The organism is Kovacikia sp. CALU 1929 (assembly GCF_056784235.1).
In genome coordinates, this window is sequence record NZ_JBXBCF010000075.1 from 172,335 (window position 1) to 230,005 (window position 57,671).

General features: G+C 48.1%; 44 protein-coding genes, 1 tRNA gene, 1 pseudogene, 1 CRISPR repeat array and 1 riboswitch (2 of these 48 cut by a window edge). Of the genes and pseudogenes, 16 read left to right on the forward strand and 30 right to left on the reverse strand.

Annotated features, from left to right (window positions below; translation table 11 throughout):
* From thyX to rpoD, 5 genes are all read left to right on the forward strand, one after another.
* Positions 1–60, forward strand: the 3' portion of a protein-coding gene (gene thyX / locus AC1S52_RS19265; RefSeq protein WP_482030667.1) for an FAD-dependent thymidylate synthase. 663 nt of this gene lie to the left of the window's left edge; the window shows 60 of its 723 coding nt (coding positions 664–723); the start codon falls outside the window, past its left edge; the stop codon is at positions 58–60.
* 705 nt (positions 61–765) lie between these two features.
* Positions 766–1,161 (forward strand): response regulator, encoded by a 396-nt coding sequence (locus AC1S52_RS19270; RefSeq protein ID WP_482030668.1) that lies wholly within the window; start codon positions 766–768, stop codon positions 1,159–1,161.
* 38 nt (positions 1,162–1,199) lie between these two features.
* Positions 1,200–1,895 (forward strand): polysaccharide deacetylase family protein, encoded by a 696-nt coding sequence (locus AC1S52_RS19275; RefSeq protein WP_482030669.1) that lies wholly within the window; start codon positions 1,200–1,202, stop codon positions 1,893–1,895.
* Between the two features lie 115 nt (positions 1,896–2,010).
* The gene (locus AC1S52_RS19280; protein ID WP_482030670.1) at positions 2,011–2,355 is read left to right on the forward strand and encodes a hypothetical protein; all 345 of its coding nucleotides are present in this window, start codon (positions 2,011–2,013) and stop codon (positions 2,353–2,355) included.
* Between the two features lie 1,138 nt (positions 2,356–3,493).
* Positions 3,494–4,654 (forward strand): RNA polymerase sigma factor RpoD, encoded by a 1,161-nt coding sequence (gene rpoD / locus AC1S52_RS19285; protein WP_482030671.1) that lies wholly within the window; start codon positions 3,494–3,496, stop codon positions 4,652–4,654.
* A gap of 309 nt (positions 4,655–4,963) precedes the next feature.
* Here rpoD and AC1S52_RS19290 read toward each other — a convergent pair whose 3' ends face one another.
* From AC1S52_RS19290 to AC1S52_RS19310, 5 genes are all read right to left on the reverse strand, one after another.
* Positions 4,964–5,488 (reverse strand): photosystem I reaction center protein subunit XI, encoded by a 525-nt coding sequence (locus AC1S52_RS19290; protein WP_482030672.1) that lies wholly within the window; start codon positions 5,486–5,488, stop codon positions 4,964–4,966.
* A 105-nt stretch (positions 5,489–5,593) separates the two neighbouring features.
* Entirely contained in the window at positions 5,594–6,865 is a 1,272-nt protein-coding gene (gene hisS, locus AC1S52_RS19295; protein WP_482030673.1) for a histidine--tRNA ligase, read from the reverse strand.
* Positions 6,866–6,905: 40 nt separating this feature from the next.
* Complete coding sequence (locus AC1S52_RS19300) at positions 6,906–7,169, reverse strand: hypothetical protein (protein WP_482030674.1); 264 nt, start codon at positions 7,167–7,169, stop codon at positions 6,906–6,908.
* Positions 7,170–7,226: 57 nt separating this feature from the next.
* On the reverse strand, positions 7,227–7,514 hold the full coding sequence (pedR, locus tag AC1S52_RS19305) for a photosynthetic electron transport-dependent transcriptional regulator PedR (protein WP_482030675.1): 288 nt from the start codon (positions 7,512–7,514) through the stop codon (positions 7,227–7,229).
* 243 nt (positions 7,515–7,757) lie between these two features.
* Positions 7,758–8,210, reverse strand: coding sequence for an STAS domain-containing protein (locus AC1S52_RS19310; protein WP_482030676.1), 453 nt, complete (start codon positions 8,208–8,210; stop codon positions 7,758–7,760).
* Between the two features lie 543 nt (positions 8,211–8,753).
* On the opposite strand from AC1S52_RS19310, the gene AC1S52_RS19315 reads away from it, so the two are divergent.
* The 4 genes from AC1S52_RS19315 to AC1S52_RS19330 all read left to right on the forward strand — a co-directional run bounded on the left by AC1S52_RS19315 (position 8,754) and on the right by AC1S52_RS19330 (position 13,874).
* Positions 8,754–9,791 (forward strand): sirohydrochlorin chelatase, encoded by a 1,038-nt coding sequence (locus tag AC1S52_RS19315; RefSeq protein ID WP_482030677.1) that lies wholly within the window; start codon positions 8,754–8,756, stop codon positions 9,789–9,791.
* Between the two features lie 123 nt (positions 9,792–9,914).
* Positions 9,915–11,657 carry a DUF3352 domain-containing protein gene (locus AC1S52_RS19320; RefSeq protein WP_482030678.1) on the forward strand — a complete coding sequence of 581 codons (1,743 nt, stop codon included), beginning with the start codon at positions 9,915–9,917 and terminating at the stop codon, positions 11,655–11,657.
* 105 nt (positions 11,658–11,762) lie between these two features.
* Positions 11,763–11,987, forward strand: a riboswitch (cobalamin riboswitch).
* Between the two features lie 2 nt (positions 11,988–11,989).
* Positions 11,990–12,727: an FAD-binding oxidoreductase gene (locus AC1S52_RS19325; protein WP_482030679.1), complete on the forward strand. Its 738-nt coding sequence runs from the start codon at positions 11,990–11,992 to the stop codon at positions 12,725–12,727.
* Positions 12,728–13,109: 382 nt separating this feature from the next.
* On the forward strand, positions 13,110–13,874 hold the full coding sequence (locus tag AC1S52_RS19330; protein WP_482030680.1) for a lipase family protein: 765 nt from the start codon (positions 13,110–13,112) through the stop codon (positions 13,872–13,874).
* Between the two features lie 2 nt (positions 13,875–13,876).
* Here the strand turns inward: AC1S52_RS19330 and AC1S52_RS19335 are convergent, their stop codons facing one another.
* Complete coding sequence (locus tag AC1S52_RS19335; RefSeq protein WP_482030681.1) at positions 13,877–15,376, reverse strand: DEAD/DEAH box helicase family protein; 1,500 nt, start codon at positions 15,374–15,376, stop codon at positions 13,877–13,879.
* 1,443 nt (positions 15,377–16,819) lie between these two features.
* On the opposite strand from AC1S52_RS19335, the gene bchB reads away from it, so the two are divergent.
* Positions 16,820–18,346: a ferredoxin:protochlorophyllide reductase (ATP-dependent) subunit B gene (gene bchB / locus AC1S52_RS19340; RefSeq protein ID WP_482030682.1), complete on the forward strand. Its 1,527-nt coding sequence runs from the start codon at positions 16,820–16,822 to the stop codon at positions 18,344–18,346.
* 498 nt (positions 18,347–18,844) lie between these two features.
* A tRNA-Val gene (locus AC1S52_RS19345) sits at positions 18,845–18,916 on the forward strand.
* 448 nt (positions 18,917–19,364) lie between these two features.
* Positions 19,365–19,837: direct repeats of the CRISPR family, unit length 37 nt; unit sequence CTTTCAATCTGCCCCATGCTGAAAAGGCGATCGCGAC.
* A gap of 429 nt (positions 19,838–20,266) precedes the next feature.
* Here the strand turns inward: AC1S52_RS19345 and cas12k are convergent.
* From cas12k to AC1S52_RS19380, 7 genes and pseudogenes are all read right to left on the reverse strand, one after another.
* Positions 20,267–22,135 carry a type V CRISPR-associated protein Cas12k gene (cas12k, locus tag AC1S52_RS19350; RefSeq protein WP_482030683.1) on the reverse strand — a complete coding sequence of 623 codons (1,869 nt, stop codon included), beginning with the start codon at positions 22,133–22,135 and terminating at the stop codon, positions 20,267–20,269.
* A 124-nt stretch (positions 22,136–22,259) separates the two neighbouring features.
* Positions 22,260–22,622 (reverse strand): annotated as a pseudogene (locus AC1S52_RS19355) (restriction endonuclease); the annotation flags it as partial.
* A gap of 147 nt (positions 22,623–22,769) precedes the next feature.
* Positions 22,770–22,958 (reverse strand): hypothetical protein, encoded by a 189-nt coding sequence (locus AC1S52_RS19360; RefSeq protein WP_482030684.1) that lies wholly within the window; start codon positions 22,956–22,958, stop codon positions 22,770–22,772.
* Positions 22,959–23,143: 185 nt separating this feature from the next.
* Entirely contained in the window at positions 23,144–23,443 is a 300-nt protein-coding gene (locus AC1S52_RS19365; RefSeq protein ID WP_482030685.1) for a hypothetical protein, read from the reverse strand.
* Between the two features lie 3 nt (positions 23,444–23,446).
* Positions 23,447–23,581, reverse strand: a complete 135-nt coding sequence (locus tag AC1S52_RS19370) for a hypothetical protein (protein WP_482030686.1) — start codon at positions 23,579–23,581, stop codon at positions 23,447–23,449.
* Positions 23,582–23,619: 38 nt separating this feature from the next.
* Positions 23,620–23,787, reverse strand: coding sequence for a hypothetical protein (locus AC1S52_RS19375; protein WP_482030687.1), 168 nt, complete (start codon positions 23,785–23,787; stop codon positions 23,620–23,622).
* A gap of 310 nt (positions 23,788–24,097) precedes the next feature.
* Positions 24,098–24,400 carry a hypothetical protein gene (locus tag AC1S52_RS19380; RefSeq protein WP_482030688.1) on the reverse strand — a complete coding sequence of 101 codons (303 nt, stop codon included), beginning with the start codon at positions 24,398–24,400 and terminating at the stop codon, positions 24,098–24,100.
* 152 nt (positions 24,401–24,552) lie between these two features.
* On the opposite strand from AC1S52_RS19380, the gene AC1S52_RS19385 reads away from it, so the two are divergent.
* Positions 24,553–25,029, forward strand: coding sequence for a nucleoside deaminase (locus AC1S52_RS19385; RefSeq protein ID WP_482030689.1), 477 nt, complete (start codon positions 24,553–24,555; stop codon positions 25,027–25,029).
* A 100-nt stretch (positions 25,030–25,129) separates the two neighbouring features.
* On the opposite strand, the gene AC1S52_RS19390 is transcribed toward AC1S52_RS19385, so the two are convergent.
* Positions 25,130–25,978 carry a M48 family metallopeptidase gene (locus tag AC1S52_RS19390; RefSeq protein WP_482030690.1) on the reverse strand — a complete coding sequence of 283 codons (849 nt, stop codon included), beginning with the start codon at positions 25,976–25,978 and terminating at the stop codon, positions 25,130–25,132.
* 139 nt (positions 25,979–26,117) lie between these two features.
* On the opposite strand from AC1S52_RS19390, the gene smpB reads away from it, so the two are divergent.
* Positions 26,118–26,585, forward strand: a complete 468-nt coding sequence (gene smpB, locus AC1S52_RS19395) for an SsrA-binding protein SmpB (RefSeq protein WP_482030691.1) — start codon at positions 26,118–26,120, stop codon at positions 26,583–26,585.
* Between the two features lie 25 nt (positions 26,586–26,610).
* Here smpB and AC1S52_RS19400 read toward each other — a convergent pair whose 3' ends face one another.
* From AC1S52_RS19400 to AC1S52_RS19465, 14 genes are all read right to left on the reverse strand, one after another.
* Complete coding sequence (locus AC1S52_RS19400; RefSeq protein ID WP_482030692.1) at positions 26,611–27,381, reverse strand: lipoate--protein ligase family protein; 771 nt, start codon at positions 27,379–27,381, stop codon at positions 26,611–26,613.
* A 45-nt stretch (positions 27,382–27,426) separates the two neighbouring features.
* Positions 27,427–27,915 (reverse strand): YbjN domain-containing protein, encoded by a 489-nt coding sequence (locus AC1S52_RS19405; protein ID WP_482030693.1) that lies wholly within the window; start codon positions 27,913–27,915, stop codon positions 27,427–27,429.
* Between the two features lie 91 nt (positions 27,916–28,006).
* A complete protein-coding gene (locus tag AC1S52_RS19410; protein ID WP_482030694.1) occupies positions 28,007–28,894 on the reverse strand; it encodes a ferritin-like domain-containing protein in 888 nt (295 codons plus the stop codon).
* A 185-nt stretch (positions 28,895–29,079) separates the two neighbouring features.
* Positions 29,080–29,391 (reverse strand): hypothetical protein, encoded by a 312-nt coding sequence (locus AC1S52_RS19415; RefSeq protein ID WP_482030695.1) that lies wholly within the window; start codon positions 29,389–29,391, stop codon positions 29,080–29,082.
* 474 nt (positions 29,392–29,865) lie between these two features.
* Complete coding sequence (locus AC1S52_RS19420; RefSeq protein ID WP_482030696.1) at positions 29,866–32,169, reverse strand: glycosyltransferase family 2 protein; 2,304 nt, start codon at positions 32,167–32,169, stop codon at positions 29,866–29,868.
* A gap of 280 nt (positions 32,170–32,449) precedes the next feature.
* A complete protein-coding gene (locus AC1S52_RS19425; protein ID WP_482030697.1) occupies positions 32,450–45,073 on the reverse strand; it encodes a Tc toxin subunit A-related protein in 12,624 nt (4,207 codons plus the stop codon).
* Between the two features lie 118 nt (positions 45,074–45,191).
* Complete coding sequence (locus tag AC1S52_RS19430; RefSeq protein ID WP_482030698.1) at positions 45,192–46,223, reverse strand: tetratricopeptide repeat protein; 1,032 nt, start codon at positions 46,221–46,223, stop codon at positions 45,192–45,194.
* 59 nt (positions 46,224–46,282) lie between these two features.
* A complete protein-coding gene (locus tag AC1S52_RS19435; protein ID WP_482030699.1) occupies positions 46,283–47,029 on the reverse strand; it encodes a peptidoglycan-binding protein in 747 nt (248 codons plus the stop codon).
* Between the two features lie 386 nt (positions 47,030–47,415).
* Entirely contained in the window at positions 47,416–47,763 is a 348-nt protein-coding gene (locus AC1S52_RS19440; RefSeq protein WP_482030700.1) for a slr1659 superfamily regulator, read from the reverse strand.
* 5 nt (positions 47,764–47,768) lie between these two features.
* Entirely contained in the window at positions 47,769–48,383 is a 615-nt protein-coding gene (locus tag AC1S52_RS19445) for a slr1658 family protein (protein ID WP_482030701.1), read from the reverse strand.
* Positions 48,384–48,446: 63 nt separating this feature from the next.
* The gene (locus AC1S52_RS19450) at positions 48,447–50,042 is read right to left on the reverse strand and encodes a PP2C family protein-serine/threonine phosphatase (RefSeq protein WP_482030702.1); all 1,596 of its coding nucleotides are present in this window, start codon (positions 50,040–50,042) and stop codon (positions 48,447–48,449) included.
* A 295-nt stretch (positions 50,043–50,337) separates the two neighbouring features.
* On the reverse strand, positions 50,338–51,375 hold the full coding sequence (gene glsA, locus AC1S52_RS19455) for a glutaminase A (RefSeq protein ID WP_482030703.1): 1,038 nt from the start codon (positions 51,373–51,375) through the stop codon (positions 50,338–50,340).
* 98 nt (positions 51,376–51,473) lie between these two features.
* Positions 51,474–52,247 carry a MinD/ParA family ATP-binding protein gene (locus AC1S52_RS19460; protein ID WP_482030704.1) on the reverse strand — a complete coding sequence of 258 codons (774 nt, stop codon included), beginning with the start codon at positions 52,245–52,247 and terminating at the stop codon, positions 51,474–51,476.
* Positions 52,248–52,476: 229 nt separating this feature from the next.
* Positions 52,477–53,283: a PAS domain S-box protein gene (locus AC1S52_RS19465; RefSeq protein ID WP_482030705.1), complete on the reverse strand. Its 807-nt coding sequence runs from the start codon at positions 53,281–53,283 to the stop codon at positions 52,477–52,479.
* Positions 53,284–53,510: 227 nt separating this feature from the next.
* On the opposite strand from AC1S52_RS19465, the gene AC1S52_RS19470 reads away from it, so the two are divergent.
* The gene (locus AC1S52_RS19470) at positions 53,511–53,975 is read left to right on the forward strand and encodes a Uma2 family endonuclease (protein WP_482030706.1); all 465 of its coding nucleotides are present in this window, start codon (positions 53,511–53,513) and stop codon (positions 53,973–53,975) included.
* 40 nt (positions 53,976–54,015) lie between these two features.
* Positions 54,016–54,204 (forward strand): hypothetical protein, encoded by a 189-nt coding sequence (locus AC1S52_RS19475; protein ID WP_482030707.1) that lies wholly within the window; start codon positions 54,016–54,018, stop codon positions 54,202–54,204.
* Here the strand turns inward: AC1S52_RS19475 and AC1S52_RS19480 are convergent.
* Positions 54,188–55,099 (reverse strand): pyridoxamine 5'-phosphate oxidase family protein, encoded by a 912-nt coding sequence (locus tag AC1S52_RS19480; protein WP_482030708.1) that lies wholly within the window; start codon positions 55,097–55,099, stop codon positions 54,188–54,190. The two genes, AC1S52_RS19475 and AC1S52_RS19480, sit on opposite strands and share 17 nt — an antisense overlap.
* Before the next feature lie 21 nt (positions 55,100–55,120).
* A complete protein-coding gene (locus AC1S52_RS19485; protein WP_482030709.1) occupies positions 55,121–55,717 on the reverse strand; it encodes a glutathione S-transferase family protein in 597 nt (198 codons plus the stop codon).
* A gap of 229 nt (positions 55,718–55,946) precedes the next feature.
* Between AC1S52_RS19485 and AC1S52_RS19490 the strand changes: the two genes are divergently transcribed.
* On the forward strand, positions 55,947–57,671 hold the beginning of the coding sequence (locus AC1S52_RS19490) for a WD40 repeat domain-containing protein (RefSeq protein WP_482030710.1). 2,253 nt of this gene lie beyond the right edge of the window; 1,725 of the gene's 3,978 nt are visible here — the first part of the coding sequence; its start codon is at positions 55,947–55,949; its stop codon lies beyond the right edge, outside the window.

Below are 57,671 nucleotides of genomic sequence, written 5' to 3' on the forward strand. Positions count from 1 at the left end.
CCAGCGATCGCCGAATGGTACGAATCAAATCGCCTGAAAAAAGCTCGCCTTGCTCCTTGAGTAAAAGGTGTTCAGATGTGCCCTGAAGAACATGAACCACCAAACATTTCAAACAAAAGATAAAAATATCTTCATAATTCAGGCATTTTTCCAAGAAATATTGAAGCAGCAACTGTTGGTGATTTTGCCAAACACAAACTGGGTTTAATGCTAAACGAAATCTAAAGATAATGTTTGTATTAGCCAGTTGAACTAAACGTCTATGTCTAAATTTATCTACTTTTGAGTGACACGAAATAAAGAATAGTAAATCTTAAGTTCACACTGTCTGTAGCTTTGCCCTAGAGGACATCTGAGAAGTATCCGGGTCATGTTGAATGGAGCAATAGCGTAGTAAAACATCTTGGTGTAACGGCTCACATCCTAGGCACTAAGCCTTGGGCAGGCTCTGCCAACGTCACGCTTTGCTGCACTCAGGATGGCAGTTATGACACCTGAGACACCCTCTGAGAAACCGTCCATTTCAGAAAAAAAGTTCATCTACTTTTCATTCTCCAACAAAAGATTCAGCAGGCCTCAATATAAGTTTTAAGAAATGTTTCAATATGTTTTTTGCTACTTCTTAAAACCTAAAAAAAATGGAAGGTATTTAATCCCAATTAAGTGGGTGAAAAGGGGGGTGGGAAAAAGATTTCAGGAATTTTGTTTTCTAAAAACCCCATTTTACTGAAGGGTATAGTAACAATTAATCTGTCGTTAACGACTATGCAATTCACGTCTGGCTATATCTTGCTATTAGCAAAGCAGCCTCAAGCAGTCAGGGTGTTGGTCAGCTTGCTAGGGCACTCTAGCTATTCTGTGGCGATTGCTAGCACAGAAGAGCAAGCGATCGCGCAAACTGAGCTGCATCCCCCGTTTCTCATCATCCTGGCGGGGAATCGCCATCACTGGTCTCAAACCTTACTACGTGATTTACGCATTCGTGCGAAGACCTATCACATCACCTTAGTTGCCCTAACCGATTTTCATGATCCAAGCTGGATTCATCAAGAAGAAAACCCTGGCTTTGATGGGTTTCTCGTCAACCCCATTAGTAGCGATGTGCTGTCTTCCCTGATTCAATCTGCCCAAACTCGACAAATCTGTTGTCCTGCGGGTTAGTTACACTAGTAACATCCTCCTGCGGCAATTCGGTGTCTATGCAACTCGCTTCGGTCTATCCAGTTCTTTACCAGGTACTAAAGCCGTTGTTTCCAACGTGCTTATGGTCGGGCTGCGAGCAAAACCGGAGAATTGCCCTCACCTTTGATGATGGTCCTCACCCAGAATATACCCCCCAACTCCTGAAAGTTTTAGACCGACATGGAGTGCCTGCCAGTTTTTTCTGGCTGGGGGTCTGCGTCAATCGATCGCCCGCAACAGCCCGAACAATTTACGAAGCTGGTCACTGGGTTGGGTTACACGGCTATGACCATCGCTCCTTTCCAATCCTTTCCCCCATCCAACTAAAACAATCCCTCCAACAAACGCAAGCCGCGATCGCCGATGCCTGTCAGCTTTCTCCCGAAATGATTCGCGATGTCCGCCCCCCCAATGGGTTATTTACACCCCAAACACTAAATCTGTTGCAGCAATGGAACTATCGCCCAGTTATGTGGAGTGTTGTTCCTGAAGACTGGGTTAGACCTGGTATTTCTACCGTTGTTCAGCGCGTTCTTCAGCAGGTCAGAAATGGTTCTTTGATTGTTCTGCATGATGGCTACTGCGGAGGAGCCGATGTCGCAGAAACAGCGGACCAACTGATCACCGCTTTGCTGGAGCGAAACTACGACTTTGTTACCATCGATCAACTCTGGGACGTTCAACAAACCGACTTGACCATAGCTGTACGTTAAGAGTGGACATAAGAGTGGGCAAAAGTGTTCATTTAACAACCAAATCGTACCTATATTAAGGTATTAGCTTCTTTAAAGCCCTACCTATTCCTAGACATCATAATGGCAGGTACTTGTGGCGCTACCTCTGGTCATTGACGAAGAACAGATTTTTAGCTTTAAGTTCTGGTTTGACGGCACGATCCATGAAGGGATGTATTACCAGAACGAACTGTACTGTAGACTGCAAACTTTTGATATTCAAGAACGCCCCTTAGTCTACCAGCTTGGCTGCAAACTAGCTAAGAAAGAGGCACTGATTGCCCTAACTTTTACCCCCAAATCGTGTAGCCTCTGGGGCAGTTTACGGGCTGTAGGGATTAAAAATATTCTGGTTAAGCGAAAAACACTGAAACCACCGAACTTAGACCCATCAATCTGGTCAAACTCGCCTGCCCCAGACTCTCAGACTAGAGGGTAGCCTGTCGGTCACAGGAGCAACCTGGGCATCATTAACTGCTCATAATATCAAATAATGATCAGATCAATTAATCAAAAAGGTTGATCATAGTACAATCGCACTGAAATAAGCGGAAACATATGAGTGACCGCACGTTCCCATCATCCATCACTCTCGTTCCAAGACTTTGCCTTGGAATGGCAACCCTGGAGGCTCTGCCTCTAGCGCTGATAGAGGCAGAGCCTCTCAGTCAGTGTTCCCAGGCTGAGCCTGGAGAACAAGGTAAGGGATGTGCCACAAAATAAACTACCCGCTAGACAATCTGCTCCACGATGGATTCCCGCCTGCGCGGGAATGACGTTGGGACTTTATTAATTTGCGAGTCCCTAAGTAGGGCTTTCTGTTTTAAGTCAGTGCCATTGAATCATAGTGCTGTCTTTGGCAAATCCGTTCGTCGTGGTAGGAGCAGGTACGGGATTGAAGCTAAGCTCATACCTCAAGACCCGCTGCTCAACTCAGAGAGGTTTCGGATAGGCTTTAAGTTAAGAGTTCATTGAAATGGCTGAGGGCATTTCGGCAATATGCTCAGGATTAGTCCTATTTCTTGCCCCTATTCTGAAGATGTAACTAACTTAACTTAATAATCGAACTTGGTAAAGTTCTGAGGATTATGAGTTAACGTAGCAACAGGAGATTAGATCCTTGATGGAGGTTGCCTGGCTAAGCGCTTTTTTGACGGGTTGTTTTAGTGTCTGGCAACACTCTAAACTCAAACGACGACCTCAAGGGATCGCACTCAGTTTGGGTGTTAGGCGGTTGAAAACGTCTCTAATATCTGGTTAAACTACGCGAACTATAGGGCGAGGTTAAGTCCCTCAGTCACTTTCTCAACTTGATGGCAAAGGCGAAGGAAAAGCATGCAACTTTTGTCAGAAAAGCTACAATCAGAAGGGTTTTGTTTGACACTTGCTGGTTATAGCGTATGGTTTGGTGCCTCTGCCTTACGTCATGGTTTCAGTGGAGGGGTTAGACTTTACTAGTCAGCCGACATGGCTATTTAATCAGGGTTTAGTAATTGCAAATCCTGACAGGTGGCTTTGGATATGATGTTCTCTGTTGACCGGTTTTCACTTTAGTTAAGGAGCATGAGGAACGCGGCATGACCCAGGCCAACGACGTACTCGCAATTGACTTGTTAAGCAGTGCCTCTGATAGTCTGCCCGAAGGTGGATTAGGGCTTTTCATCGACAACGATGAAGAAGATCGAGACGATCCTCTTGAAGCTTCTACAGATGATGAGGATGGCAAGTCTGGTAAGACTCGCTCTACCCGGCGTCGCACACAGGCGAAGAAGAAGCATTATACTGAGGATTCTATTCGTCTGTACCTACAGGAAATTGGTCGGATTCGACTCCTCCGCGCCGATGAAGAAATTGAGTTGGCTCGTAAGATTGCTGACTTGCTGGAACTGGAGCGGGTTCGAGATCGTTTGTGTGAGCGGTTAGCCTCCAACCCTCAAGACATTGAAAGAGATCTGTCCCTTTGGGCAAATGAGGTCGATCAACCTCTACCCAAGTTTCGCAGACGGTTATATGAGGGGCGCAGAGCAAAAGAAAAAATGGTGCAATCCAACTTACGGTTGGTTGTCTCCATTGCTAAGAAATACATGAACCGGGGGCTATCCTTCCAGGATTTAATTCAGGAAGGTAGTCTGGGGTTGATCCGTGCGGCTGAGAAATTTGACCATGAAAAAGGTTATAAATTCTCAACCTACGCGACTTGGTGGATTCGTCAGGCAATCACGCGGGCGATCGCTGACCAATCTCGTACCATTCGTCTTCCGGTTCACCTCTATGAAACCATTTCCCGGATTAAGAAGACAACCAAGCTTCTTTCTCAAGAAATGGGGCGCAAGCCAACGGAGGAAGAAATCGCAACCCGCATGGAAATGACTATCGAGAAGTTGCGGTTTATCGCCAAGTCGGCGCAGTTGCCTATCTCGCTTGAGACTCCTATCGGTAAGGAAGAGGATTCTCGTTTAGGTGACTTTATTGAGTCAGATGGTGAGACACCTGAAGATCAGGTATCTAAGAATCTGCTCAGGGAAGATCTGGAAAATGTTCTGGATACCCTTAGCCCCCGTGAGCGTGACGTTTTAAGACTGCGCTATGGTCTGGATGATGGTCGGATGAAGACGCTGGAAGAGATCGGTCAGATCTTTAACGTCACCCGTGAGCGAATTCGCCAAATCGAAGCGAAGGCTTTGCGTAAGCTTCGCCATCCCAATCGCAACAGTGTGCTGAAGGAATATATTCGCTAAGAACCAAGCTCCATTCTAATCAAAGCCCGGTAGAGACTCTACCGGGCTTTTTAGTTGTTAAAACCCTTGCAATGAGTCCGTGGTTTGACAGAAGCTTTGCCGAACTTTGAACGGATGAGACATACGCACAGACTTCACAACGAATTTGCCATCTGTTCTAGCTATAGTGACGATCGTCAACCTTAGACCACCAGGTTTTCAAACCTCTGAGGTTTGGAGGCTAGGAGTAGAAGAAGCCAACATAAGAAAAAGGAGCCTGTCACCAGACTCCTGCATTCAGAAAAGTGAGATTAACTTAAAGAGCCATTGCTAGTTGACATAACCCCGGAAAATGGAATCCACAATTCCAAAGTTAGATAGCAGCAAGTAGGCAGTGAATGCCCCGCCCATTGCACCTACAAAAAACCCACCTGTAAATTGGCTCCATCCATCTGCTGTTTGCAATGCCGGACTTGAACGACCGGGCGCTCCACCCGAAGATTGAGCAAGCGTAGTTTCGTTCGTGCCCTCTTCAGAGAAAGTTGCCAAACCATAGGCAGATAGGCAAGCACTTGCAATCAAGATCAGGGCAACACCTGAAATAAGACCACCCAAAGCGGCATGATCTGAGTCACGCAGGGGACCGAGTTTCACCCAGGGTCCAATAATGAAGTAACCGTGTGCCAAACCAATTTCAAGCCCACGCAGGATTGGAGAAAGACCTTTCCGATAGGCTGGCAGGTTACCAATAAACGTTCTAGTAAAAGCAGAATCACTTATGGGAGTTGAAAGATGCCCGGTGAAGGGATCGCCCTTAAAGGGCTGAATAAGTTCTGCATTTCTAGGATCAGACATGCTTAATTGTCCTTATGTATCTAGAGTGTATGCGAAGAATTGAGATTAATTTTACGTCCAGGAAGGGACGCTCCGTATCAATCGGTGGTGTGACCGTTAGAAAAGTTAATGAGAGAACTGCTGACGAAATTGCTCTGTCATCGTGGAAAGGGCAGATTGGGCGATCGCTTCCTGCACTCCAGTTGCCAGCCACTTAAGTTGCACAGTTTCGTTCTCTGCTTCGGCATCTCCCAGAATCAGACAGGCAGCAGCACCGCTGCGATCAGCGCGTTTAAATTGTTTACCGAAGGCACTACCGCTCAGGTCTAGCTCTACTACAAATCCTTGCTGGCGCAAAGTTTGTGCCAGCAGCAGGGCTTGAGCCTCTGCTTTTTCTCCTTTAGAGACCAGGTAGAAGTCCACATTGGCAGCGATCCCTGGTTGAAGCTGTTGTAGCAGCAAAATCAGACGCTCTAAGCCAACTGCCCACCCAACCGCAGGGGTATCGGGTCCGCCTAACTGAGCAACTAGCCCGTCGTAGCGCCCACCGGCACACACGGTTGCCTGTGCCCCCAGGTCATCTGATTGGATCTCAAATACGGTGTGGGTGTAATAATCCAGTCCTCGCACCAGGCGAGCGTTGATTTCGTAGGAAATTCCCAGGCTGGTTAACAGTTGCTGAACCTGCTCGAACCGGGTTTTTGAGTCGGAACTGAGGTGATCCAAGATGCTAGGGGCGGATTGTAGGATGGTTTGTGTGCGTTCATCCTTACTGTCTAAAATTCTCAGGGGGTTGCGGCTGAGCCGATCCTGGGAATCGGGATCAAGGTCGCCTTTGAAAGGGGTGAGGTAGCTAATGAGTGCGGCTCGGTAATGTTGTCGGTCTTCTGGGTTTCCAATTGAATTAAGGTTGAGGTGTAAATTTTTCAGTCCCAGGGTTTGCAAAATATCGGCTGCGATCGCAATCACCTCCGCATCTGCCCTGGGAGATGGACTCCCCAATACCTCTACCCCAATCTGATGAAACTGGCGCTGTCGCCCTGCCTGGGGACGCTCATAGCGAAACATGGGGCCGGTATACCAGAGACGTTGCACACCGCCCTGGGCTGCCAAACTATGTTCAATAAAAGCACGCACAACCCCGGCAGTCCCTTCTGGGCGGAGGGTGATAGAGCGATCACCTCGGTCTTTAAAGGTATACATTTCCTTGCCAACCACGTCGGTCGCCTCACCAATCCCCCGTTCAAATAGGGCTGTTTGCTCAAACAGGGGGGTGCGAATTTCCTGATAGGCAGCTTTGCTCAAAATATTACGAGCAGCCGATTCAATCTGCTGCCAATAACCAACTTCCACGGGCAGAATATCCCGTGTTCCTCGTAGTGCCTGAATTGAACCCATGCTTATTTCCACAGATGTCAGCGAATCGCTTTCGGTGAGGTCAGGTTGGGGTTGCAACCGTTTCCCAGGCACCGTAGCGATCGCTATAGTACGCTAAAATTTGCTGCACCTGCTCACAACAGGCAGAATCTGCATTCTCTGGATACTGAATCCACAGACTGTCAACCTGGCTAAGAGAATATTCAAACTGCTGAGACTGCTGAGGAATCAATTCCGCTCCGATGCCATCGATCTGGCAAAGATGGGCTGCTACCTCACGGTAAACAGCCAGCGGTAAACCAGCACACCGAATGCCCTGCTTCAATTCACTTTTCTCCCGATCGCCCGCAATATAGAATGACGGCTTGAGCGTAGGCTCTGGTTAGCTGGAGGCGGCTTCCTTGCCCACATTAGGGAATGGAGGCAAGGGACAGCAATTAACATCATCCAGGCAAACTTTACCCCACTGCAATGCCCAACGCACCAGAGCAACTCGATTGTCAGTCTCAGTTTTGGTCAAAATATTACTGATATGGTTATCAACGGTACGCTTACTAATCTCTAGCTTTTCGGCAATTTCTTGATTGGTTAAGCCAGCAGCTACCAGTTCAATAACTTGCAGTTCTCGGTCGGAAAGAGGACCCTGCGCTTGAAAATCGCCACCAGCCATACGATTCCTTGCCTGTGTATATCTACTTACTTCACTCCCATTGTAGGGGCAACTTGGCAAAAATACTCAGTCCTGGATGGAGTTGGTGGTGACTACCAAATGGTTCGTAATCAGTGGCTAGATGGGTGGATGCAAGATAACAGGTGACTCATCCACCCTCCACGCCACAACGGGTAGTGATTTTGCCAGCATCCACGGAATGGATCTCTCCGGGAAGATGCCGCAGAACGATTGAAATTGATATCAATTCTGAAACAGATTATCTAAAAATTGCTCTAGTTCTGTGCCAAACAAATCGCTCCAGGGACCAAAGCTAATCTCGCGTTGACGTATCCACTCAATTTCTAGTGCAGTGCGGGTGGAAACATCCATCGACTGAAATGACAGCATTTTACCCAAAATCGCGGCTTGCTGGATTCCAGCGACCAAAGCCGCCACGCCACAGGAATCTGTGGAATCTACCCAAAGAAAATCAACAATTACCCCATCCCCAGAAAGTCCTAGAGCTTCCTCCAGCATTTTCTGAAACTCTGCGCTGTTGTGGCAGTTTAATGAACCATTAGGTTGAAGGACAATCGTAGCAGATCCACTGGCTTGAGGTTGAGTGGGAGGAGAAAAAGCAGGTGAGTCTGTTGGATTTTCGGTCTGGACTGCAACTTTGGTCTGGGTTGCAACCAAGTCAATCGTGGTGTTCATGACAATCTCCAGGAAAGCCGGCAAGGGTGGCAGAGGCGAAGCTTTGCTTAAACGAGGAGAAAAAGCAGCGACTTCCCGACTACCTCTAGCATGGAACAAGACTCAACCTACCGGATTGTAGTAAGTCACCGTAGTGGTGTGTTCTTAAGCAGTTGACAGGTTATAAAGTGTCACTGTGCCGTTGTGTGCGGGATCAGGTAAACCCGTGGTAGAGATCATTGAGAGGTTGTGATTTTAGGTACACTCATAACCCCCTCCCAGGGCATTTGCCTGATGCCGCAATAGGCTAAGATAGCGAGGCACATGTGAACAGCAGTACTGCGGGGAAAGAACGGTGTAAGTCCGACGCTGTGCCGCAACTGTGAGGGGAAAGGGGGATATTTTAAGGATAAAGGCTGAAGGATAAAGGCTGAAGGTCAATGATTTAGCCTTTAGGATTCATCTTTTAGCCTCTATCTTTACGTTCTTTCTACCAAGCCAGAATGCCTGCTTGCTGCCTTTTCACTCTATTTCCTGCGTTGCACAGGGAAGGAGTTCTTAACTATGCAGATCTCGGAACCTACCCATCATCATTCTGAAGTCACTTCGATCGCCCCATCGGCTCCCCTACCTCCTTTACCATTGCACCGTCCCCTGCTTCTGATTGGGCATGGTACCCGTGATGCTGAAGGGCGACAGAGCTTACTGGACTTTGCCGAGGCTTACTATGCGCTGGACTCCTCGCGTCCAGTTTTGCCCTGCTTTCTAGAATTAACGGCACCCACGATTCAGGAAGGGGTCGATCAGTGTGTGGAGCAGGGTTACACAGAACTGTCTGTATTGCCAATTTTGCTGTTTGCGGCACGTCATAACAAGTTTGACGTTACGAATGAGCTGGATCGAGCGAAGAAACGCCATCCCCAGGTCACGTTCCACTATGGACGACATTTTGGGATTACACCGGGAATTTTAGACCTGTGGCGATCGCGTCTGGCTGATCTGGATAAACCAGAGCATAATCCCCACGCGCTATCCCGCGAAGAAACCGTTTTGCTGTTTGTTGGACGCGGTTCCAGCGACCCGGATGCTAATGGGGATGTGTTCAAGCTGGCGCGAATGGTGTGGGAAGGCAGTGGTTATCAGACGGTTGAGACCTGTTTTATTGGCATTACCCATCCTCGGTTGGAGGAAGGCTTTCGTCGTGCCCGCCTTTACCAGCCGAAACGGATCATTGTGTTGCCTTACTTTCTGTTTACCGGGTTATTAGTCAAAAAGATTTTTGATGTTTCTGCCCAACAACAGTTGCAATATCCGGAGGCACAGGTGGTCTGCCTGCCTGAAATGGGTTTGCATCCTCAGCTATTTGCGGTTTTGCGCGATCGCGAAATCGAGACTCAGATGGGTCAGGTACAGATGAACTGTGAAATGTGCAAATTCAGGCTGGCGGCAATTGGAAATGGACATTCCCACGATCATGGGCACGACCATCACGGGCACGACCATGCCCACAGCCACGAGCAATCTCACAGCCACGACCATCCAGTTGACGATCCCTATGCTGATCCGGCTCAGTATCATCAGAGAATATGGCAGGCACCCTAGTAAACGCTACCATCTCCCCCAGCTAGATTTCTGTCCTCAATTGCTTCCAGGTTTGCTAGAGTGGCAAGGGCATTGCCCACAGATTGGTTTAGGCAAAGTTGATTTTAGGAAAGCCCTGTCCTCATGGTTAAAAAGACGAAGACCCCATCCCTGTTGCTGACACTTGGAACTGCGGTGCTGTTGGTCGCCGGGGGCGGTGCAGCCTATTGGATATTGACTCAACGAGGTTTTGGACCGGGAGATCTGCCTGTTGGAGCGGAGGTGGTTCCCCAAGATGCATTAATGGCGATTTCGGTCTCAACCGATCCGGGACAGTGGCAAACACTACGGGGCTTTGGCACAGTACAAAGTCAGGCAGTTGTGGACAAAAATCTCGCGAATGCGCGCGATCGCATCCTGACTGCCAATGGCTTTGACTATGAGCGGGACATTCAGCCCTGGATTGGTAAAGAGGCAATGGTGGCATTTCTGTCGCCCCAGGCAAATCCGCCAGCCAGCGGTTCTAATGGATTACCCCCAGTGCCTCAAGCTCAACAGTCCACAATTCTAGTGCTGCCGATTCAGGATGCTGGAAAAGCAAAACAAACCCTGGAGCGATTCAAACCCCAGGCTGGCAAGGTCACCGATCGCACCTATAAAGGGATTCAGGTTCGTGAAACGCAGGGCGCAGCAGCTCAAAACTACTCAGCCGCCATACTGAGTCAGAAGTTGGTAGTAGTCGCCAATGATCCCAAAGCTATGGATCGGGCGATCGATACCTTTACAGGTGAACCCTCTCTGGCAGCTACGCCCGGCTACAGTCAGGCTGTGGGGAAAATCCAGGTTGCCCAACCGTTCGGCAAACTGTTTGTTAACCTTCCAGCAGCAGCCACCGCTACATCGGCAAATGCAGGCAAGTCAGTTTCACCCCAAAGTCTGGCACAGGTGCAGCAAGTTCAAGGACTGGCAGCCACCGCGGTGCTTGAGGCAGAAGGCATTCGGTTTAAGAGTATTTCCTGGCTCAAACCGGACAGTCAGCGTCGTTATGATGTGAAAAACACTGCCAGAACCATGCCCGATCGCTTACCAGCAGATACGGTGATCATGGCATCCGGGGGCAACTTGCAACAGTTCTGGCAAGACTACAGTCAGGGAGCCACGGCAAACCCGGTGTCACCCATTAACCCCCAGGGCTTACGGGATGGCTTGAAGTCTACTGTGGGAATGGATTTGGACAAGGACCTGCTTGCCTGGATGGGGGGCGAGTTTTCGCTGGCGCTGGTGGCCGCCCCGGAAGGTAATGTGCCCACCCTGCCATTTGGACTAGTGTTTATGGTGCAGTCAAGCGATCGCCGGGCTGCCGAAGCCACCCTCAAGCAGTTAGATGAGGTGATGGCAACTAAATATAAATTTAAAGTCGAAGAAACCAAGGTCGGGGATATCCCCGTTACTAATTGGGTGCTTCCGGCTGGGGGTCCCAGTATCACCCACGGTTGGCTAGATGGCAATGTGGCATTCCTCACTCTGGGAGCGCCCATCACAAGCACTATGGTTCCCAGACCAACCGGTTCCCTGGCAGACAGCCCATCGTTTAAAGCTGCCGTTCCTTCCGATCCCAACCCCAGCAACGGGCACTTCTTCGTGAACGTAGATCGTGCCATCAATGCTAAAAATCTACCCCTCTTGCAACTGCCTCCCGGCAATCGGGATCTGGTGGCGGCAGTCAGAGCGATCGGGGTTACTGCCGCCATCAGTGATGATCGCAGCACCCGCTACGATGTCTTTGTGCAGCTTCAAAAAGCAAACAGCCCTAAACCTTTAGCGAGTCCCACCCTGGCACCGACTTCCTTCAATCTTTCTAGTCCTAATGAACGTAATAGATTTTAGTAGGTTGGGATGATACTCAGTAGATTGGATGAGGTTGTCCATGCACCTACTGCTAATCATCTGTTATCACTTCCTAGTTATCTGCGTCAGCCCTAATTAGGCTAAAATCACAAAACTGCTTCAGGTTGCCTGGGGGAACAGCCCAGGTAGGATCAGGCAAAATGCCCAATCCGGGGAAAGACCAGTGATTTTGCATACGTAAACGCAAAAAAATCTGGCACTGTGCCGCAACTGTGAAGGGAAAGACTTAAGCAGAAAGGCTTAAGAATGAGGTTTTAAATGCTTCATCCTTTCCCAAGTCAGAATGCCCGCCGGAAGCGATATACACCGTAATGTCTGCGATCCACAGGCGAGGGTTATTGATGCAAAGTTTAGATGTGTTGCGCCGTTCTCCAACGGCAGACTATGTGGCGACGGTTTTAGAGTCGGTTTTTCTAACACCTACGATTAAATCCATTCAGTTACGGTTAGATCGAGATGGGTTTCAGTTTTTGCCAGGGCAGTCGGTGTGGCCCAAATTTGAGCGGGATGGGCGCAAATTCAGCAAAATTTACTCGATCGCCTCCTCCCCTTCCCGTTGTCCCGAATTGGAACTGTGTGTTTCGCGCGTTGGCTGGAGTTCTGCCTTCATTCAGGACTTATCGATTGGACAAACCCTGCCACTGCGAGGACCTTACGGATTGATGACCCTGAGCGAATTGCCACCCCGTCCGCGCCTTTACATTGCGGAGGGTTCTGGAATCGCTCCCCTCAAAAGCCAAATAGATTGGCTCTGGGAATGCAACTTTCAACATCCGGTCTGGCTGATTCAGTCCAACCCAGAAACACCGGGTCAAATCCCCTATCATGACTACTGGCAGCAGCTCAGTCATTCCTGGAAAGGGTTTCATTATCTAGCACTTGTCAGCCAACCTCCAGAGAGCGTGCTGCTATTAAAGGATTTTAAGCTGACGGAGTTTAATGTAGAAATTTGTGCCGTGGGCGATCGCACCGAGCAAATCCACACCACCATTCTTGCCCTGGGAGCAAGACCGGAACAGGTGCGCGCTGAAAAGTTTTTTGCGTTTTAATTGCTTAACCTCGTCTCCATTGCAACCTGTAGGTTTCTGACATCTAAACAAGCCCTCATCCCCCAAACCCTTCTCCCAAATTTGGGAAAAGGGGAGTTTGAAATTCAAAGTCCTTCTCCTGACCCTGGGAGAGGGCTTAAAGCCTTCGGCAAACAAGAAAAGGGGAGGGCAAAACACATCTCTCAATATGGATGAGGTTTTAATGGGTAACAGCTAATGGTAATAGGTAATTGTCAACACAATTATTTACTAAACCCTTGAAGTAGCTGGCGATACAATTCAGGCAATTTGCGATTAAATGTAGAAAAATGACAGGGAACTTCCTGGCTTTTGCAAGATCCCTGTATTTATTACTGACTATTTCTGATTAGGGGAGGTAATAATGGCGGTTGATTATTCCAAAGCAGCAAGATGTGCCGTTTACTGCCAGGAGGTTTATCAAAACTTCTCCAGCATTCGCTTTGGCGGATTGAACGAGCAGCCTGTTCTAATCGAACAGAAAAAAACAGACACTCAAGGGGCTATTTTGCCTGATGGTGCAGGAATTACGATTGTGTTTCGGGGCAGTGAGTCATCCTTTGACTGGGACACTAACTTTGCTACCCGGCAGGAACGGGCAGAGTTTGAGCAACAAGTTATTCAGGCAGCCATTGTCGATACAGAGGATAAGGAGAAGGTTTATCCCTATGAAGGTGCAAGCAGTTCTGGCGCACTAATGCACCGAGGCTTTATCGCCGCTTACTTCTCGGTACGAGATGAAATTCACAACTACATTAGAAGTCGTGATCTTTCTAGCGCCACGGTCACAGGTCACAGTCTGGGGGGGGCGCTGGCAACCCTCTGCGCCGTTGATATTCAGTACAACTTCTCCAAAAAGGTGCCATTGATAGAACTCTACACTTTTGGTGCCCCCAAAGCGGGTAACGATGGATTTCGCAACTCCTTTAACGAGCGAGTTCCCAACAGCTACCGATTTGTGAATGGCATGGATTTAGTTGCGGAACTGCCCCGGTGGTGGCAGGGCTATCGCCATGTGGACAAGGAATTTCGGATTGGGCAGCGGTTGAGTCTCAACTTTCTTTCTGCCCGCTTTAAAGACCACGCGATCGCCCAGTACATTGAAGTTTTGAAATCAATGGCACGGTAACATCAACTATCCCCTTTCCCCCCCTGCTTGTCCCATTCTGGGGCTGATTCAGCCGCCTGGGGAACAGCTTCAGAATCGTCGAAATAGGGAGTGGGGGCGGGCACCAATTCTAACTGGCGTAGTTGGGATTGGGGTTTAGAGGAACGGCGACGACGGGAAACGTTTTCTTCACTGGTATCTTCGGCAACAACTTCATAAAGAACAGCTTGCTTCCCTGGATCTTTTCCTTTTCGCAGCACCCGCCCCAATCGCTGAATGTATTCACGGGTAGAACCCGTCCCCGACAGGACGATCGCCACGCTGGCATCCGGTACATCGACTCCCTCATTCAACACTCGTGAAGCAACGAGGGCACGGTAGTCTCCCTGGCGAAAACGGGTCAGGATATCATGCCGTTCTTTCACTCCCGTTTGATGGGTAATAGCGGGGATCAAAAACTCCTGGGAAATGCGGTAAACCGTGGCGTTGTCATCCGTAAAGATCAACGTCTTCTCTGGAAAGTGGGTTGCCAGCAGATCTGCCAGAACCCGGAGTTTACCTTCCGTGCCAAAGGCGATCGCCCGTGCTTCCCGGTGTGCCAGCATTGCCCGACGGCCGGCTTTGGACTGAGCGCTGACTTGCACAAATCGCTGCCAACCTTGAACACTGCCCAGAAAAATATTGGTATTCTGCAAAAACTCATTGCGCTGGCGGATCAGGTCATCATAGCGATCTCGTTCCTTCTGGGACAGGCGCACCATAATTTGCACAGCATTGTGTCGCGCCAGTGCCGTTCCCGAAAGTTCCTCCGCGCTTTTGCGATAGACTTCGGGACCAATCAGGATCGAGAGATCCTCATGCTTGCCATCCGTCCGTTCAGGCGTGGCAGTGAGACCCAAACGATAGGGGGCGATCGCATACTCCGCAATCACCCGGTTAAAGTCGCCAGGTAGATGGTGACACTCATCAAATACCAACAGGGCATACTGATTGCCCAACGTCTCGGCATGAATGGCGGCACTATCGTAGGTTGCGACCAGAATCGCTGTTCGATCTTTTGACCCACCCCCCAGCAGTCCCACTTCCCCATCCGGAAATGCCGCAATCAGGTGGGCATACCACTGGTGCATCAAGTCCAAGGTGGGAACCATCACCAACGTACTGCGTCGGGTGGACTGCATTGCCAGTTGTGCCAGGTAGGTTTTTCCAGCCGCCGTAGGCAACACGACCACACCCATCCGTCCCGCCTGTTTCCAGGCATCCAGGGCTTCCTGCTGGTGGGGGTAAGGCTCCATTTCCAGGCTGGGTACCAGGTTAATTTCCTGGAATTCCTTCGCCCGATCCTCTAGTTCAGTCCCCGCCTGCCTCAGTGCCATGACCAGATTGCGATACTGGATTGCTGGAACCCGGAAGCGCTCAACGCGATCATCCCAGGTTGCATAATCCATCCAGTCCTTACCGCGAGGGGGAGGATGCAGAATTAGCGTACCGCGATCGTAGGACAGGGTAGGAATTCGAGCCATCTAAAACGCTGGATTGCAGGATGTTATCCATTTGAATTTTAGAGGTCTCTGTTAAGAATGAGCACAACTATTGGATGAATGTAAACAAAGCTTCCATTTATCCAACCTTAATTTCATCCCTAGAATCAGCAATGCCCTGTGAGACTGGCATCAGAGCGATTGCCCGATCAACCAGCGAAGTAGGGGGTCGGCGTGGGGGTCTTCGAGGTCGGCGTGGAGCATAGGTTCCCAACACAGTACTAGCAACTAACAAAATACTAAAGATGCTAATACTTCTAGTCACAAAGCGTACATCTTTAACCTTTGAAACCCCTGACTTAAGAGTTTCAACCATAAATAGCAAAATTTGATTGTTCATAGCACTCAAAACAACCTGTACCTATATGCATTTGGACGCACAAAAGTGAATCTGAGTTGCAGCTTACCGAGGAATAAACTCCTGAAAGGTTTGCCACATAATCAGGTATAAAGATATATCTGAAAAGAGATATATCGGGCAGTTATTGTTAGGAACCTGACTGAAACCTCTGCAACAAGAGCGATCGAGAAGCATCTAAAAGCCTTTCGGAAACTTAGCTGCCAAAGCTGATTACCAAGCTTAAGAAGTGTTCGGATAGGCTTTAGGGTAGATTTCCCAAAAAGGCAACGTAAAGGGCAGAATAACCCTGTAGAACCCCTGTGACGTTCCAGGAAACAATCGACTGTTTGCAGCCAAGATGCCCTTCTATTCCTTAGTTTAAAGGAGGGATCTTTCTCAGGCTTTGCATAAAAGTGCAAACTTGATGACGCTAAATTGTGGTGCTGAACTCCTCTAGCAATCCTATTGGTAAAGGAATAAGCAGCGGATTTTGATAGTAGATGAAATGGATAAATCTCTATTAATCATTAAATTGCATCCACTGGATTCGGTTCCCAAATGGAATATAGTAATTCCCATTTGTGTGTACGGTCAAACTGCTGATTCAGTAAGGGTTTTTGGCATTAATTTTGTACCGTACTCGTCTGAGAATCGCTATAGGTCTGGTTCATTGGCTGGGTTACACCCAACTCTTCATAGGCAATGGCTTGTAAACCATTATTCACAGGCGGAAAAAATTTAGATACGCTGACCTACTTCGCCCTCCGAACTCTGCCCTGGCTGAACCAGCAGTGCCAAACATACGTCGAAGTCTACATAGCGAATGGTTTACAGTATTAAGAATCATTGCAGCCTGTCTAGGGAGTTAATTCCCTGAAAATGGACGCAAGCTAAGACAAGATAGGCAATACAGGCATATATCTCTCGTCGTCTGGTACTGCAATTACCATCAAAGCGGTTACTCAAAGCGGTGCCATGTCTGAGAAAATTTATAGGCGTTAACCATCACAGCATTGCCAAGGAATATCAAGGGATAATTTCACTTCCCGATTCCCTATTTCCTACCCCATTAAGAGAGGCACCCTATGAAATTGGCTTATTGGATGTATGCAGGTCCCGCCCACATCGGCACCCTCCGCATTGCCAGTTCATTTAAAAACGTCCATGCCATCATGCATGCGCCCCTCGGTGACGATTACTTTAATGTCATGCGCTCTATGCTTGAACGAGAGCGCGACTTTACCCCGGTTACTGCCAGCATTGTCGATCGCAACGTACTGGCACGGGGTTCTCAAGAAAAGGTCGTTGATAACATCACTCGTAAAGACTCTGAAGAGCATCCTGACCTGATCATTCTTACACCCACCTGTACTTCCAGCATTTTGCAAGAAGACCTGCAAAACTTTTGCGATCGCGCCCAGATAGAAGCCAAGGGTGACGTAATGCTGGCAGATGTCAACCATTACCGGGTCAACGAACTACAAGCCGCCGATCGTACCCTGCATCAGGTGATTCAGTACTATATCGAGAAAGCTCGCAAGAAAGGTAATCTGCCCCAGGGTAAGACTGAAAAGCCCTCCGTCAACATCATCGGTATTTCTACTCTGGGTTTCCATAACAACCATGACAGCACTGAACTCAAGCGCCTGATGGCAGACCTGGGGATTGAGATCAATGAAATTCTGCCCGAGGGGGCATCGGTTCATAATCTAAAAAACTTGCCTCGTGCCTGGTTTAACCTGGTACCCTACCGCGAACTGGGTATGATGTCAGCCCAGTATCTGCAAGCGGAATTTGGCATGCCCTGCGTGGACATTACCCCCATGGGTGTCGTTGAAACCGCCCGCTGCCTGCGCGCAATTCAGAAAATCCTGAACGAGAATGGGGCTGATGTGGACTACGAAAACTACATCAACGAGCAAACCCTCCACGTCTCCCAGGCTGCCTGGTTCTCCCGTTCGATTGACTGCCAAAACCTGACAGGTAAAAAAGCAGTGGTTTATGGTGACAATACCCATGCCGCTGCAATTACCAAGATCCTGGCGCGGGAAATGGGCATTCACGTTGTTTGGGCTGGCACCTACTGCAAATATGATGCTGACTGGTTCCGGGAGCAGGTGAGCGAGTATTGTGACGAGGTGATCGTGACCGATGACCACACCCAAGTTGGGGATGCGATCGCCCGAGTTGAACCCTCTGCTATCTTTGGCACTCAGATGGAGCGCCATGTTGGTAAGCGTTTGGATATTCCCTGTGGAGTTATTTCCGCCCCCATCCATATCCAGAACTTCCCCATCGGCTACAAACCCTTCGTCGGTTACGAAGGTACTAACCAGATTGTGGACCTGATCTACAACTCCTTTACCCTGGGCATGGAAGACCACCTGCTGGAAATCTTTGGCGGTCACGATACGAAAGATGTGGTTACCAAGGCACTCACGGCTGACTCTGACATGGGCTGGAGCAAGGATGGGTTGGCAGAACTCAATAAAATCCCCGGCTTTGTGCGCGGCAAGGTGAAGCGAAATACAGAGAAATTTGCCCGCGATCGCGGCATCGAAACTATCACTGCTGAAGTGCTTTACGCCGCCAAAGAAGCGGTGGGAGCTTAGCCCTATCATTTCCTTCAATCGCTAATTATTTCCAAGGCATCCAAAAACGGGTGCCTTTTTAATCTTGGAAACTTAGCCAACAAGCCCCATTCATACTTGATCCGTACAGCCCATTTCCCTGTGCATAAGCCCCATGCACACCCTCCACTCATCGACTCATCCACACTGAGTTGTACCCTTAAGTACAAATGCCGTTTACAGAACGAATCTTTATAGCTATCGCCAGGTTGCTTAGTACATTGGGGGGTAAAGGGGGTGTGGGGGCAGTGCCCCCAGGCAGGGGTTCCACCCCTGCACCCCATCCTAAATCAGGTGTCTATAGCTATATCAGTTGCAATGGAATTGACTAGAACACGGTATTCTAGAAAAGCGGTAATTTACAACCTTCTGGGTTGCCAAAGGGTATGATTATGCAGTTTACAGTCATACTTTGATAGACTAGTCAGAGCAACAGCTTATGAGTGAGTGACTTGATTCACAAAGCTGGAATCTTCTTTAGGGCGATTAGCACAGTGGTAGCGCACTTCCTTCACACGGAAGGGGTCACTGGTTCGAATCCAGTATCGCCCATGTCGATGTTGTCGAATAACATTTTATCTGTCATCGTTAACAAATTTCTGTCGTCATTAACGATTTTTTGTCGTCTTATCACAGTTGTGTCGTCGAGTGCCGATTTACAGTTCGTTAACAAATTGTTGTCGCTCAACATGCACAAGTGTGAAGGAAGTGCGCCTTTCAATCCACCCAAGATCAAGTTTAGCTTACTACCTATTTGGAGGGAAGGACGCGGGTGCTTTTAATCTCTTCTTTCCTTTCCTGGACACCAACTGCATGAACAATTACAGCGGCTAGATTTGATTGTTCTATCCACAGTCAATAAAGGATTTCAATCTCTCGGTTTCTGAGAGACGATTAAAGTTCAAAACTCTATACGATTAAATGAGTTGGTAGCTTTCAATCCACCTGTTATAGAAGAAGTGCTTGTAACACTTCGAGAGAATTTCTGGGTTAGTTGGAGCTTTCAATCTGCCCCATGCTGAAAAGGCGATCGCGACTCTTTAGCGACGGCTATTTGTTGATCCAAATAGATGACTTTCAATCTGCCCCATGCTGAAAAGGCGATCGCGACTTATGCCTTTCCCTGTGTGGACAAGCTTTATGTAACTTTCAATCTGCCCCATGCTGAAAAGGCGATCGCGACCACAGCGAAACTTCTAATCTATACGCTCCCGCAGACTTTCAATCTGCCCCATGCTGAAAAGGCGATCGCGACACATTAATTGAATCGTCAATCCTCAAAGAAAATGGCTTTCAATCTGCCCCATGCTGAAAAGGCGATCGCGACGACAATTAATCGGGTACCTGGTGGACACGCGCTGTTCTTTCAATCTGCCCCATGCTGAAAAGGCGATCGCGACATCGATGACAATGGCGTATGGGTGGGCTGGGCTGTTCTTTCAATCTGCCCCATGCTGAAAAGGCGATCGCGACTGATAATCCTAGAATATAGTCGTATCAAGCCTTCTAGCCTTCATTTTGGCAAACCTCAATTTGAAGCTCCTTTCAGAAGACTATGGAAGCAACTTCAATGGGTGGAAAATTCCTAAAAAGTTTACCAGGTAAGGATTGCCCAACCTGCCAGGAATTTTGCCCTTGCTTCGGTTTGTCAACAATTAAAGGGGTGGGGTGGATTCCTCCTTGCTCGGAGGTGAAGACGGTTAACCAACACTGCGGTAGACCCGCACCCTTTTGCTGGGAGCGCACCCGAACTTCGAGGTGGATAGTCAACCAGAGCCAGAAAGCATGACTACCTTCCAGGAGTCAAACTAGCTCGTAATTGTCAATAGCACAGAGACCATTTCTGGCATGAACTACGGCGCACTTCATTTATATAGTACTTTTGAACTAAGTGCAAGCATTTTAAGTTCGAGATTGATAGGCTGCAATCGCCAAACTTTTAGCTTTGTCTTGAGGGCTGCCTGTAAGTGGCTGTTTCACAACCTCGATCGCAATCCCAATTTGAGCAGCTTGACCTTGAATAAATTCGCTCAGTTGAGCATAGCGCCAACGATGAACGCTCGCTCGATATTTGAGAGCATATTGTCGTTGGAGTTCTACAGAACCAAGAATTTTTTGCTCTGCTCTCGCCTGAACCTCACTTTGAATTACTTCTCGAATGTTGTCGAGGTCAGGCAATACAATGCTACTAACCTGATATTTTTGAGCGATCGCTACAATTTCATGAGCTATTAAGCGATCTAGATGTTTGCCTAAATTAGATTCTCTGATTTGACTGGATGCTCCTTTTTTTTGATTATTGTGCCGCTGGTGAGCATTTCGTTGCTGTTTCAGCCGATAGCGATTGAGAAGCTTGTAGTTTTTACCCAGAAGTTGCCGAATACTTCTGTAAGTAATAGCTTTTCCAGTTTGAACATTGACAATTGCAAGAGTAGCAGGCTTATCAAGTCCGTAGCTGATCCCTGCCACAATTGACCGTTGACCTTGATAAAGGAGATGACTTGGACGGGGAAAGGGATTATCAAGCAAAGCCAACATTTTTTCTTGTCTTTTGACAAATGCTTTCTGATTCTTGTTTAGATTTTTTTTCGCTCTAGTAGAAGCAATAATTTTTGCACATTTGTCAGCTTTTTCTCGCCGAATTCGTTCTGTACCTTCTTGAGTCCAGGTATCCGTTTCTATAGCGCACGATAATACTAGCCGATGCCCATTCCAGGGATCACCTTCCTTTGTGCCCTGTTGCCATGTAATTCGCCCAGAACGTAAGCTAAATAAGCTAGCTGAATGTTGCTTCTCACCAGATCTCTTAATTTCTTGGTCTTCTAGAAATCGCTTAAACCAGTGAAGTTGCCGCTGGTCACAGTAAACTACAAATGTATGTTCACCCAAGCCGTTGAAGGTAACACATAATCTCCCCGTTTCGTTCAGAAACCAATGGAGATCCTCGTTTGTTTCATAATTAACAGGAAAAGGGAGCACCGCTGGCTCAGTTAGCAACTTAGCTTGCCAGTCGGCGGCTTGGTTCTCATCAACAGGAACACAGTCTTCTGCCTTATCTAAAGTTTCTAACCAGGTACGCCAGGATAAGTCTCGCCCCTTGGGAATTCTTGTGCGTTGAAGCGTGTTGGTCAAACGTTCTAAGCGAATTTCTACTTTACGACGGCGTTTAGCAAATTTTTTGGGATCTTCATCCCGCTCAGGCAATTTACAACCATTTTTCAGCAGATAGGCGATCGCGCACCGAGATAAGGTTTCCTCTGTCTCCCAATAGAGGTTGAAGAGAGTTTTGGAAATACTGGCATATGACTGTTTTGCTTGCTTCTTTTTCTTTTTGCCGCGATTTTTTTCAGGGTTTGGTTCATGGGTTTGTGACGTTGAACCAGTCAGTTGTGTCAGAAGCTCACTAGCTTTCGCTCTCAAGGTGTGGAGGTCACACTGACCAACAGTTGTTAACTCTTCATCACTTTGAAGGATGGCTAACCATCGGGTTTGACCCGCAACCTGATTTCTAAGTCGGGTTTGAAGGGCTAACCAGGACTTGAAAATCCGGTGTACGGTTGCGGTTGCCGAGGAGTAAAACCTCCCTGGCTGTCCCTCAAATCGAGGCTCTTGCTTGAGTTGCTTACACGTTTCGCTAACAGTTGCAAGGGGAATTTTGCCTACATCGCACCATTCTTGAAAGTGAGAATCTTGAGCGATACGTTGTAGTAGCTCGTTGACTAGAGGGGTGTGCTTTTCTGTCATCAATTCCCAGAGGTCTCGACGAGACAAAGGTTATTAGTCCTGCAAGACCCAAAAATGCTCTTCGCCATTCATGGCTGAAATGAGTTCCAACGAGGCGACGAGCTATGTCAGGTTCAAGATTGCGAACTTTTATGGAAATGTCCTCTACATCCCATGCCTCCCACTTTGGGTGCTTGTTAATCTCATCCCGTACCTTCCGACTTGCTTTACAGCTTAGTAGTAGAAAATAGCGATCGGCGTTGTAGCTGACTTTCTTAATTGCTTGTTGAGTCTGGGTCTCTGTCCATTTTTTGTATCGCTTGCATTGAAATACCCATCGTTCGCCACTAGCAAAGTGAGCAACGATATCAATGCCTCGCTGAAAGTCGCCCTGCGTTCCATAGCAGTAGAAATCTTTGACTTCTCCAAACTGAGCAATTAATTCCAGGCAAAATGCTTCAAATCGATCCCACGACCAATTATCGTTATTGAGTGGCAACCATTGTTCGCTTGGTGTAATAGGTGGGGAGACCATTGATTCGGATGTCCTGCTACTTGACGGAGCAACAATATAGCTAAAGATGGCAAACTATTCTATTTTGGTACATACGCTCTGATTGGTGGATAATTTGGGCTAAGGTTAGCCCGATCGAGATCTTCAAACGATCGCAAATTCAACCACTCACGAGTCCAGTAGCGAACAAAGTCTCGCAATGTTGGGCATTTGCTGCCATTCATTAGCTTTCCAGCCTTGTGCAAAGGCACGGTTGTAGCGCTCGATAATATCCAGATCGCGCAGGAACACATCGAGCGCCATTCGGAGAAGAGCCTCTACCCGTTGTCCACGTTGGGGATTGTTGACCTTGCCCATTGAGATCGCGGTGGCTCGTCCTGGTTCAACCTGAATATCGATTTCACTCTGGACAGCCCTATCTCGACTGATGACCCGATGCCCCTGCCATTGCTGGCAGGGGCATCGGACTTATTAAAGTAACACTAAGGATGATGCTGGCAAACGCTCGTCTCATGATGAAAAACCTCCATTGTTCTACCGAATTAGCGATTGATGCGGAAAAAGCTGTTAATGACCACAGAAACTTCGGTATCTGCGGGAACAACAACAATCGTATTGCACCGAATCAGGTCTTGAATGGCTTGCTCAGACCGTTGGTTGATGCGTGCCGCTGTCGTGTTGAAAAACCCGTCAATCAGGGCAGGTAACAAACTGGGTCTGCGCGATCGCCGAATGGTGTTACTGAAAAAGCGGTTTGAACGGATGGAATTGCTGAATTCCTCAGTCGGCTCGTTGAGCAATGCTCCTGCTCTACCCAAAGCACTTAACCCACCCACTAGCAAGTCTTATCCGGCGATTTCACCTCCGAGATCGTGCAGCCTCTGGGCAACCAATGGTTCTCCCTGTCTACCCTGAATCAGGACGGCACCAGGAGGAATGGTCTCCTGCCTGAAGTCCCCATCTCGACTCCGGTAGAGCACTGCGAGTCTCTGCGAGACACGGCGCTAGCAGAAACCAATTAATTGTCTTTGTTCACAGCAGTTGCTTGCACAATCAATTGAGTACCTTTTGGCAGGGCAACGATGCCATCCCTCGTTCTCATCGCTTCGGTTAACTCAACCTTGAACCGACTATTTTGGGTGTTACTGTCCTCACCACCATTGGTATCCCAAGCCAACGGTGTCATCACCCTTGCTGGTATCTTGGTTCCAAGAGACACCTCAACGGTTGAAACCAGCGATTGATCTGGATGGGTGGAAGCGGTCAGAATCGGAGCATTGAGTGAGCGATCGTCCGAGACACTGCCCTGTCTCAGGAACCGACATCCCTGCGTTTTGAAGCAGCAATGTTGTCCAGAGTGTCTATTTCATCCCTGTTCTGCTTGTTCAGGGAAAACGCTTCTGGAATTAAGGGTTGAGCAGCCTGTGGTTCTAGCTCAGCTAAATTCTGCTTGTTTTTAAGTCAATAATTTCTTTCTGTAAATTTTCCATTGAAATTTATATGGCTTGAGCAGGGAACCAAACCTGCTGCCATTGACCATTGAGTTCGAGGATGCTGAGAATCGCCAAGGCTTTACTGTCCTTAGATCGCCAACTGGTTCCCTTCCGTTTCTGGCAATGTTCAATCACTTGGTCCACTCCTTGGCTTTGCTGTTTTGAGTATGAGTTGAGAGTTGTATGAACTGAAACTTCGTTCCAATTCATACTGCTATTCAGCACCACCACTCGTTTTTCTACCCAGCCACTGCCAATCGTTTTGCCAACCTGCTTGCGGTGCTCATAATCAGTCTTAAATATCAAGTTTGACAGAGGGCAACTAGCCAGTTCTCGCTACCAGTAGAATAACCCCATAGAATAACCTTGTAATGTCATAGATGATTTAGGACTGCTATGTGCGTATGGCTAATCATAGACCGTTATCAACGTTGAGCCCAGAGCCAACCCAGACACAAATGATTCGGCACTTGCGGAGAGCCAATCAGGTTGCCATTCGTGCCCGTGAGTTTGGTCATCATCCCTTTGGTGCCATTCTGGTCGCGTCGGATCATGAAACGGTTTTGTTAGAGCAGGGAAATGTGGATGCTGTGAACCATGCGGAATCGGTTCTGGCACGGGTGGCACACATGAATTTCAGCCCTGACTACCTGTGGAAATGTACGCTTTACACCACCGTAGAACCCTGTGTCATGTGTGCGGGAACTCAGTACTGGGCTAATATTGGGCGGCTGGTTTATGGTATTTCAGAAGCACGATTACTGGAACAGACCGGCACTGACCAGCAAAATCCAACGATGAACATGCCCTGTCGCGATGTGTTTGACCGTGGACAAAAAGACATTCAGGTTTCGGGTCCGTTTCGTGAAGTGGAGGAAGAAATTGTGGTGGTTCATCGAGATTTTTGGCGGGATGCTAAAAGCATAGAAGCTTAAGAACCCCAGCTTTTGAAAAAGTTGGGGTTCTGAAAGCGTCTGACCGACTCCGCACTCCGCCCTGGCTGAACCAGGGGTGCCAAACTGACGCCACAGCCTCCTAGGAGAACGATCGCAGCCTTGCCTGGTAAGTGGCATTGTCTAGCCCATCTCCCACATCTGCCTGTGCAGGATCGATGACCTGCTGCAAGCGGTTAACCCGGTCAGACGTTGCTGGGTGAGTACTCAAAAAAGTGGGTGTGGAGGATGACCGCTGCAACAACTTAGCCATGAAGGAAACCATAGCTGACTGAGCATAGCCTGCCTGAGTCATTGTCTTAAGTCCCAGTTGGTCTGCTTCAAACTCATCGTTGCGGCTATTGGGTCGTCGGAGTGCCAGTTCTACTCCCAAATTAACCAGCGTATTGCGGTTAACACCCGCCAGAGAAGCAACTCCACGGGCAAGCGCCATATCCTTCATCTGTTTCAAGGCATGTTGCCCGGCGATATGTCCAATTTCATGCCCAATGACACTGGCAAGTTGAGCTTCGTTGTCTGCCAGCCGCATTAGCCCTGTATTCACATAAACAAAGCCACCCATCGTCGCAAAAGCATTTACGCTAGAGTCATCGACGACCTGAAATGTATAGGGAATATTGGGACGACTGCTGCTGGCTACCAGCCGTTGACCGATGTTATCTACATACTGCTGCACTCTGGGATCTCGATGCAGCCGGATCTGACTGCGAACCAGTTGCGCGTTAATTTGTTGACCTAGTTGCACTTCCTGCCGGTCTGAAATGTTGGAAAGCTGGATGACCTGAATCCCTTGCAGTATCAAGTCACCCCAGGAAATTGCTCTAGCGACAACAGGTTGTCCCAGCCACAGCCCCAGAGCCACGATAATGGAGAGTAGAGGATAAACCCAACGGGAGGATCGGCGAGAACGGCTAAAAAGAAGATTAAACATGATGGTTGTGGAGGAGTAGAGAGCAACAAACCTATAATCAAGAATGCCCAATATAAAACGAGTTTTTTGACTGCGAGAGGTAACATTTTGTTCCTTTGCAAGGTCAGAGGATGCTCCTGACAACAATCGCTTCAAACGCATGGCAGAAAAGACCGAAGGTTACAAAATTATTAGTGACAATCGTCAGGCTCGGTTCCAGTATGAAATTCTGGAAACTTACGAGGCGGGCGTTGAGCTAAAGGGAACAGAAGTAAAGTCGCTCCGAGCTGGCAAGGTTAACTTGAGAGATGGGTTTGCTCTCATTCGCAATGGTGAAGCACTGTTGCTGAATGTACAAATTTCTCCTCATCAAACGACTAACCAGATCTTTAACCACGATCCGCGCCGCACCCGTCGTCTGTTGCTCCATAAGGATGAGATCCGCAAGCTGACTGGCAAGGTAGAGCAGCAAGGACTCACGCTGGTGCCGTTGAAAATGTATTTTAAGCAGGGCTGGGTCAAGGTTGTGATTGCCCTGGTACGCGGGAAAAAACTTCACGACAAACGGGAAGATATCCGCAAGCGGGAGGATCAGCGCAATATGCAGCGGGCATTGAAACATCAATGAGGGCGATCGCGGTTAATCGAAGCGGTCATCTGGACAAAATGGCTTGCCACTCTGCCTCAGAGAGGGGCTGTACCTGAAACTCTGCCCCGAAGCATTGACTTGCCGATTGCACCAGAGCTTCGACCACTGTTTCGAGCCGTACCTTGCCGGTTTGAGTCAGGGGCAGGGGAGAAAATTGGACCTCGCTTCCAAAGACCTGCTGAAATAGCTCGGCATCTGGCTGAATCTGAATAGAACCGTGCTGCAACAGGGCGTGACGGCTGTAAAGCTGGGCGCTACCAATCAGTTTAGACCCATCCGCAGTCACCAGATCGGCGTGGGTGGCAGTGCCAAAGCAATTGGGATTATGGATATACCCCCGCCCAGCTTGACCGTAGTGCAGCTCTACCCCCAGCGATCGCCACCCCTGAATCAAAAACTCAGACACGGCTTGGTAAACCTGAAGCCGGTTTCCACTGAATCCTGAGGTAATTACCGCATAGGTTAGGTCTCCACAGTGCAGTACTGCCCGCCCGCCTGTCGGTCGCCGCACCAACTCAACCGGGCATCCCCGCCAGGTCAGGTGCTGCCAATGTTCAGCCCAATGGCGCTGATGATAACCAAGGGAAATTGCCGCAGGATTCCAGGTATAAAACCTCAGTGTCGGTGGCTGCAACCCCTGTTGGTGTTGCTCCAGTAACCAGGCATCTACCGCCATTTGGACCTGTCCCGATGCTTCCAGTAATGGAATCAACCGCCAGGTTTGTTGAGTGGCGGGGTAGAGAGGTGGATGATTAGATAAGAGACTTCCACCCATCCACTCTCCCCCTTCCAACGGGGTAGTTATTTCTGCCAGCCTTCACTAGCTGCCCCCATACTGGGCTTGCAATGCTTCGTCATGATCATCGGCGAGGGTTGCCACAATGGTGATAGCGCGTGAAATTTCGCCGGGGGAAACGTCTGCCAGCGATCGCGTCGAAACCACCACAACCTGACTATCCAAAATAGCAAAGCGGGATTCCAGCGTGCTGGACCAGTTCATTTCCAGGAGCTTTCGCATTAAGTTAGGTTCATCCTTTGCAGGGAGCTTTAGGATCGAAGACCAGACCGTTAACGAGTCCTCTTCGGTGAGACCGCTTAACTGAACAAATACCTCTACGGTGCCGTAATTAAACTTCCAGAGGTATCCCTGCTCACTGTGATTGACCATTGCCGTATGGTCACTTGCCAGACTGGCGATTACCGTTTCAATTACCTCTACTGGATTGTTGGCAGTGGTTTCATCGATCAACTGGCTGACCGAATTATCATTGGTGGAAATGCTGTCAGGATTAGATTGAAGGCTGGTCATAGGAAACTCTGTTCAGTAGGTAGTCTGAATCTGCATCTACGTTACCGCTGATTGGTGGATGCCGTCCCCTGGTATCCTGATTTCTTTACGTTTAAGACGATTTTCGCTGGCGATTGCGGTCAATCCCATGCAGAAACATCGGCACAAACTTCTCAACAAATGCTTTGGGATCGCGGTTCCAGGCACGTTGGGCAATATTAAACCGAGTTATTTGCAGGTCAGGTGCCAGCAAAGACTGAGGTAGACGCTCCATCAAGTACTGGGGACGTTCCCACAGAGGCATGGTTTCGGCAATATCCAGAAGCTTCCCAACTCGACGCAGTTCCGCCCCCAGTGTAATGTCCATGCCAGACTCATAAGCGGCTTGCTCGATGATGGCATATTTCCGCTTAGCCGCTTGTACTTTTTGTCGGTGTTCCGGGCTTTTATCAGCAATTTGAGCCAGCCAGCGGTTGCCCCAACGCACGTGAGCCGCTTCTTCAGGAAAAATGCGCTCAATCGTTTCACGAATCTTAATATTTTCCTCAGTTTGAGGGGCTTGTTTCAGGGCGTGGATATGGGCAGAAAAGTACTCACAACCCCGCTTTTCAGTGATGTTAATGGTTGCCAAAACCCCAATGATGCCCTCTTCCCAATTTTGCTCATCGTAGGAGTCCTGATCTAATAGGCGCTCGAATTCATCAATGTAGAGCATCCCTGGGGGCTTGCCAACATTGGCTCCTAGCTCAACTAACAGATCTGTCAGCCACATGGCATGGCGAGCTTCGTCAGAAATGTGGCGAGACAGGTCACGCACTAGCTCAGGAGGCTTACCATTCAATCGCTCTGTCAGGTCGGTCAGATCTTTGCAACTGCGCTGCTCACTAAAGCGATAGCGATTCAGTGTAATCAGGTGAATTTCGCGATCGCGCACAACCTGACTCATCACCTCTCTTGCACCTAAACTTTGCTGAAATTTGCGGGGATAAGCAACCGTCATAACTTTTGTTTCTTTTTGTAACTAAATACCCTGTTGATCGTAACGCAATTCTCAGCCTAGATTACTTAAGCCAATCTGAATTCCCCATCCGGTTTTAAGGCGATGAAACTCTTTTAGGAAAGGGAAGTCCCTGAGTTTGGCGATCAAGTGAGAAGGGAGTTACCGATCGCGCGTCTGATGAAAAATTATTGCGGCTCAAAGGGCGTGAATGCTTGTAAAGCAGGGAAAGTATCTCCACTGTCAAGTTCGTTAATCTGAAATTCCCAGGCGGTGGACTCAATCGGCATAAATTGTGGTGAAGAATAACGAGAAACGCCTGTTAAATAACCGATGTAGTTCCCCATCAAAAAGTAAACTCCCACCATGGCAGCGGCTGAAAAAGCTACCAGCGTCCCCGCCAGCATCAGGGAAAACTCGCGGCGATCGACTGCCTGCTGCATTAGGTGCAGAGACCAGGCGACGAGGGCAATTACAATAGCAAGGATGGTTATCAGCATACTTTACGTATTGTAACAGATACTCAGGAAATGCAACCTCCTTGTTACATTGCTCAGGTAAAAAGCTGAATTAGTGGTCTGAGGAGTAAGGAGTGAGGAGTGAGGAGTCGGTCAAGGTATCCAAATGCTCAGCAGCAAACTATCTCAGCAACCCTAAATTAATGGCACTGACTTACAGCTATTTTCATTTGTGTATGCGACACCGATCCATCCATTTCGTTCCCAGGCTGAGCCTGGGAACGAAATGGATGATGGGAACGTGCGGTCATTCCTAGTGCAATTTCAGACAAGCTTTTGTGTAAACTCTATGTTGCCCGTTGCCCTCATCCCCAACCCTTCCCCCTGGGGAGAAGGGAGCCAGAACTCTTGTTCCCTCGCCCCTTGGGAGAGGGCTAGGGTGAGGGCAGAGTTGGACGATGCACAGGAGGTTTGTTGATACTACACCAGGTTTCCGGTTTTTCCGTTACTCCAAGCTCAGCTTTGGGCAACGGTAACAGCTTTTACATCAACCCGGCGATTAAAAAGAATTTGTGGGTGTAGCAAAGTCTTCAACAAAATCCAGAGCGATCGCAGTTCACCTGGAGAGCAACGGCTGCGCCACTGTCCTGGACGACAATAGAGTAGTTCAGTTAAGCACCGTTGTTGACTTAAACTGAGTTCATCAAACAGCACTCGCACCGTTGAGAAATCTCCTTGGAAGCCTGTGCAAGTTGCCCCTCCCGATATCATCAAGCGATCTTCTAAAAGCTCTAGCGTTACGGGTAATAACTGCTCCACCGTCGGTTGCTGCTTGGGACAATTCCTAATCGCCGGAAATCCTTTCTGAGTGAATGCCACTTCTGCGCCAACTTCCGAAAGCATAGTCGTGGAACCCCAAAAGGTTTGCTCACCTACTTGCAATCGTACCGTTCGTCGCAGGTTAAACCAATCATAGGGATCAGGACGGGGAACGTCCGTCAGAATCAACAGAGCGAGTCCTAACATCAGCAGATTGTAGGCGCTCCACAGCCATCCAATGCCAAACCCCTTCAAATGTTCAATTGTGTGTGCAGGCAGGGTCCGTTGTAATGCCCCCATTGCCAGACACATCCCTAAGTTGAGCCACAGGCTTAGTGCCGTCAAGATAAACACAACGATAAGTGGGAAGGCAAGCCGCCAGTTAAAGGAGTAGCGATCGCTGGCAGTGCCTTTGGGAGTCACCTTAAAGCCTTTCCCGAATGGGTTCAGCATCACTTGAACCACAGTCAGTGCCAAAGGGAAAGTAAGCACCAGAGAGTAAATATCCGATAAAAAAGCAGAGCGGGAGCGGAAATTCAACCAAGAAAAGGCAGTCAGTTGTACCAGATAGTAGGGGAGGAAAAAGTAAAGTAACTCTGTCTCAGAGGCTTTCAGCGGAATCACCCCCAGGAAGGCATAGGCTAAGGGCATGAGGAGAAAGCCAACCCGTGAAATGCTGGTGAACCAATGCAGCAAACCTTCCAGATGGGCTAACCGTTGCAGCGGAGTTAAACCTCGAATGGTAAGCGGGTTGAAGCGAATGAAAAAGGCTTGTAGAGTGCCTTGTGCCCAACGGATACGTTGCAAGGCTTGTGCAGAAATGTTTTCAGCCGCCAATCCAGCGCTCAGTTTTTCATTCAGATAGACCAGGCGATAGCCTTTGGATGCCAGATGAATTCCGGTGAAGTAATCTTCGCTAAGGGACTCTGTGACAAAACCCCCTATTTTTGTCAAAGCTGAGCGCCGCACTACAAAAGAGGTGCCAGAACAAATGACACCTCCAGCAGCATCCCGAACAGGCTGAATCTGGCGGTAGAATACTTCTTCCTCCGGAGTGAGCACATCTTCCAGACCCAGATTCCGAGCGATCGGGTCAGAGTTGTAAAAGCTCTGAGGAGTCTGCACTAAGGCAACCTGAGGGTCTTGGAAGAACCCCACGGTGCGAATCAGGAAGTTTTTGGTAGGGACAAAATCGGCATCGAAAATCACTACTAATTCTCTCTGCGTCAGGGATAACGCATGGTTTAAATTGCCTGCCTTGGCGTGGCGATTGTCAGGACGGGTCAGATACTCGCAGTTTAGTTCGTCTGCCAGTGCCTGCACCTCTGGTCGGCGGGTATCATCCAGCAAATACACCGTTTTAGATGGATACTCTAATGCCTGACAGCCAATCACCGTTCGTCGCAGGATAAAAATAGGTTCGTTGTAGGTGGGAATCAGAATATCAACTGTTGGGGTAAAGCTGCCATTCCCAACAGCTTCAGACAGGCGATTGGCTTCTGGTCTGCGATCGCGCACCCGCAACAGCAAAAAAAGTTGGATTACGCCTCCTACCAACATCAGCAATTCCAGCGCTAGCAACCCCAGGCTAAACATTCCGTTTAGGGGATCGCTGAGGTTCAGGGTGGAGAGAATGCGCCACAACACATACCGAATCGTTAGCACAATCAAGATCCCAACCACGATGGTTCTGGACCAGGGACGCGGACGGGGGGAAATGTTTGTGATTGCCAACACTAACATCATCAGCGCCACTGCCCAAAACAACAAAAACTCACCAGCTACCATGGGCACCATTAACCACATGGGTGGATTGTCTTGAAGGGTGTTGAGTTGCTCAAAGATGGCACGGATGGTTCCTTGTCCCGCAAACCAAGCAGCCGCAATCGCAGCTGTAAAAGCCACAATTCCAAGCATGACTAAGGTTGTGAGGTGAAGCGGCGCAATTTTCTTCTGACCGAGCACTGAGGCAGTGGAGAGGTTGGGATGGGATAGTGTCATTGGGTTTAATCCGGAGTCTGATCAGAAATTCAACTGAAGCCGACTTATCAAAACAATTACTTTCAATCTAGTCACAGCCTATTCATAGGGTTGGTAGTTATTCTTAAGTTCAGATAAGAGAACACTGAGAAGGTAATAATTTCTCCGTCGGAAATTTGCACTAGAATTCACTGAAGGGATCAGTTTTGTGGATTACTTATTACAAGCGATCGCCCTCGATAAAAGAGCGATCGCTGAATTTTGGATTTGCGATTTTGGATTTTGGATTTCAATCCAAAATCTAAAGTTCTCCCCGTCTCAATTCTTGCTGGACTGCGCTACGAAATGCTCCGCGATCGCTGCGGGATGTGTACTTGAGGTGGATGATGATATCGCTATCATTTCCGGTCAGGAATTGGGGTGCCTGGGGCATTTCCAATTCCCACGAGGAGACAGCTCCGGTGCCCTCAAAGGGGAAGTAGCGATCGTCAAACAGGAAGTTGAGATCGAAGTTTCCAAACATGCCATTATCGCGATTGGGACGGGAAACAGCAATTTGCTGGTTGGCTCGCCAGTTCGATCGCACGACGTTGGCATCGGGTTGATTCACTCCTTCCACACCCATCAGGTAACGCACCGCATCAATGTCGGGTGCCAGCAATGCCCGATTGTTCAGTTGAATCAGGGTGGCATTGAGGGATTGATTTGGAGGCAGGGAAGGAGATTGAACGGTAAAGGCGATCGACTTGATGATGCGGAAGAAGTGACCCGGATAGTCTTCGTCAAACATGCGCTCGGTTAAGTTGAAGAAGCAATTGCCAGTGTCGCGGAACATTGTGAAGGCTTCTTGGGAAAGTAGCGATCGCAGGGAAACCACTTTCTCAATTTCCTGATAACGGCTGTCCTGGTCAATGGCGTATTTCTCCAATCGCATCAGGTCAAGCTGGAGTGATTCACCCGTCAGCAAGCCGCGTCGCAGGCTATCCCAGTGACCAAAGTTGATGAATGTACTGTTATCACCAAATTCATACTGGAAAGCGCGTTCCGCATCTTTGGCGGTGGCATAGGCGAGTTTATATGCCTGGAAGTACAAACCCGAAATGCGGCTGATCATCCAGTTATACAGTTGCTCGTTGGTGAACTTGCGCCGATAGAAATCGGCAATTTCTTGATTCTGCTCAATCGTTCGGCGATGGACGGTCAATTCGTGTTCCGCAATCTGAAGCCGGATATTGGCAATTTCAATTTGCTGGTCGATTTCTTGCAACTCAAAGGCGGTTGCATTCAGCTCTCGCTGCCATTCTGCTAATCGCCGTCGGTATTCACCAACTTGTTCAGAAATTTGAGCTGCAAGTAGTACTGTATCAGATGCTGCACCTGATGCATCTCCGGCAAGATCGAATCCAGTTGCTTTGCCAGAAGGGGTACTAGCAAAGGCAAAACCTGACCCAATTGATTTCAACACCGTCTGGGTAACTCTACCTCCAATTGCTAATCCAGAGAGCACTAGACCTGCTTCTTCCTCACCAATCAGAGAAAGTCCAGACGTGATGAGATTGTCATAGTAAGTGCGTCGGCTTTCAATACTTTGCCGACTAATTTCAAGAGATCCAATTTCCTGCTGTACAGTATCCCGTTCGGCTTGCCGAGTGGCGGTCATCAAATCCAGGATGTTGCGTTCGTGGGTATTTTGTAAGGTAGCTAATTGTTCTGCATCCCGACTTTGCAATGCTTCCAGTAATTTCTCGCCCAAACCGATCACGATCTCCGTCATTTCTTTGGCTCTGTCCAGCATGTAGCTATAGCGATAGTGCGGTACCGGACGATTGATATCCGCAAGGATGCTACTGATATCCCGATTACCGGAGGCAAATGCCTGCACCAGTGCCCGCACATCCAGAGGGGGTTGGAACAGATCCAACTGACGGAAGACACCATCAAGGTTAAGGCTGTGGCGAATCTTGAACAGGCGATCGCTAACCCGATCCCAGAAACTTGCAAAATCAGCATTTTCCGTGACACAGAAGGTGGTGAGAATATTGCCGTTTTGGGGCACAGGCAACACGCCATTTCCAGACGCACCATTGCGGGTAAAGTCGGTGAGAAAATCGGGTGGGTTGTTGAAGACCTGTCGGATGGCATTGTAATCACCAATTTCCTCAAATCGGCGGTTTGCTCGTCCTTCGGGGCGGGGTCCCAGCAGGTTGAATGCCAGCACATAGAGTTGGGCGGCTTCCCCAATCGATTCACGACTGTTCTGGCTAAACAGGTTATCGCCCCAGTCCAGCAGATTGTCGATGTATTTCATGACGATCGCTTTCTGGTAGGCATTGATTCGCAAACGGGCGATCGCATGAGGATCGAACGGATCATTGCGGTATTCCGCCAGCGCTGCCTGATTGTTCAGAATGCGACTGATGCTATCGACACAGAGATTGCGGAAGGGCAGATATTGCCAGTAGCGATCGCGATTGGGTGATCCAGTCAGATATCCCTGATCGTTTGGGCAGTTGGGTGTAGATCCATTCACTGACTCTTGAGAGGTGGGATTGAAAACGTAGTGATACCATCGCTGTGCTTCCGCAAAGTTTTGATTCGCGTTTAACTGGTTGGCAATGAAGAAGGGAATATGGAAAAAGAGTTCCTCGTAATACAAACCAAATGCTCCCTCAAAGCTGATGCTATTGCTGGGCGTGTCTCCAGAAGTAATGCGATTGTTGACCGGGAGATAATCAGAAAAATTGCGTTCCATCGTCCGTTGCGATCGCAGACTCAACAAACCATCTATGCCATCAGCAAATAGCGTGAAACTTAATTCTCGAATCGCAGAAGTATCCAATCGTTCAAACCGGAACCTGGATTGCGCCACAATACTGTTTACCAATACTGGATCAGGTAGCAGCGTAAACGTGAACATGGAATTGGGAGCATCAGAAATAAACTGAAACTGGTCAGAGGCAATCAAATTGAGGTCTGTGCTTACCAGGAACTGTTCTTCTCCTGTATCCAAAATGTACAAACCGCGTTGACCGTTGACATCAATCAATGAAGACTCAGGAGGTAGTGCCCTCAGCAGTGCATTGATTTGAAAATCAGCCTCAGATGTCCGGACTGGCTCTCTTGCCAGAACGAAATCATTAATGCTGGCATCGTTCGCTTGAGTGCGATACAGAAAAGCACTTGAGAACTCATAGACCTGGAATGAGAAACTCTGTCCCCGCTGAAGCAAATAGCGCTGATTATGGTTGTCGGTAATTACCCATCGATTGTTGCCGCGATTTTCTAACCGGAACGGTAAGCTAGGGGGTTGGGTAAGACCGCCGGAACCACCGGATAGACTGCTTAATCCCGCATTCAAGCCTTCAGAGGAAAAGTCATAGACGTTCAGACGAGTCCCTTCCTGCAAAACCAGAAGTGTCTGAAGTGGCACCTGATTGACCGAACGATTGATGAGACGCCACCGATTATTATCTATGGACTGCACCACAAAGTTCGGAGTCACATTCAATCGACTCACTCCTTCTGGTGGATTAAACAGGTTATTCAACACACCTCGCAAGCTCTCGATTGTATCGGCACTGACCGGGCTTCGATTGCTGAGTTGGTTTAAGACGTTGATCCAGGGACTTTCGGTTAGATTCCCCAAACGTTGGTCAGCAAGGCTGTAGACATTAAGGACACCATCTTCTCTGCGAATCTGAAACTCCTCGGAAAAATTGTAGACAAACCACTGATTATCAGCCTGATTCTCCACCCTTAGATCTTGACGAACACTTAACCGACCGACTCCCGAAGGTCGCCCAAATAAATTATTCAGGACATTTTGCAGCGAAGCGATAGTTTCGGTATCTGCAACGTCATCTGCAAGTTGGTTTAAACTGGGCACCAACGCCAGAGTCATATACCCCAAAAATAGGTTTGTGTCACCCAGATAGCGGAGCGACAAACCCACATCTAAACCATTGCTTTGAGTGGGTCGTTGATTAATGAATCTCAGGGTGAAGGTTTCCTGTTCACGGGCATCACGCAGGGTTCTTACCGGAACTTCAGCATCACTATTCGTATCGCCGTAAATTACCAGCAGGCGCTCACGTTCATCTGCTACCGACGGGATAGAAAATGATGTGCGGAGGGCATACACTTTTTGCCAGACAGGCTGCGATCGCTGATTTTCCTCCAACTCGTTATCGACCTCTTCATAGGTTTGGGGTGATAGCCAGATACCATTGAGATCACGATAGGAATACCGAATGGTAGGACGGTAAAGGTTGCGGTTCTGCCGAGAGGTTTGGGCAAACTCAACCCAGAACAAGAACAGGCGGTTGAAGGCATATACCGGGGTAATAAAATCCGCATTCAGCGATAGATCAATCTTTTGCCAGGGAAGCCATCGGTTCTGATCAATGATTAGTTCCCGGTAATAGTAATGGTTAGGCTGTGTGGCTGTGCGCCCAACCAGATACAGAGTATTTGGATTGGAACTGGCCGTATACACAATTAAAGTACCAGCAATATTCGAGGTGTTAAAGCGACGAATCGTGTAGGAACGCTCCTGAAGAATTAATGTCCATTCATCCGGGTTGTTTTGAATCAATTGTCCCGCATTAGCGTTTGGCAAACCATTGTCGCTGAATGATTGCACAATTTCTGACGGAAGCTGGTTATTTCGTTCCAATTCTCCAAGTAGGGCAACCCCGACTTGAATTCTGAACAGTTCCTCTGTTTCACGATGCAGGTAAGCACCGACAATTTTCAAATCAGCCAGTTCTGTCAGTTTGTTCAGGTAGCTGTTGAATGCCTTCTCAATGTTTGCCTGGTTGATTTCACCCTGCATCAATTCCTGTTCCAGTTCCTCAAACAACGGCGTTTTGGTGTCGCGCAGTTCTGGCTCAATGTAGCTTTCCGGATAGAGAAAGACTTTGCGATTGGCTTCCCAAACACGGTAATTCTTCATCCAATTCCACTGATCCAGGGGAATGGTGGCGGGATTTACGCCCTGTTCCAGGTTGAGCAAACACCGCTGGACATAGAGTTGCAGGGCAGCAATCCCTTGCACAATGCGGGACGTTTCCACTTCACTACCAATCTGCACATCCAGCAGCAGGTACTCATACAGCACATCCGCATCGCGTCTGCCCTGGAAGGTGTCAGGCAGTTGGCGGGTGAGGGCATAGCTGAGCAGGGCATCCCGTCTTTGGGTAGCTAACCGATCGCGAATCGGTTGGTAGACCCGTTGCCATTGCTCATCGTCGTAGCGCGATCGCACCACATTCAATAGGGCATCCGCTTGCTGACGATAAAAGTCGAACGACAGGTTCTCTGTATTTGCCAATTGGATCAGAAACTCAATATCCACTTGCAGCGTTTCTGCCAGGGCAAAGGCACGATAGAGGCGATGTAGCTCAGGGATGCGATTTGCTGTGGATTGATTCTCAAAATAACTAGTCAATACTGTCAACTGAGTTGAGTCCCAATCGGTGACATTGACAATGGCTGCTGCGATTGCCAGATCGGTTGTTTGAGCGAAGAGATGGATCAATCCGCCATTGACATCGTTGAATGCCGTTTTCAATTCCATGAACATCACCAGATGTTCCAGATCGGCGATCGTCGGGTTAAACACATCGGTCACGTTGAAATGGTCGGGATTTTGCAGCAGTGCGATCGCTTCATCGGTGGTTAAGGCGAAGCGGGTGATCAGATACAACCCTTTGGTCAACTGGTTAAGATACTCGCTGAGTGGAGCGGGGAGGGGCTGGGTATCAGCCATCGCTATAATCGCCTGTATCCAACCCAGGAAGGTGGATGGGGTGACGTTGAGGCGATCGGACACAAGTCGCAGGCGTTCTGGTTCCACCTGGAACAATTCGGATAGGCGTTCTAGAACTGCATTTGCGTGCTCCTGTTGCATCCGAGACAGGGTTTCCTCAACCTGCGTTTGAATTGCCTGACGCACGGCTAGCTCGACTGGCAACCCATTCAGTTCTGGCAGGTTCACTGGCGGTTGGTAAGCACTGGTAACAGCTCCCAAGTCATCCACAATCCCAACAGATCGGAGGGAGTCAAAAATTTCGATTGATTGAGACAGGTTCACCAGATCCGACACAAAGGAACTACTGTCCACTAAAAACTCGCTGGATTGATTGGTCAGCACCGTTGCCATGTCCCGAATTGCCCCATCCGTGTAAGGGCGAGGAATCTGATCACCGGGGGGTAAGATCAGGAACTCCAGTTCATTAATCCGAATGCCTGTACGTTGTAGCCATTCAGCACGATCGCTCACCTGCTTGAATTCCTCCAGGGTATCCACCCCTGTCAGACCCGTTAACTCCAGTAACCGCAGGAAATTCTGAACCGTCAGCCGCAACACTTTGGGAATTTGGGAGAGGCGATAGAGCTGGGTTAAATGGCGGCTATCCAGTTCAAACACCGGAGCAGAATCATTGATCCATTGCACCAGCCGATCCAGATCCTCATTGGACACCTGCAAGGCACCCATCAGCCGACTGCGAATGTCCCGATCCTGCCGATTCTGCCCAGACACGTTCCAGCGAATCGGCAATTGGGTGTAACTCCAGACTTCACCCATGATGCCCCGACCGTTGAACACGCGATCGAACAGAGTTTGTCCGTCTGCTTGCCCGGTATGGGAAATCTCGAACCAGAGGGCAGTGAGGCGATCTATGGGGAGGTTGTGCCGTGCTTGCAGTTGTCGAAGGGTTGCCAGGGATTGCAGTGTGGCATCATCCAGGGCGATCGCTGGGAAGAGGGGTTCCCCTGGGGCAGGGTTTGCAGACGGGATCAATACAGGTCGTCGGGCGGTCTCCAATCCACCCAGGCGCAGGTGTAAAGCGCCTTCAGTAGCATCCAGGGTGAAGACTCCATCGACTTCCGGGAATGACCAGTAGGCAACCAGGTCTGGATCCGCAAGACTGGGTTGCTGGTAACGGAATTGAGACACCACTTGAGCAGCCGTGCGAGCCGTTTTCCAGAGCCGCACATCCTGGATTTCGCCCGCAAAGTACTGGTTTGCCCCATCCCGACCCAGTTCCAAATGAGCCGCATCAATGGTAATGGCTGAATCTAGCGGTTCCGGCGTATCTGGATTGCCATTGATGTAGAAGGTGACCGTTGTACCCTCCACACTGACGACAACATGGCTGAATTGCCCAAGCGGGATTGGGGTTGTTCCCAGGGCGATGCTCTCTGCTGCTGGATTATCGGGAGTTGTGCGCCCCAAAATCAAGGTATTTTCGGCAGTCACACCAAACCAGAGAGAGTCTGAACCGGTTCCATCGTGCCAGCTAATCACCGGGTTTGTTTGAGATTGAGTGGGGTTAATCCATGCTTCGATCGCAAATTCACTGAGATCGAATTCGCTCAAATTACTGGCTGCCAGATATTCTCGCTGACCATCAAACCGGAGGGCATTCCGATTCAGTGGACGGAGCAGCAAGGGATAGGTGTCGATTTCTCTCCAGGTGGCTGTATTGTCCTGCCCATCCACTGTTCTAAACAGGGAATCGTTCACTTCAAAGGGAATGCGAGATCCCGTCATTTGCCAATTGCTGGGGCTATTGGGCAGAAAGACAGTGCGCTGGGTGTGTAAATTGTCAAAGTATTTAGCACCATTGCTGCGTGTCCAAAGACCGACTGTTCCAGAAGTGAGGCGATCGCTGGCATCATCAAAGGCATCAATCTGAAACTCAGCCGGTTCGGGGGTACCCTCCTGCCAGACCTTTGCCCGAATATTCGTGCGGCTATCTGCATTTTCTACCTCAATTCGGAAGTGGTACCAGGTGTTGCGAGTCGGATTAACGCCTGAATCACGCCGACCTTGAATGATGTTATCAGGTGTGTTGCCATTGCCCCGGTGGGGGGAAATGTGGAACGTGGGACTGTCTGGGTTGCGTCTGAGCCGGTAGTAATAGTCATGTTCACCCGCAGGAACTTCCGTGTTGGGATAGCGACTATAAAAGGTCACGCCAATCCCACCCCCATTGGGGTCACTCATGTACATCCTGCCGGTGTACAGGTAGTTGCTCCAGGAAAGGGATTCTGGAATGTTGTAGTGGGAATGGATGTTCACCCGATTAGAACTGGTACCGAAGGCGATCGCATTCTCAACTTGAACTGTTTTGAAGAGAGCATCATCTACAACACGGCTATTGTTTTCGCGGGTATCTCTCCAATTGGTTGGGTCCTGATCTGGGGCGTAGGAATTGAAGTTTTCTGAGAGGAGCACATCCTGTAAAACATTCAACTGGTCAAAGTATTTGGAGCCATTGCCGGAAGCCCATACGCCAACCGTACCGGATTGAATCCGAATGCGGCTGTCATCATACGCCTCAATCTGAAAGCCGTTTGGTTCAAGAGTGCCATCCTGCCAGATTTTGGCACGAACGATAGTCCGGTTTTGGTCTACATCGTTTTGTACTTCAATCTGGAACCGATACCAGGTGTTCCGTTCAGGGATTACTCCGGAGTCTGTGGCATCCCGGTCTGTGATCAGGCTACGCAGTGGTTGGACATCCTGAGGATGAGCCGTGAGGTGAAAACTGGGGTGACTGGCATCCCGCCGCAGGCTGTAGTACTGGTCAACCCCGGCGGGATAGCGGCTGAGGACAGTAACGCCAATACCACTGTCTGCCGCATTGATGCGCATTCTGCCTGTGAAGGTGTAGTTTTCCCAGGAGAGAACTTCTGGGATTGCGTTCGTCGGACCATAGTGGGCGTGAATATTATCCAAGGTTGAGTTAGTACCCAATACGGGACGGTTATTCACTTGCAGCGTTCTAAACAAATTAGCGGGATCTTGTGGAGTCAGGCGATCGCCCGTATCCAACCACCCGGCTGGACTCTGATCGGAAGTGTAGGTTTCAAAAGTTTCCATGAGCAGCGGGAGAGGGGAATCGGATGCGCCGTTGGTCAGCGGCAGCACCTGCAAATCATCAAATTGCCTGGAGCCACCATTCCCTGCTGCCCAAATGCCAACCGTTCCGGAGGTAATCCGAACATCGCTATCATCCTCTGCTTCCAGTTGAAAAGCCTCTGGCTCTGGTGTTCCATCCAGCCAGACCTTTGCCCGAATATCTGTGCGATTGGCAGTCTGGTTGTCCTCAACTTCAATCTGGAAGCGATACCAGCGATCTCGCTCTGAGGCTGGAATTCCAGTCGCTCCTGTTACAGGAGCCAGCGGTTGCACACCCTGGGGATGGGCTGCTAAGCGAAAGGCGGGTTGATTGTCACGCACACTCCACTCCAGCCGATAGTATTGGTCAATGTTTTTGGGATGGCGGCTGTAGAAAGTCACCCCCAGTGCAGTATCTGGCTGAGTTGAAACATACATTCTGCCCAGATAGGCATAGTTTGTCCAGGATGTAACGTTTACATCGGAGGGATTGTAATGGGAGTGCCAATTCTCTAATTCAGGATCGGTGGTATCCGTCAGGAAAACAAGATTTCGTTCCTGCTGCAACCGTCCTTCAAAGCCGTTGCCTGAGCGATCGCCAAATACATTTCCCTCGCTCTCGTCTAATGGCAGGTATGCCACCAGATCTGAGTCTGGTAAGGGGGGAGCAATCAACCGATCTGCATTAATTTCAGCGACGGTTTTTACCCGCTTCCAGAGACGAAAATCAGTCACCTGTCCTGCAAAATAATGGGCATGAACATTATCAGAGTTGAAACCCTCTGCAAATCGGGTGATGACCCCCTCTGCAATCCCGCCTAAATAGGTCACCCCAATTGGGCTGAGGCGATAGCCCTTCTGATCATCTTGCAGATTTGGATTGGCAATGGTGCTGGAATTAAGAGTAAGTTCAACTCCATCCAGGAATGCCCGAAACTCTACAAAGCGGCGAGATTGGGTTTCATCATTGGTTATCGCAACATGGTGCCAGGTATTGGCTGGCAGGGGGTTAGAGCGAAAGACCGTTTCATGAACGATCTCCTGCCCAGCCTCTTCACACCAGGCAAGCACATGCAAACGCTGGTCAAACAGATAGATGGTTAATCCCGCTTTAGCATCCCCTTGAGAATAAATCACCTGCTGTAAGTTGGCTCTTGCAGCCAGATCCAGCGGTCTAAACCATAGTTCCAGGGTGAGCCGTTCATACCGTCCCAATCCGGCATTCTGGGGATTGCTAACGACGATGACATCATTGGCACCATCCAGTTCCAGGACATGGCGGGTGATGGCGATCGGATCAGGTAGCAAGCGATCCACCCGGATGCGATCGGGCATAAAGTCGGCGGGAATGCCCCCCAGATACAAATGATTCTGGTTGTAGGACAAATCGATCTCCTGTCCTGTTTCGATCTGGTTCAGCCGCCAGTAACCAATTAATCCCTCTGCCCGTCGGGGCAAAACTTGATGCATTGTTTGTTGGATCTGCTCAGGTGTGCGGGTTTGGTTCCAGAAGCGGATTTCCCGAAGTTGTCCGTTAAAATGATCGCCACTCAGGTTTCTGCCAATTTCCAGATCGGAGCCTGTAATGGCGATCGCCCCTGGCAAGGTTCCGTTGCCAGCAACCTGCCCATTCATATAGAACTGCACCTGTCTGCCATTCAGCGTGACCGCAAGGTGGGTAAACTGGTTCGGTTGAACTATCGTATTGGCTTGATGAAAACTGCCATTGGCTAAAATTGCAAAATTACCATCAGCAGTCACACCACATTCAAACTCAGGTTGTTCTGCATTGTCTCTTCGGATTCTGAGAATGGTGTTTCCCTGATTGCCTGCCAAATTCACCCAGGCTTCTACCGTGAGTTGATTGCCTGTGCTCTGGTTAATTTCCAGACCCTGAACTTCCCGTGCTGCCAGGTACTGATCCACTCCATTAAACTGATAGCTACCATCCAGGGGCATGGGCAATATTCCCAGTTCCAGTTGATTGGGAACCCACTGTGGGCGAGAAGTTGTGCCTGCGCCCCCCAGGGCACCATGAGCAGGGTTGGGGGTGCGATCGCTCACCTGAATCGTATTCTCTTCACCTAAATTCTCTTCAATCATCGCCCAGTAGGCGACGAGTCCAGGTTCCTGCCCGGTCAACCGACGAAACCGATCAGCAGCAATTGCATTCGCCTGCCGTACACCCTGCCAGATCCGCACCTCTTGAATAATTCCTGCAAAAGAAGCACTGCCGCAGTCTGCCCCCAGGAGCAACGTTGTGCCCACAGGCGAAAATTCCAGGCTGGTTCCCCGCGCTGCTCGTAGAATGGCTGCCTGATCATTGCCAAAGTCCGCCCCCAGGTTGGTTTGTAACAGGGATAAGAGAAGTTCCTGGGTGTAGGCGTGTTCCTCAAATGCCCTCAGCGCATCAACCGCCTGTTGCGAAAAGCCCAAGTCTATCAATTGAGACAGGATGGTGGAGTTGATTCTGTGAATCTGTAAGCTCTCTGGTTCTCCGTTGATATAGAATGTCACCTGATTTGCAGCAATGGTGACTGCCACATGGCTAAACTGATTCAGCGGCAAAGCTATACTACCCTCAAGCGTGTGGCGATCGCTGATCAGAATCAAATGATTATTGGCATTCAGTCCCAATAGAAAGTGAGTCCGAGGTGCATTCTCAGCCACTGCTTCATCGAAATAAATCCCTTTGTAAATAATGGGATTTGCCCTGACTTGACTGGGATTAATCCAGGCTTCGATCGTCAATTCAGTCAGATCCAGCTTTGTGACATTTTCCACAGTCACCGCATCATTAATTCCATCAAACCGCAGGACTCGTTCCTGGAATTGATTCGGGTGCAACGAACGCAAAGCCCGATCCAGATCTGCAAAGGTCCAGCCCAGCCTGCGAGCTAGTTTGACAAAGCGGCGAATCTGATCCAGCTTGGCAATACTGAGATTGACTAATCGCTCCTGGGGCACCTGGTAGAAGCTATTGGGTTCTGGTGCGGCTTCTTCAATTTGGAGATAGTCCAGCCCATCCTCTGCCTGGTTGATAAAAAATCGTCGGGCTAACCCGTTGCTAACTTCTTCCTGGCTTAAGTCCTGGAATAGCAAATCGGTTAATTCCTGGCGGCTCAAGCCAGTCTGCTGCAAGAATGTGGATACTAAAGACAAACTTTCAAGGGTTTGAGTGCCATCCAATCCGTAGTATTGCAACACATCAACAGGCGCTGTCAGTTCGGTGCGAATAATATCAAATTCTCGTGGTGACAGTCCCAGGGATTCACGGCCACTCTCGATTGCTTTCGTTGGCAGTGTTGTTTCAAATGCCTGATAAATTTCTGACAGATTGAGTTTCAATTGGCTCAAATAAGTACGGATCTGCTCCAACGGTAAATTGAATGGCAAATTACTAGGGAAATTAGCCATTTCCACCACCTGATCCGCATTGGGCTGTTCTGGATTAGCAACAATCGTTTCCAGGGTTTCATTCACCAAATCGATGTAGGCAATTAACTCGCTAGTATTGGCACAATCCAATTTAAGGCTGAATAGGTCCGGTCTACGCCGTTCCAGTTGATGGTCGGAGGGAATGGGATTGCGATTGGTAATCATCTCCTCAATAAATCGCATCAGATCCACAAAATAAGCTGCTGGTCCAAACACCGAGCGACAGGGTTCGCAGTCCACATAGTCGAGATTGCCAAACAGGCGATCGTATCCTGGAATGGCTTGTTGATGCTCCAGAAATGAGGCTGGAATATTATTGAAGGTTGTGTTTTGAATGAATGGTGAGGCAATATCCTTCAAATTTGCCCAGAGCAAGGCGGTGTGTTGCTGAATCTCTTCAGCCAGTTGATAAACTCGCCTTGCTTGTTGAACATCCCCAGCAAATACACTGGCATAGGTTTGAATGAACTCTTCTTCTTTCAGGGCTGTAATCTGATGCACCGACTCTACTTCTGGATGGGATTCCTGCAACTGCTCTAGAGCTTGGCGATCGACTTGGAGATTTGGTAAAGACATGGGTGTTCTCCTGATTTTAGATTTTGGATTTTGGATTGACAGGATCGTGTGTGTTCTGGCTTATCAACACTTACGATTTTGGATTTTGGATTAATGCGATCGGGTGCTTTTAGGCTGATTATTGTTGTTTTACAATTGCTGTCGTATCTGCTTTTTCAGCGACATTATGCAATCTTGAATTGATCAGCCATTGATATTCATCCAGGGTTTCTGGGCGTGCCAGTTGTTGACAGATATTGAGTTGTTGCAAGGCACTAGTTTGCTTTTCTTGGGATTGAAAAGCTTGTGACAGAAAGCAGTTTGCCATGCCACGACCTGCGATCGCAGATGGTAGTTGTTGCTGTTGGGCGATCGCGGCGTTCAGAAAGGGTTGAGCTTCGACATACTTCTTCTGTTCTAGTAGAGCGCGTCCAAGATTTCGGTTGAGGGAGAACTGCAATTCAGGATTGTCCTGAGTCCAACGGATACCCAAGCGTAAAATTGTTTCTGCCTCTGTGGGTTTTTCCTGTGCCAGGTAGGTGCGTCCCAATCGGTCAAATGCCAGCAGATTTCCTTCTACTAATGCCTGTTTGTAATGACGTTCTGCATTTTCCAGGTCTTTCAACGATTCATCTAATTCGCCCAGCGCAATGTGTGTTGCCGCTTTACGAGGGTTGAGTTCCAAAGCCTTTTCATATTTGCGTCTCGCTTCACCCAGTAACCCCCTCGCACGATAGTCTTGCCCTTGTTGCAGATACACCTCGCCCAATTTCGGGAGAGCCGCATGGAGACTGGCAGTCAGCAGCAGTAAAAGAACCGATGCCGCAAATGTAACTTCGCTATGCCATCTTGGGGCAATCCCAAGCTTTATTAGTAAGTTTTGAACACCTACTTTACCTTCTTTTGTGAGTGCCCCCTTTGACACAAACGCGATTCCCGCGCCCTGAGCAATCATGGTAGATGCTTCTGCAACGGTTAAACCACCAATCACAAACGGTTGTAAAATCGCAATTACACAGGCTGTGGTGAACACTAAACAAGCAACCGTCAACGTATTCCAGATCCAATCGAAGCGATCGAGTGAAGGTACTCGGTTGGTTCCACTTGCTTGAGAATCTTGTTTTTGTTGTGTGACACCATTATTCAATGGTTCAGTCTGAATCTTGTCCATTGTCGTGTGAAGAATTTGGTCATGGAAATAGGTTGAAGCACTCAAAGACACAAAAACGATTACGACAAGCCAAGTGCCATTAAGGTCGCGGGTCCAACAATCCCATCGACCGCTAACTGCCGGGTTGCCTGCTGAAACTGCTTGACAGCATTCTCCGTTGCCATATCAAAAGTGCCAGTCACCTTAATCCCTACAGGGATGAGTCTGTTCTGTATCAAAGCTGCCTGGAGTTTGGCAACATCATCGCCCTCCAGTCGCGGCTCCTGAAACCGCAGTGCCCTGGCAAAAGCCAAACCAAAACCATCAATGGGTGATTCAGCTAAACGGGATTCGGTTTGCGGTCCAAAGCTGCTGTCTTCGGCAATACGATCGCCTGGATTGTACTGATTCCACAGCCGTTGAAAGGCTCGAATCCCAATTCTGCCTAAATCTTGCCGAATAGCGGCTGAAAACCGGTAGTCGTAATGGGGGTAGTCAAAATCCCGCCCCAATCGAATCCAATTCTGTGGCTCAAAATAGGGTTCCCAACCATCCGGATCTTCCACATCGAGTGCCAGCCCACCCTCATGGTTACTGGAACCAGGGAAAGCGGCGGCTGTGATGCCAAATAGCCCTTGCTCAAACTGCTTGCGAAGGAGATACTGCTGGGCAATTGTGCGATAAGCAGAGTTAACAAGTAATTTTCTGCCGCGATCGCAGATCGCAATTCGCAATGATTCTCGTGCGGCTGGCTGCACAAATGGATTGATTTGACTCCCTGCAATATCCACGTTCAGGTCATCAAAACTCACAAGTGTATTCGGCACAATTGAGTTCATTACCATGATGATCTGTAGACTTAGCCCTCTCACTAAACCTGTGTTGCCTTTGGCGATAACATCTCTGACTTGTAACATAATGCCTCTGATAGTTTTAGATTTTGGATTGTTCTCTTGTTCTTTACTTCTTGCTTTCGCTTTGCTGTTTGTAACCAGTAAAAACTGAAGTGGTAAGCAGGTAGGTGGAATTAAATGTAGAATAGGTAAAGCCTGCGGCAAGATCCGCTAGAGCGATCGCATAATCCAGTGCTGAGTTACATGTCTCAACTTAATCCAAGCTGGGTCTTATATTTAATTAGTTCCACCTACTTACAAAGAGGATAAGTTTATAAAAACTTTATCCGTATCAGATCTTGCAACTCAAAAATCAAAATCTACAATTCAAAATCGATTTCAATAGTTGGCATTAAACGTTGTAGATTTTGCAATGATCTTGCTTGCCAGGAGATTGTTGAGTTCCCTTGAATGAGAAGTTGCATATCTCTATGCTGCCGAACTTTCATGACAAATTTGGATAACATTTGGAAGCCTGAACTATTCAGCATTCGTAACTTCTGAATGTTTAGTACGATGACATTTGGTTGCTGTTCAACGGCATTATTCAATAATTGAACAATTGGTGCATATTCCTCTGCTCCATTCAGAAGAAGCGAACCATGAAAAACTATGGCTGCTTTTGATAAGTCATATTCAATGCAGTAGTTTTCAGCTTTGATTTCCATTTTTTTCACATTGTAAGCTGTACCATTGTGGTCACTGTGACGATCTCGGAATGCTCATGAATCTTTTCTAGCTTCCATCCAACTTTTGCTAAATAGTCATTCACCATTGTGAGAATGCCCAGTCCAGTGGAAGAATGGCTTTCATTGAGTGCACTTTTTTCAAGCTGTTCAGCATAAAGCTCACCTGGATCAGATGTTATGAGTTGGTGAATAAAGCGTTGCAGCTTTTCTTTAGATTGGATAGATGTACTGTTAGTGGAGAGAAATACCAGGCGATCGCTCAACAAGTAAAGTGTGATGCTAATAGGCTGTTGTGCGGCATCGTCTGTAAATTTCATGGCATTCTCCAACAACTCGTTGGCAACGTAGCAAATAACGCCCTGAATCTCCGTCCTTCTCTCCTCTATATCTATGGCATCATTCTCATTAGGAAAAAAAGTTACTAAAAAGTCTGCCATGAAGTTTGCAGATAGCCCATTATTACGCCACCGTTGCTTTAATGGTACAGAACTGGGCGAAAGCTGGATGCGTAGATACTCCTGGCTGGGTGGAAGATTTTCGTCAAAATCTCCATAAATTTTAGAGTTTGGATTTCGGATTTTAGATTCAGCCTCTTCCATATTTTTATATCTCTTTTCTCTAATTTGAAATCTAAAATCAGCAAGTCAAAATTCAAAATCAGCTTATTTTTGTTTCAAAATCAATAAAGTTAAATCATCATGCATATCTTGTTCCCCAATAAACTGCTGAACATCCTGAATCACCGCAAGTTGAACATCTTTAGCAGATAAATGCCAGTATCGTTGCACCGTCTCGCAAAGCCGTTCTACTCCATAGCATTCTTCCTGCAAATTCTGAGCCTCAGTAATACCATCTGTGTAAAGAACAATGCCGTCTCCAGAGTTAAGATCAATCTGCGTATGAGCTACAAAGTCTGAAATATCTGCTTCTAAACCGAGGGGAAAGCCTAAATTCACAGTGTCAATACGTTTAATCCTGCCATCGCTGCGGATTAGAATCACTTCTTCGTGCTGCCCACTTAAACGAATCTGACCATCTTGATAATCCAGTAGCGAAAGTGTTAGGGACTTATCGCAACTCATGCGGTGGACGTTGCCATAGATCGTTTGATTGAGAGTGTTCAAAAATTTAACAGGATCAGTTTCGTTGTTAGCAAGTAAAGTGCGCGTTGCTGTTTGAGTCATTAGCATCAACACACCACTCTCTAAACCATGTCCAGTAACATCCCCAATCCCAATCTTAATCTTGCCGTTATGGTTGAGAACATCATAGTAGTCACCTCCTACTTCAGTCGCAGGCTCCATAAATCCTGCAATCTCCAGTCCTGGAATTTGGTTGAGTTCATGTTCCCTGGGTAGCAGCATTTGTTGAAGTTTGCGACTGACAGCGAGTTCTGCGCTCATTCGCAGGTTCTCAACCGTTAACTTCTGATTCAGTAATGTAATTTCCTGGTTTGCTTCTGCCAAAGCTTGCTCTGCTTGCTTGCGTTCTACCATTGCCTGCCAGATTTGCTTGAACATCTGGTTAAACGCAGCAATCACATCTCCCAACTCATCATGACGTTTGACAGTCCCTGAGTAAAACAGGGGAATTGACTGATCATTGGTGATTGCTTCTCCGGCTGTAATCAAATCTTCTCGCAGTCGCAGAATCGGCGTGATCACCATAGTGCCCAGCACTGCCAGTGTCGTTACTGTTAAGACCGCAGAAATAATCAGAACCATCCCAGCAACCCGAACAATAAATGCAAATATTTCTGAATGAGCAATGGCTGCATTGTGACGAATCACCAGAATATGATTTCCACCTGTATAAGGAATCAACCAGGAAGCATCGTAGCGATCGCCGTTTTGGATTGGGCGATCAGTCGCCTCAAAGCTCATAGGATTGTCTGCCATCACCCCCGCGTGCGTCAGGGCAGGTTTCTCTCCAAACGTGCTGACCAATTGTCCGTTAGCCGTATAAACCGCTCCACCCAAAATTTGCAGCATTGGATCTTTTTGCAGGTGCTTGACCCGATTGAGAAACTCTTCGGCTGATATGTTGGGATAAGTGGTTGCAATCCAAAAAACTTTTCCTGAAGAAACCTGCCGAATTTGATTCAACATTTCTCGTTCTCGTCGCTGTACGGATGGGATCAAAATAATTGCTTCAATCACTACGAGACTGGCAAACACCCACAGAACAATGTGTCTAGAGAGACGAGCCGTCAGCAGGTTTGATAAGTCATGCAGTTTGGTTGAAGCAAATTTTTTCATAGGACGACCTCGATTTTGAATGACAGATTTATGGCTCAATGGCACTGACTTAAAACAGAAAGCCCTACTTAGGGATGTGCCCCTAAATAAAGTACCTGCTAGACAAGCTGCTCCACGATGGATTCCCGCCTGCGCGGGAATGACGTTGGGACTTTATTATTTGCGAGTCCCTTACCTTGTTCTCCAGGCTGAGCCTCCAGGGTTGCCATTCCAAGGCAAAGCCTTGGAAGGAGAGAGACGGATGATGGAAACGTGCGGTCATTCGTATGTTTCCGCTTACTTCAGTGCTGTTGATTTATGGATAGTCGATTGCCTCTTCTACATGACGGTTTTCAAGCCAGGTAGTCAAATCAAACTTCGGTGGAGCTGCATTGTAGAGATGCAAACCAAAGTCTTGGGTTAGTGCTTTACAAACTTTGATTCCCCGGACACTATTCCCTTTGATATCAAGAAGCGGTGAGAATGTGCCAATTCCTAACCGATTCGGGACAACGGCTGTAATACCGCCACCCACACCGCTCTTTGCCGGAATGCCCACTCGGTATGCCCATTCTCCAGCATAGTCATACATGCCACAGGTATGCATGACACTCAAAACATCTTGGACATAGCAACTATCGATCGCTCGTTCACCTGTGACAGGGTTTACACCTCCGTTTGCCAGGGTTGCTGCCATTATTGCCAGATCGTGACAACTGACCAGAATGGAGCATTGTTGAAAATAGAGATCAAGGGTCTCCTCAATGCGATCGCTGATCATACCGAAGTTGTTCATCAAATAGGCAATCGCCCGATTGCGGTTGCCGGTTGCCCGTTCTGAGAGCGAAACCGGCATATCCACATATAGTTCGCGTCCCGTATAGCGGCGAAACATTTCTAGAATTCGCTTCAGTCGTTCCGTCGCATTGTCACCCTGAATTAAATCAGTGGTAGCGATCGCGCCCGCATTCACCATTGGGTTATAAGGACGATTTGTGGTTTCGTCCAAAATGATGGCATTAAATGCTTCACCAGTTGGCTCAACTCCAACCTTCGTTAGCACTGTCTCACGTCCATGATCTTCCAATGCCATGCCAAAGACAAATGCTTTAGAGATGGATTGAATTGTAAACAGTTGCTGACAATCTCCCACTTCATAAATTCGTCCATTGGTTGTGGCGATGGAGATACCAAACCAGGCAGGATTCGCGAGTGCCAGTTCTGGAATATAGTCTGCAATCGTTCCTTCATCCAGCCGTTGATAAGTCTGATGTAGCTCAATCAAATAATTGCGGAATGGAGAAGTAACCGATTGAATTGTATTTGTCAGTGACTCTAAAGACTGTCTAATCATTTTGAATCTACGGTTTTAGATTTATGATTGCCGATTTTGAACTGCATCGATTTTGGATTTACGATTGTCAATTTTAGATTGACTAATCCAAAATCACATTACCTAACTGCTAACGTGGGTTGCTCTATAACCTGCATCGCCACTTGATTCAGAATTTGTGTAAAAGGATGATCAGGGTATTGTAAGCAGAACAATCCACGACTCCCCAGTTCCACCATGTCTTCCGATAGTGGGAAAATACCCGCAACAGTTGCACTATAGGTTGTTTCCACGGTTTGTTGAAGGGTAGGAAAGTTTAACTTGCTGAGAGCTTTGTTAATCACCAGCATTAACTTCCGAACTTTCAATTGACGGGCAACATCGATTGTCACAGCAGTGCCTTGATAATCCTGTTGGTCGGGACGCAGAATCAAAATAAGTAGATTGGCTATCGCGATCGACAGTAAGGTTTCGTGACTCAATCCCGGATGCGTATCAATAAACAGGTAATCTAGCTCCAGCACCCTAATTAACTGCCGAAATCCATCATTCAACAAACTGACGTTGTAGCCTTCACTGAGAATTCTGGCAATTTCTTCTGCGTCCACGCTGGCAGGCACCAGAAAAAGCTGTCCTTTTGTTTTCCCTAATTGAGAACTGACATCATAGGCAGTGTCTTGAATTGGGCTACGCTTCCACAGATAATCATTCAAGGTTTTGACGGGAACTTGATTATTCAACCCAAACAAGGTGTGAATGCCGGGAGATTGCAGATCTGTGTCTACAATAGCTACCCGTCTCCCTTGAAGCGCGATCGCAGTTGCTAAGTTTGCGGTCAAGTTCGACTTACCTGTGCCGCCTCGGTAAGAGTGAATTGCAATGATCTGGGGCATAGAGATTTTAGATTGGTGATTTTGGATTTGGGAATGAGAAACCTACGATTACATGAACCAATTGGGGTACATCGTGGACGAGAAAAACTTCAAAGCCAGGACAACAGCATTGGCAGTCCGAGTGATTAAGTTGGTAGAAGCACTTCCGAGAACAGCAACAGCAACAGCAACAGCAATTAGTAATACCAAAACTCTCTGAGCTAAAGCTAAGTCATCTAAAATTCAAAACCTAAAATTCAAAATCATCCTCATACCGGAGCCGTTCAACTTCTGCTTGTAGGTGCTGAAAATAGTCTGACTGAATAATTTCAGCGACCTGCTTTGACCGTTTAGCGTGATCAATTTCAATCTGCATTTCTCGTACCTGGCGCTTCAACACATCCTCTTCTTGCTTGCGCTGCGTGATATCACAGAATGCAGAGAGAAAGGTTGGTTCACCATTGAAGGTCAAACGTCGTAGGGAAGCTGATACCCAGAACAAGCTACCATCAGCTCGTTTACACTGAAGCTCAAAGCTTTCTACACAGCCGTCACATTCAACCGCTTCTAACAGCTTTTGGCAATCGCCCAGATCGTGATAAAGCTCCAGCGCACTATAACTCAAGAAGTCTTCTGGTGGAATCCCAAACGTTTTGCTGGCAGCCGTATTTGCATAAAGAACAGTGCCATCCTCTGAATGCGAGATCAAGACCGGAACGGGAGTTGCTTCTGCAATCGTGCGGAACATTTCCTCACTTTGCTTAAGTGCTGCGATCGCCGTATTGTGCAGTTCCGCTTCAACCGAGTCAGAATGTTCGGCAGTCGCCTCTAACAAAATCTCTAAATCTGCTTTTTCCTGCTTCAGTTCCAACAGTTCACGCTTCAACGCTGCAACTTCTGACTGTAATTGATCCCATTTTGGATTTTGGATAGGTAATTTTGGATTGGCACATTCAGACATGCTGGTCAATCGATTGAAGAGGCACTCAGAAGGAGTCAGACTTTCACAATCTAAAATCCGAAATCCGAAATCTGAAATTGAAGAACTGGGGGGCATAACTCACTCCAGGATCGAGTATTCAGCTTAGAATCAATTCACTGTGTTCTTGCCACTCCCTCAGTTTGCGCGATGACAACGAATTCGGAAAGATCAGCATGGATCAGCAAACCAGCCGCTAAACTGGTCTTGACAAGAAACGATTAAATGCGTAGAGCGATTCTTCTTGATCTGAGAACAATCGCCTTACAATGAAAGGGCGATCGCAAAACAACCAGAGAGATGTAATGATGCAGACCTCATTACTCAAACAACCCACTCAAGATCAGCGCGTTGTTTATCACGGCATAACTTGGGAACAATTTAAGCTGATTCAGAAAGGCTTCGCAAATTCTCCAGGTGTGCGACTGTTTTTCCATCACGAAACAATTGAAATCCTCATGCCGGGACGTGAGCACGAAGTTTTTAGTCGCCTGATTGGTTTTTTGATTGGACTGTTCTGTCTTGAAAAAGGGATCGAATTTGAACCGACGGGTTCAATGACCCAAGAGCGAGAAGGCGAAGCTTCAGCCCAAGCAGATGAGTCCTACTGTTTTGGAGCCTCAAAGTTAACCCCGGATTTAGCGATCGAGGTTGTATTTACTAGCGGCGGACCTAACAAACTAGCACGATACAAAGCTTTAGAAGTGCCCGAAGTTTGGTTTTGGCAAGATGGTCTATTCACTTTACATCGCTTACGAAACGGTGGGTAGTGTTTCAAATATGTGGTTGACATCTGGTAGGGGCATTGCAGTGCAATGCTCCTACGGAATACAAACAACAGGTCTAGAACACTACCAATATGAGCGAATTTATCGTAGCGAGATTCGAGAACTTGCAGAACTTGATTTAGATCTGTTGACTCGATGTGTTTTGATGGCTCAAACCTCGCGCCTTCAAGCTGCTAATGAATTTCGTCGATCGCTCAGAAATGAGGATTAGCAGGAGAGTATTCTCCAAATTGCGAGCGTAGAAGGGTGGCATTTCGAGTTTCTCGGATCTGCTCAATAGAAAATTTAATCAACCGTTGTGCGCCTGCAAAAGTAGTAAGCTGTTCTGCTTTCCAAAGGATAGTTGCCTGCCCAGTCACTTGCAGCGTATGTCCCTGCTCAAAATCAAGGAACAGCAACCCAGATCTGGGATTGATAACCAGATTTCCCAAGGTTTGGAACATATTGTTGCCTGAGTAATCTGGAAACAGTAGCGTTTGGGAGTCAACAACTTGGACGAACCCTGGATAGCCTCCCCGATGGGACGCATCGGCTCCATGATCAGGATGGGCACTTGCAATGAAAAAAGTATCCGCCTGAGTCATCCAAATCTGATCGGCTTGATTGAGCGCCAGTCGGGTTTGCAGTTCAGGTAGTTGTGATTTTGTAATTTCAGTTGTTTTCAAATAACGAGTCTGGATATATTTTGGACAGTTAAAAAATGATTGCTGAATTTGAATTTGCAGGATTTCTTCTTGCTGCATCGTAATGTTGCCATTCAACCGTAGCCGTCTACGATTGGATAGATCAATGACAAGCAAGCCAATTTGAGAACCATTTGATAGATTTTGAATTTTAGATTTTGGGTTTTGGATTGGGAAAGGATTAAGCTGGACTGTTTGTTTATCAAGTACTTGCACAAAACCGGATGAACCTGTGAGCAGCGATGCCCAAACGCTTCCATCTGCTGCGATCGTACTGGCGATCGCAATCTGCTGGGTACGCAGAAACTCAAGGGCGGCAGGCTTGATGGTGTTGCTGAGAACCCTGCCCACCTGCTCTGCTTCTTCTCGCACACCTGCACGAGCTTGAATCGTAATCTCCCCGTCGTGAAATGGTATGAGCATAACTGTCAATCTAAAATCTTCCTAAAGTCCGCTCATTCCTTCATAGCCAGATAGCTGTTTGATCCGCTCGATCCAGGCAAGTACGTGCGGGTGAGGTTCCAGCGCGATTTCGCCTTCGGGGGCAAGCCCTACATACGGGTAACAGGCAATATCGGCAATGGTAGGGCGATCGCACTCCAGCCAATTTCGCTGCTGTAAATGGTCATCCAGTATCTGAAGCACCTGTTTCCCTTTGCGTTGAGCCATTTCCCAATCAAAATCCATGCCAAAGTGAAAATGCAGCCGAGCAATAAACAAGCTGGAATGGATTTCGTTGGCAGCAAACGATAACCACTGCATTACCTTCGCCATTGGCTCTGCGGCTAACGGCAACCAGTCTTCGCGCCCATGCTTTCGTGCCAGGTAAAGCAGAATTGCCTGCGAGTCTCGAATCACCGTATCTCCATCAACCAAAACGGGAACCTGCCCCAGTGGATTGAGTTTGAGAAAGTCAGCAGACTTGTGTTCGCCCTTGGCAAAGTCAATCGATAGGCGATCGCATTCCAACTCAAGCAATGACAGCATAAGCCTGACTTTATGGCAATTTCCTGACAGTTCAGTGTGATGTAGCTTCATCATGGTCTTTTATAGTCTTTCCAACCTGTTTCTTAAGCAAACTCAACTTGAATAGTCACGGATAATCCCTTAATTATCCAAGATCAGCAGTGGATCAACCCGGCTGAATAAAACTGATCTTGCTGAAATTAGCTTAAGTATGGTATTGCACATGACCACAAAATCTGGGAGATTTACTTAAGACTAAAAGCATTGTTTCGCCTCTTTCCGAAAAGAGATTGATCCAAGCAGCATGGCTACGTTGAAGGCTTCACAACTAGGACTTGCACGCATCAAGCAGGCTAGATCCGAAAAGGGTTGGGCAACCAGCGATTTCCGCTGGATTGAGGCAACTAGCGAAATTTTAGGCATCTCTTGGGTTCGAGATGGAGTTCTTGCAGACGGAGTCTCGGAGGGAACCTGGAAGCGGTTTTTGGCTGGAAAATACCCGATCAATGCAGAGGCATTTAAGGCTTATTGTCAAGTGCTTGGCTTGGCTTGGGAGGAAGTGGTTGAGGAGTCAGGAGGCAGAAACGGGCGAGCAGAAGCGGGCGAGCAGAAGCAGCAAGACGAGCAAGAGAACCATGACAATCTAAAATCTAAAATCGCAAATCCAAAATCAATTGACTGGAGCGATGCACCGGATGTCTCCATCTTCTACGGTCGCCAGACAGAGCTGAATACGGTCAGACAGTGGGTTGTGCAGGAGAATTGTCGCTTAGTCACGCTACTCGGTATGGGTGGAATTGGCAAAACGACGCTATCGGTGAAGCTGGCAAGGGAAATAGTAGAGAGTTGTGAGTTCTCAGTTATGAGTTCTCAGTTAAGCTTATCAACTCAACACTCAAAACTTAAAAAATCTCCTGTGGAGACGCTACGCGAACAAAACTTTGACCAGGTCATCTGGCGATCGCTCCGCAATGCTCCTCCTGTAGACGATTTGCTGGCAGACATCATCCAGTTTCTCTCAGAACAACAGGAAACCAGTTTACCGACGAATTTGGAAGGTAGAATTACACGATTGCTCCATTACCTGCGCAACTCCCGCTGTCTGCTGATTCTGGATAATACAGAATCGATTTTGCAAGCAGGCGATCGCACCGGACGGTATCGCATAGGTTACGAAGGCTACGGTCAACTACTGCGATGTGTGGCAGAGACAGCCCATCAAAGTTGTTTGATTCTCACGTCTCGTGAAAAACCCCAGGGATTGGCTAAGTTTGAAGGGGAAAGCCTACCTGTGCGATCGCTGCAACTCAGCGGCTTACCTGAGGGTGACGGTCGGGAATTATTCAACGTTAAAGGAAGATTCACGGCGACCGAGACTGAATGGCAAACCCTGATTTCACGCTATGCCGGAAATCCACTGGCACTCAAGATTGTCGCTTCCTCGATTCACGACTACTTTGATAGTGATATTTCCTCTTTTCTCCATACAGCTCAACACAGCGCGTTCCTGTTCGACGACATTCGAGACTTATTAGAACAACAGTTTCAGCGATTGACGGATTTAGAGCGCGACATCATGTATTGGCTAGCGATCGATCGAGAGCCGGTTACCCTTGCCGAACTCCAAGCCGATTTTGTCATCCCCATTCCACCCCGCGAATTTTTAGAGTCACTCAACTCATTACAACGTCGCTCCTTAATTGAAAAAAGTGGCAGCAGCTTTACCCACCAGCCTGTGGTCATGGAATATGTGACAGCTCATTTCATTGAACAAGTTTGTGAAAATATTAGGGAGTCAGGAGTCAAAGCTGTTAACTTCACAAGCGTAGCAGAAGTTAACAGCTTTGAAAGGAGTCAGGAGTTAGAGGGAGTTAATCAATCCAAAATCCAAAATCGCAAATCCAAAATCTTTATCACTCATGCACTGCTCAAAGCAACCACAAAAGATTACATTCGTGAAACCCAAGCAAACTTAATCGTTCAGCCTGCAATTGATCAGTTGACAATGATATTTGGCAGTATTGAGGAT

Excerpts from the sequence above, each read along its gene's own strand:
- AC1S52_RS19415 (WP_482030695.1), bottom strand. The coding sequence starts at position 29,391 with ATGCTGATAACCATCCTTGCTATTGTAATTGCCCTCGTCGCCTGGTCT.
- AC1S52_RS19450 (WP_482030702.1), bottom strand. The coding sequence starts at position 50,042 with ATGAAAAAATTTGCTTCAACCAAACTGCATGACTTATCAAACCTGCTG.
- AC1S52_RS19425 (WP_482030697.1), bottom strand. The coding sequence starts at position 45,073 with ATGTCTTTACCAAATCTCCAAGTCGATCGCCAAGCTCTAGAGCAGTTG.
- AC1S52_RS19390 (WP_482030690.1), bottom strand. The coding sequence starts at position 25,978 with ATGTTTAATCTTCTTTTTAGCCGTTCTCGCCGATCCTCCCGTTGGGTT.
- AC1S52_RS19315 (WP_482030677.1), top strand. The coding sequence starts at position 8,754 with ATGCAGATCTCGGAACCTACCCATCATCATTCTGAAGTCACTTCGATC.
- AC1S52_RS19335 (WP_482030681.1), bottom strand. The coding sequence starts at position 15,376 with ATGGCTCGAATTCCTACCCTGTCCTACGATCGCGGTACGCTAATTCTG.
- AC1S52_RS19440 (WP_482030700.1), bottom strand. The coding sequence starts at position 47,763 with ATGGAAATCAAAGCTGAAAACTACTGCATTGAATATGACTTATCAAAA.
- AC1S52_RS19330 (WP_482030680.1), top strand. The coding sequence starts at position 13,110 with ATGGCGGTTGATTATTCCAAAGCAGCAAGATGTGCCGTTTACTGCCAG.
- rpoD (WP_482030671.1), top strand. The coding sequence starts at position 3,494 with ATGACCCAGGCCAACGACGTACTCGCAATTGACTTGTTAAGCAGTGCC.
- AC1S52_RS19465 (WP_482030705.1), bottom strand. The coding sequence starts at position 53,283 with ATGCCCCCCAGTTCTTCAATTTCAGATTTCGGATTTCGGATTTTAGAT.
- AC1S52_RS19290 (WP_482030672.1), bottom strand. The coding sequence starts at position 5,488 with ATGTCTGATCCTAGAAATGCAGAACTTATTCAGCCCTTTAAGGGCGAT.
- AC1S52_RS19420 (WP_482030696.1), bottom strand. The coding sequence starts at position 32,169 with ATGACACTATCCCATCCCAACCTCTCCACTGCCTCAGTGCTCGGTCAG.
- hisS (WP_482030673.1), bottom strand. The coding sequence starts at position 6,865 with ATGGGTTCAATTCAGGCACTACGAGGAACACGGGATATTCTGCCCGTG.
- pedR (WP_482030675.1), bottom strand. The coding sequence starts at position 7,514 with ATGGCTGGTGGCGATTTTCAAGCGCAGGGTCCTCTTTCCGACCGAGAA.
- AC1S52_RS19410 (WP_482030694.1), bottom strand. The coding sequence starts at position 28,894 with ATGACGGTTGCTTATCCCCGCAAATTTCAGCAAAGTTTAGGTGCAAGA.
- AC1S52_RS19460 (WP_482030704.1), bottom strand. The coding sequence starts at position 52,247 with ATGCCCCAGATCATTGCAATTCACTCTTACCGAGGCGGCACAGGTAAG.
- AC1S52_RS19385 (WP_482030689.1), top strand. The coding sequence starts at position 24,553 with ATGATTCGGCACTTGCGGAGAGCCAATCAGGTTGCCATTCGTGCCCGT.
- AC1S52_RS19360 (WP_482030684.1), bottom strand. The coding sequence starts at position 22,958 with ATGGGCAAGGTCAACAATCCCCAACGTGGACAACGGGTAGAGGCTCTT.
- bchB (WP_482030682.1), top strand. The coding sequence starts at position 16,820 with ATGAAATTGGCTTATTGGATGTATGCAGGTCCCGCCCACATCGGCACC.
- AC1S52_RS19430 (WP_482030698.1), bottom strand. The coding sequence starts at position 46,223 with ATGGACAAGATTCAGACTGAACCATTGAATAATGGTGTCACACAACAA.
- AC1S52_RS19445 (WP_482030701.1), bottom strand. The coding sequence starts at position 48,383 with ATGGAAGAGGCTGAATCTAAAATCCGAAATCCAAACTCTAAAATTTAT.
- AC1S52_RS19485 (WP_482030709.1), bottom strand. The coding sequence starts at position 55,717 with ATGATGAAGCTACATCACACTGAACTGTCAGGAAATTGCCATAAAGTC.
- AC1S52_RS19275 (WP_482030669.1), top strand. The coding sequence starts at position 1,200 with ATGCAACTCGCTTCGGTCTATCCAGTTCTTTACCAGGTACTAAAGCCG.
- glsA (WP_482030703.1), bottom strand. The coding sequence starts at position 51,375 with ATGATTAGACAGTCTTTAGAGTCACTGACAAATACAATTCAATCGGTT.
- AC1S52_RS19480 (WP_482030708.1), bottom strand. The coding sequence starts at position 55,099 with ATGCTCATACCATTTCACGACGGGGAGATTACGATTCAAGCTCGTGCA.
- smpB (WP_482030691.1), top strand. The coding sequence starts at position 26,118 with ATGGCAGAAAAGACCGAAGGTTACAAAATTATTAGTGACAATCGTCAG.
- AC1S52_RS19320 (WP_482030678.1), top strand. The coding sequence starts at position 9,915 with ATGGTTAAAAAGACGAAGACCCCATCCCTGTTGCTGACACTTGGAACT.
- AC1S52_RS19400 (WP_482030692.1), bottom strand. The coding sequence starts at position 27,381 with ATGGGTGGAAGTCTCTTATCTAATCATCCACCTCTCTACCCCGCCACT.
- AC1S52_RS19270 (WP_482030668.1), top strand. The coding sequence starts at position 766 with ATGCAATTCACGTCTGGCTATATCTTGCTATTAGCAAAGCAGCCTCAA.
- AC1S52_RS19325 (WP_482030679.1), top strand. The coding sequence starts at position 11,990 with ATGTCTGCGATCCACAGGCGAGGGTTATTGATGCAAAGTTTAGATGTG.
- AC1S52_RS19470 (WP_482030706.1), top strand. The coding sequence starts at position 53,511 with ATGATGCAGACCTCATTACTCAAACAACCCACTCAAGATCAGCGCGTT.
- AC1S52_RS19310 (WP_482030676.1), bottom strand. The coding sequence starts at position 8,210 with ATGAACACCACGATTGACTTGGTTGCAACCCAGACCAAAGTTGCAGTC.
- AC1S52_RS19375 (WP_482030687.1), bottom strand. The coding sequence starts at position 23,787 with ATGACACCGTTGGCTTGGGATACCAATGGTGGTGAGGACAGTAACACC.
- AC1S52_RS19405 (WP_482030693.1), bottom strand. The coding sequence starts at position 27,915 with ATGACCAGCCTTCAATCTAATCCTGACAGCATTTCCACCAATGATAAT.